This window comes from Kitasatospora sp. NPDC094016, assembly GCF_040304045.1.
Taxonomy (GTDB): Bacteria; Actinomycetota; Actinomycetes; order Streptomycetales; family Streptomycetaceae; genus Kitasatospora.
On record NZ_JBEOUK010000030.1, the window covers coordinates 55,390 to 102,451 of the forward strand.

Here is a 47,062-nt window from a genome sequence, read left to right on the forward strand (position 1 = left end):
GGCGCCGCGGCGGCCGGGCGGTCCTTGCTGAGGGCGTCGCCGTCGAAGGTGGTGAGGTTGCTGTTCAGGCGGTAGTAGACGGCGCAGCCGCCGAGGACGAGGAGGGCGGTGCAGCCGGCCGTCGCCCAGAGCACCTTCTCCTTGGTGCTGCGCTTGGCCTTGGGCTTCGCCCGGCTCGTGCGGCTCGCCTGACCGGCCCGGCCGGCCTGACTCGTCTGTCCGGCCTGGCCGCCGTCCGCCGGGCGGCCCTGCGCGGTGCGGTCCTCGGGTGTGCGGCCGTCGGATATGCGGCCCTCCGGCGAGCCGCCGGCCGCCCGGCGCGGCGATTTTCCGGCTCCGGGGGAACCTCTGCGACCAGACACGTCGTCATCCTCCACAGTTGCCACGAAACCCCCGTCGGACCGGCGGGCGTGCGTGACCGGGGCCGGAGCCGATCCGGGCAGGCCCGTCGCTAAACTTTTACACCGCTGTAGAAACTCAGTGGAGCATACTAGGCGCAGATGAGAAAACCACCTGGTCAGACCAGCGGATCCGGTCAGCCAGGCTCCTCCGCGCTGCTCAGAACCCGTACGAGGAGCACGATGACTCACCGGATCGCACGTTCGATAGCCGGCGCCCTGGTGGCACTGCTGGCCGCCGTCGGCCTCACCGCCGCGGCGTCGAGCGCGACGGCGACGGCCGCACCCAGGCCCGTCGTGGCCGCCGCCACCACCGTTTCCGTCACCGGCTCCGGCCAGGCCGCCCCGGCGGCGGGCCAGGCCGTCTCCGCCGGCACCCGGAGCGGTCAGACCGCGCCGGCCGCCCACCTCGCGGCCAAGGACGAGAAGAAGAAGTCGGGCTTCTTCGCCAAGCTCGGCAAGTTCCTGATCGTCGTGGTCATCCTGATCATCCTGTTCTTCGTGCTGCTGATCGTCGGCATCGTCTACGCCGCGAAGCGGATCTTCGGCCGCCGCAAGTGAGCCGCGGTGGCCCGCCCCCGTGCCGCAGCGGCGCCGGGGCGGGCCACCTGGGTGCGATTGGCCCTGGGCGCGGCGTGCGACCGGCCCGACGATGGGGCACATGAGCGACTACCTCGGCCACCAGGCCCCCGACGGACAGCAGACCCCCGACGGACACCGGGCCCCCGACGTGCTGCGCCCCGAGAGCCGGATCGTCCACCCGCCCCTGGCGGACACCACCGGCAGCCGTCCGATGGGCGTGCCGCTGCACCAGAGCCACCTCTTCGCCTTCGACACCAGCGACGCGCTCACCCAGGCCTTCAGCGGCCCGGGCGGGGCCTTCTTCTACAACCGCTACGGCAACCCGACCGTCCGCTCGCTGGAGACGGCGGTGGCCGACCTCGAAGGCGGCGCCGGTGCGATCGCCACCGCCTCCGGCATGGGTGCGATCAACACCGTCCTGCTTGCCCTGCTGCGCTCCGGGGACCACGTGATCGCCCAGCGAAGCCTGTACGGCGGCACCTTCGCCGTGCTCGCCGACCTCGCCGACCGCTGGGGGGTGGAGGTCACCCACGTCGGGGGCGACGACCCGGCCGAGGTCGAGGCGGCGCTGCGGCCCACCACGCGGCTGCTGCACCTGGAGACCATCTCCAACCCCACCACCAGGGTCACCGACCTGCCGGGGCTGATCGGCGTCGCCAAGCGGGCCGGGGTGGTCAGCGTCGTGGACAACACCTTCGCGACGCCGCTGCTCTGCCGGCCGATCGAGTACGGCGCGGACGTCGTCATCCACTCGGCGACCAAGTACCTCGGCGGCCACTCGGACGTCCTGGCCGGCGTCGCCGTTCTCGCGGACGCCGAACTGCACCGCAAGGTCTGGCACTACGCCATCGAACTCGGCGCCGCCGCCGACCCGTTCGCCGCCTGGCTGACCCTGCGAGGCCTCCAGACCCTCGCCCTGCGGGTCCGCCGGCACTGCGAGACGGCCCTCGACCTGGCCGACCGCCTCGCCGCCCACCCCGCGGTCGAAGCCGTCCACTACCCGGGCCTGCCCGGACACCCCGACCACGACCTCGCCCGCCGGCTCCTGCCCGCCGGCCACGGCGGCGTCCTGGCCTTCGACCTCGTCGGCGGCCGCGAGGCGGCCCGCACCTTCACGGAATCCGTCCGCCTGGCCGCCCTCGCCCCCTCCCTCGGCGGCGTGCACACCCTCGTGCTCCACCCGGCCAGCACCTCCCACCGCCAGCTCGACGACGTCGAGTTGGCCGCCGCCGGGATCGGTCCGGGGACGGTGCGGGTGTCGGTGGGCATCGAGCACCCCGAGGACCTGTGGGCGGACGTGGAGGGCGCGCTGGCGAAGGTGTGACGGCCGCCCGACCGGCGCTACCGGGCTGTCGATCGGTTGCGTGCGCGTGCACCTAAATGTATGGTGCGTGTGCACGCACACACTTTTCCCCGGAGAAGCCGGGGAGATCCGAGGAGAGACTTCCATGGACACCGACGCCGCCCCGATCGTCCTCATCACCGGCACCTCCTCCGGGATCGGCCTCGCCGCCGCCGTGGCCGCCGCCCGCGCCGGGTACGGCGTCGTCGCCACCATGCGCGACACCGGGCGGGCCGAGGCCCTGCGGCGCGCCGCCGCCGAGGCGGGCGTCGGCGGGCGGGTCGAGGTCGAGCAACTGGACGTCACCGACCCGGCCTCCGTCACCGCCTGCCTGGAGACCGTCCTCGCCCGGCACGGCCGGCTCGACGCGGTGGTCAACAACGCGGGCGCCGGCCACGTCGGCACGATCGAGCAGGACGGGACGGCGCCGGTGCGGGCCGCCATGGAGGTGAACTTCTTCGGTGTGGTCGAGGTCACCCGGGCCGCACTGCCGCACCTGCGGGCCTCCGGCGGCCGGGTCGTCACCGTGACCAGCGTCGGCGGCGTGGTCGGACAGCCCTTCAACGAGGCGTACTGCGCCGCCAAGTTCGCCGTCGAGGGCTTCATGGAGTCGCTGGCGCCGGTCGCCGCCACCGTCGGCGTGCACGTCACCGTCGTCGAACCGGGCGCCGTCGCCAGCGAGTTCATCGGCAACCAGGCCGTCGACCTGCCCGCGCTGACCGCCGCGGCCGGCCCGTACGCCCCCGCCCTGCGAGCCTACGTCGACCGCACGCTGAAGGCCTTCTCCCAGGCCCAGACCCCGGAGCAGGCGGCCGCCCCGATCGTCGCGGCCCTCACCGCCGAGCGGCCGCCGCTGCGGGTGCAGACCTCCGAGGCGGCCCGGGCCTTCGCCGGCACCAAGCTGGCCGACCTGGACGGTTCGGCGGTGCGGCGGATGACGGGCGGCTGGGTGGTCTGACGAGTCCGGCCCGGGTCTGACACGCCTGACGGGCCCGACAGGTCCGACAGGTCCGACGGGCCTGGTGATCCTGACGGGTCCGAGGGTCCCGCTCGGGGCGGCTCGGCGCGGCGCGGGGCCGGCCGCCGGGGTGGGAACGGAATGATCACCGGTCATACTTGGGCGGCGGCACCCGACACCGGAGGCCGCGGGCCGTGCCGGCACCACCCGGCGCGGCCCGCCCGCCAGCCGTCCCGCCCAGACCGGAGGAACCGATGAGCAGCCACCTGCCGACCCACCGCCCGGCGGCCGGGGCCCCGGCAGTGCCGTGGAACCGGCAGCGGCTGCGCAGCAACAACGAATGGCTGCTGCTCGAACTGCTGCGCACCGGCGGCGGCTCCTCGCGCGCCCAACTCGCCCGGGACACCGGCCTGTCCAAGCCCACCGTGTCCGCCGCCCTGGCCGCCCTGGAGCAGGCCGGGCTGGTCCGCGAGGCCGGTCGGCTGGCCCCCGAGCGCGGCCGCACCGCGGTGCTGTACGAGGTCGACCCGGCCGCAGGGCACGTGCTCGGCGTGGACATCGGGCGGGCCAGGCTGCGGGTCGCCGTCGCGGACCTCGCCGGGACGGTCGTCGCCCGCCGCGACGTGGCCAACCGGGGCCGCTCGGCGAACGCCGTCGCCGACGCCGTGGTCGGCGCCGCCCACGAGGCCATCGCCGAGGCGGGCCTGGCCGCCGGCGACATCGTGCACGCGGTGATCGGCACCCCGGGCGTGTGGGACGAGCAGCGGCGCGGCGTGCGCTACGCCACCAGCCTGCCCGGCTGGGGCCGGCCCGGTCTGTTCGACCGGATCGGGGAGGGCCTGGGGGTGGCCGTCACCGTCGCCAACGACGCCAACCTGGCCGCGCTCGGCGAGTACACCCTCGGCGCCGGCCGGGGCAGCCGGATGTTCGCCTACCTGCTGGTCGGCACCGGCCTGGGCGTCGGCGTGGTCAAGGACGGCGAACTGCTGCTCGGCGCGCACGGCGCGCTGGGCGAGATCGGCCTGGTGCCACTGCCCGCCCGCCCAGGTGAGCCTCCGGCGACCATCGAGCAGGAGGCCGCCGCGGACGCCGTGGTGCGCACCGCCCAGGACCTCGGGCTGGGCGGCGCGCCCACGGCCAAGCAGGTCTTCGAACGGGCCCGGGCCGGCGACCCGGCGGCGGTCCGGGCCGTCGACCGCGAGGCCGGCCAACTCGCCTACGCCGTAGCGGTGTTGTCCGCCGTACTGGACCCGGACCTGGTGGTCCTCGGTGGCGGCATAGGCAACAGTGCGGACCTGCTCCTGGAACCGCTGGAGCAGACCCTGCACCGGATCGCCCCGATGCGTCCGACGCTCGCGCCGAGCCTGCTGGGGGAGGAGGCGGTCCTCCTCGGCGCGGTCGCCACTGCCCTGGAGACCGCGCGCCCCGAGGTGTTCGAGCGCCGGACGGCGGGGCTGCCGTAGGTCCTGTCCTCACGGCGGCCCGTGGCTCGGCGAGCGGCCCGGCCGGGCCCCCGGCCGCTCAGCCGCTCAGCCGCTCAGCCGGTGGCCAGGGTGAGGCCGTAGGCGCTCAGGATCGGGTTGACGGGCTGGAAGTAGGTCTCGCCGCCCGAGGTGCAGTCGCCGGAGCCGCCGGAGGTGACGCCCTGCGCCTGGGTGCCGGAGATGAACGACCCGCCCGAGTCGCCGGGTTCGGCGCACACGCTGGTGCGGGTGACGCCGTAGACGCTGCCCTCCTGGTAGGTGACGGTGGCGTTGACCTCCTCGACGGTGCCGCAGTGCCAGCCGGTCGTGGAGCCGGAACGGCAGACCGAGGACCCGACGGGCTGCTCGGTCGAGCCGGCGACCGTCACCGCGCCGCCCGCGTAGTCGTTCACCTGCGGCTGCGCCGTCCAGCCCGGGCCCGCCTGCACCCAGGAGTAGTCGTTGCCGGGGAAGGTCGAGCCCTGGAAGGTGCCGATCGAACTGCCGTCGGAGGCCGTCGCGTTGGAACCGGGCTGCCCGCAGTGGCCGGCGCTGACGAAGCCGGGCCGGCCGTTCTGGGTGACGGGGAAGCCGATCGAACAGCGGGCGGCGCTGTCGATGTAGTACGCGTCGCCGCCGTGCAGGTCGGCCAGCGGCCGGGGCGTGGCGGTGGCCCGTTCGACCCGGACCAGCGCGCGGTCCACCCCGGAGCGGCGCAGGAAGTCCTCGGTCCGGGCGCCGTCGGAGGACCGGACCACGACGGCGTTGGTGCGGACGTCCACGGACCAGAACGGCGTGGCGGTGGGTGTGGCGGCCCGGGACGCCCGGTCGAGCGCGGCCTTCGCCCCGTCGAGGGCGGCCAGGGCGTTGCGGACGACGGTGGCCCGGCCGCCGTGCGCGGTGATCGTCCGGGCGGCGGAGGCGTCGGTGGTGGCGACCACCAGGGCGGCGTCCGGCCCCTCGACCCAGGCCCCGGCCCAGCGGGAGCCCAGGGCGCCGGCGAGCGCGGTCCGAACCCGGGCGGCCCGGCTCTCCCCGGCCAGCCGGTCGGCGGCGGCTTGCGGCGAGAGGCCCAGGTCGCGCTGGAGTGCGGGGAGCAGCGCGGACGGGGCCGGGGCCGTCCGGGCCGCGGGGGAAGCGAGGGCGGCGACTATGGACGGGTCGTCAGCGGGCGCGCTGACGGCGGGGGCGGCGGTCAGGGCGACGCCCGCGAGCGCGGTGGCGACCGCGAGCACACGGATGCGGAGCATGGGGGATCTCCTCGTTCGGCGTGGGGGTTGCCGGAACGGTAGCGATCCGCTGGCCATGCCAGGAACATGCCGGATTCCCCTGCGCTCCGGCGCTATACCCCTGTTGGGGCGGCCGGCGGTTCGGCGCAGCGTGACGGCGGACCGGAGGGCGGCGACGCTCGGTAGCGCGCAGATCTCGATCTGCCAACGAGTGGGAGATCCGTGCACGGATCGTGTGCGAGCTCTGCTTGAATCGCACACCTCACCCAAACGGAACGGAGCGTTCTCCACCCATGCCTTCACGCATACGCGGGCTTCGGTGCGCCGGCCTGGCCGGCTTCGCCGGACTCGTCCTCACCGTCGGTCTGGCGCTGACCGGTTGCGACCCGTCGGCCGCCGACGGCGGAGCCAAGGCCTCGCCCCCGGTGACCGCCCCGGCGGCCGCCACCACCCAGTCGACCCCGCCGGCCGCACCGCCTGCGGCGCCGCCCGCCGCGTCCCCGGCCGACACGCCGCCGCCCGCGTCGGACCCCGCGCCGAGCACGCCGGCCGCCCCCGCCCCGGCGGCCCCCGGCACCCACGCGCCGTCGCCCACCCCGAAGGCGCCGCAGCCGAAGACCACCACGGCCCAGCCGCCGGCCGCCCCGGAGCCGCAGCACACCGCGGCGGCCGGCGGCGCGGAGTGCGAGCTCCGCTCGAACGCCGGGAACTGCTACGCGGCCGGGCAGTTCTGCCGCAACGCCGATCTCGGCAAGAGCACCCATGACGCCAACGGGGGAATGATCTACTGCCGGATGGTCAGCGGCAAGCCGCACTGGCAGGCCTGAGCGAGGCCGATCGGGCGCGGGGGACGAACTCCTCGGCCCCCCGCGCCCGTTCAGCCCGTCGGCGTGACCCGGGAGACCCTGGACCCTAGTTGCGCTGGTGGAGAAGAAGAGTGCGTTCGCGCGGCAAGACGGACGCGCTCGACGCAGACACAGCGGCCCGCGCAGTTCTGTCGGGCAGGGCCACGGCCAGGGGGCCGCTTCCGAGGCATGCGCGGACGTCCGGCGCTGGCTGCAACCGCAGGTCTGGCCACACCGATTGCGGTCCGGGTTCCCCGATGACGACCAGCGGTGAGGCCGGCGCGCTGCTTGTTGTGCGCAATGAGGTCGGCGTGGTCGAGTACCGGGACGGAGGCCGGTACCCGGTCGCCGTGTCCACCCGTGCCGAGGACGCCCGTTCCCGGTGACCGAGCGCCCCACATTCACCGCCGTCGCCGCGGCGACGGCGGTGGAACCGCTGTGTACTGCCTGATTCGTCTGGGCGGAGGAACTTTCCCCGCGCTCTCCTCGGTCCGGACGAACAAGTGACGCAGGCCACCGACCTAGCATTCCGGAAACGTCGGAGCATCCTCACGAGGACAGAAGGTGCGCATGTCGAAAATCCATGAAATCCGGACTTGGCTCCAGGAGAACTTCGCCGATCTGTTGGCCGAGCATCAGGTTCCTGGCGCCGCGATCGCGGTGCTCGCCGACGGCGAGGTGATCGATCACGCGGCGGGCGTCCTGAACAAGGCCACCGGGGTGGAGTCCACTGTGGACTCGCTGTTCCAGATCGGGTCGATCACCAAGGTGTGGACGACCACCCTGATCATGCAACTGGTCGACGAGGGCCGCCTCGACCTCGACCGGCCGGTGCGCGACTACCTGCCGGAGTTCGCGCTCGGCGACGAAACGGCCGCGGCCGCGATCACCGTCCGGCAGCTGACCTGCCACACGGCCGGCTTCGAGGGCGACGTCTTCACCGACACCGGGCGCGGCGCCGACGCGGTGGAGAAGCTCATCGCGACGCTGTCCGACGTGCCGCAGCTGTTTCCGCCGGGCGAGCGGTTCTCGTACAACAACGCCGGCTACTGCGTGCTCGGCCGCATCATCGAGGTGCTGCGCGGTAAGTGCTGGGACGACTGCGTGCGCGACCACCTCTTCGTGCCGCTCGGCCTGACCCACGCCGCGACTGGTCCTCACGACGCGATCCGCTACCGCGCCGCGGTCGGCCACGTCGCCCCGCAGCCGGGCGAGGAGCCGGTGCCCGCGCCGATCTGGGCACTCACCGCATCGAACGCCCCGGCCGGTTCGATGCTCGCGATGCGCCCGCGGGACCTTCTGACCTTCGTCCGAATGCACCTGAACGACGGCAAGGCCGACGACGGCGGCCGGGTGCTGTCGCCGGAGTCGCTGGCCGTGATGCGCGAGCCGCAGGTGGAGGTGCCCACGCTCGGAATCATGGCCGGCCGCTGGGGTGTCGGTTGGATGCTCTTCGGCTGGGAGGGCGGCGAGGTGGTCGGCCACGACGGCGGCACGATCGGCCAGTCGGCTTTCCTGCGCGTGGTGCCGGAGCGAAACGTCGCGGTGGCGTTGCTGACCAACGGCGGGCAGCCGGTGCACGTCTACCACCAGGTCTTTGGAAAGCTGCTCGACGAACTCGCCGACGTGAAGCTCCCGCCACTGCCGCAGCCGAACCCCGCGGCCGCCCAGGCCGACCTGTCCCGGTACGTGGGCGAGTACTCGTCGATGGTCGCCGATAACGTCGTCACGGCGGAAGACGGCACGCTGTGGATCGAGCGCACCCCGAAGGGGATCTTCGCCGACCTTGGCGGTGCGCCGCCGGCAAAGCATGAACTGCTGCCCTACCTCGACGACACGTTCGTCGCCATCGCCCCGGAGTTCCCGGGTCTCTACAGGGCACACGCGTTCGTCGGCGATGACGGCACCGGCCGCGCCCGGTTCCTCCACACCGGGCGCGCCGACCGACGGGTGTCCCCCTGAGCGAGATCCGCGAACGGATCGAAGCCGTCTTCGCCGAAGCCGGCACGGAAGGGTTGCTGCCCGCTCGCGAGGTCGGCGTGCCGGACGGACCGGACGTGTCGGTGGGCGGCGACGACCCGGTGGTGCTGGCGTGGGTGTTCAAGATACCGGTGGCCGTCGCCTTCGCTCGCGAAGTCCTGCTGGAGTACCAGGCCAATGCCCTGGGTCTGACCGTCCGTTTCGAACCCATCGAAGCAGCGTGACGCCGACGGCCCGAGGGTCAGTCAGGCGTTATTTGGGGCTATGACGGCACACGTCGGCGAAGGAAGCCGGAACGCTCGGAGGGTTGGAGCGACCGGGCCTTGTCAAGCCTTTCAAACCGGCAGTGCTTTTCCCCCCGTGCCAGCAAATGTAGTTGCACCATCGCCGCGAACCGGTCTCCCGGGTTGTCGAGATCGATTCCGCCGACCTCCGCGACCCGGCGCAACCGGTACCGGAATGTGCTCGGATGCACGTACGCGGCGGTGGACGCGACGCCGATGTCGCCGAAAGAATCGAGCCAGCACCGCAGCGTGTGCACGAGCTGCGATTGGTGTTTCGTGTCGTAGGCCAGCAGCCGCGCGATCGGCCCGGTCGCGACATCCCCGCGTGCCGCGGAAAGGTCCGCCAATTCGAGTAGTAGCGCTTCGATATGCGCGTCTTCGGCGGTGATCATTCGCTTTGTGCCGCCGTTGGCGAGCAACACGCGCAACGCGCGGTCGGCCCCGTCGCGGGACGCGCGCAGGCCCGAGCCGTCGAGCGCGAGCGGTCCGACGCCGATCGCGGCGGCGGCCCCGCGGCCGGTGCGTTCCAGGAAGGTCGACGCGACGCGTACCGAGCGTTCGCGCCAATCGCCTTGGTTCCCGGGCATCGGGACGATGCCGTACGCGACATCGCCGACCAGCGCCACCGCCGACCGGGGCTGGACGGCGCTGAGGTGCATGGCGAACGCGTCGGCGACTCGCTGGCGCTCCGCGACGAGCCGGAGGTCGTCGTCGGGGGCCTCGAGGAGTCCCATGGCGAGCACGATGGTGGGCTGCCCCAGCAGTCCGAGGCGGGCGATGGCTTCCGGCGCGCCGGAGCCTCCTTCGAGCGCGGTGCTCACCAGATCGGCCCGTAACCGGCGCCCGACATCGGTACCTGCGCGCAGCCGAAGCATGTGCAGCGCAACAATCTTCGAGGCGTCGACCAACGCGGAGGTACGTTCTTCGCTGAGCTCATTGTCGACTGCGGCCCAAATCGAGCCGAGGACCTCGTCGCCGGCTCGGACCGCGACCGCGACCCTGGGCATCACGATGTTCTCGTCGTAGCCGTCCGGGTAGACGTAAACCGGCCGCTGGTCCCGGTAGAGGCGTTCGAAAACGCCTTCCTTCTCCAGCTGGCGGGTGAAGCGTTCGGGCACCTGGCGGCCGAGAATCGTTTCGACGCGGGAAGGATCGGCCTCGTCCTGGCGGCCGGAGAACGCGAGCACGTGCGAGTTGCGGTCCTCGATGGTGACCGGCGCATCCAGCAGTGCGGCGACCGCGTTGGCGAGCGCGAACAAATCGCCGGACGGCATCCCGCCGAGTGACTGCGGGGAAACATCGCCGACGTCGCCCTCGGCGAGCAACGTGCGGAGTATCGCGGCGAGCTGCGCCCACGACGCTCCGCCGGCCAGCCCGAGCAGCGCGACCCCGGTGGAGTCGGCCGCCCGGACCAGTTCCTTCGACGCGGAGACCGGCGACCGCACGACCAGCGCGGCGCCCCCGCGTTCGCCGACGGTGTGCAGCAGCTTCGCGATCTCGTCGGTTTCGCGCAGGCCGACCCCGAGGACGACCGCCCCGGCTGGGAACTCGGTGTCCTCGTAAGGATCGTGGATCACCACGCCGCCGAGCTGCCGCCGGGTGTCCCGTCCGACAGCGACCGGTTCGAGGAGTACGTCCCCGAGGGCTTCGAGGACGCGTCCCAGACTCGTGTGCGGCTTGTTCGGCACGGGCATCAGCACTCCCCGAGGGTAGATCCAGCCACGGCCCAGCCGGATGGTTCGATCAGGTCAATCTATCCGCGGAATTCGTGCCAGGCTACGAAACGATCCAGGCCTTCGCAGTGGTCACCTCGTCGAGCAGCTCCGGAATCGGCGTCACGCCGAGGCCCGGACCGGTCGGCACCGGCAGGTGCCCGTCGGACACCACGAACGGCTCGGTGATGTCGCTCCGGTAGAACCGGTCGGACCCGGAGGTGTCCCCGGGAAGCGTGAAGCCCGGCAGCGAGGCCAGCGCGACGTTCGCCGCCCGGCCGAGGCCGGTCTCGATCATTCCGCCGCACCACACCGGAACCGCGTGCGCCGCGCAGACGTCGTGCACCCGCCGCGCTTCGAGGTAACCGCCGACCCTGCCGGGCTTGATGTTCACGATCTGGACCGCGCCCAGTTTGATCGCGTCCGCCGCCGCGCGCGCCGACACGATCGATTCGTCCAGGCATATGGGCGTCTTGATCCGGCGCGCCAATTCGGCGTGGCCGAGGACGTCCTCCTCTTCCAGCGGCTGCTCGATCAGCAACAGGCCGAACGGGTCGAGGCGGGCCAGCTGCGGCGTATCGCCCAGGGTGTAGGCGGTGTTGGCGTCCACCTGCAGCAACACGTCGTCGCCGAAGCGTTCGCGGACCGCGCGCACCGGCTCGACGTCCCAGCCCGGTTCGATCTTCAGCTTGATCCGCACATAGCCGTCGTCCAGGTACCCGTCCACGACGTCGAGCAACTGCGGGATCGTGTCCATGATCCCGACCGAAACACCGCACGGCACGGTGTCCCGCACCGACCCCAGCTCGGCCGCGAAGGAGCGCTCGCTCGCGCGGAGTTCGGCGTCGAGCACCGCCATCTCCAGCGCGCCCTTCGCCATCCGGTGGCCCTTGAACCTGGCCAGCAGCGGCGTCACCTTCGCCGCCGTGACGTCCTCCGCGGCCAGCAGCGCCGGGATGAGGTACTGGCGCAGCACGTGCTCGGCGCCGTCGTTGTACTCCGGCGAGTACAACGGGCCGGCCATCGTCACGCACTCGCCCCAGCCCTCGCCCGTCGGCGTCACCGCCCGCAGCAGCAGGAGCTCGCGTACGGACAGTGTGCCGAACGAAGTCCGGAACGGGGCGACGAGTGGCATCTGCACCCGGCGCAGTTCCACACCGCTGAGTTTCACTGCTCCTCCTTGGAAATCACGTAATAACCGGCCCGGTCGAAGCCGGTCACCCGGCCCCCGGAAGACATCAATCCGCCGAGCGTTTCGCGCAGCGCGGCCCGCCACGCAGCTGCTTTGCCGGGGTCGGTGCCGCGCAAGCCTTCGATGTCGGCGGGGATGGCGACGACCACCACCGGGGCATCTGCCGAGCCCGCCGCCGGGCCGCCGTCGGCGTCCACCGAGAGCGCAACCGCGGCGCCGCGGTCGAGCAGGGTCTTCGTGTCGGTCCGGATGGGCTCACCGAACGCGGCGGCCCGTACTGCCGTGCCGGCCAGGTCCCAGGACGCCATCAGCCGATCGGTGTCGCCCGAACCGTTGATGCCGTCCTTCATCGGCCCGTAGAAGTCGCGCAGGTACTGCACAGGCAGCGCGCCGAGTTTGCCGAGGTTGAAATAGGCGTTGCGGCGCACCAGCGGATCGAACGTCCACTTGATGGTCGAAACATCTTGGGTCAATGCCCAGCCGCGCTGGTGCATTTTCAGCGCATACCCGATTCCGCGCCCTGCGCCGGCCTGGGCGACTCCTGCGATATGACTGTGCAGACTGCCCTTTCCGGGATTCTCGAAGAACCCGACGCACGCGCCGAGCAGGTCGCCGCCGGAAAACGCGCCGGCCACGTAGTTCCCCGCCGCCGACAGTGCGCGCAGCAGCTCCGTGGTCACCGGCCGAGTGCCCGGCGCCGACCGCCAGATCTTCTCGAAAAGCACTCCGATCGCGGCCAGTTCGGCGATCTCATGGATCTCTCGCACCTCGACCCCTGACGCGGTGGCCGCCGCCCGCGCGGCCGCGACCGCCTCACCACAGGCCTCCGATGTGATTGGTCGTTGTGAATTCATCGAAAGATCCGTCACGGGATGCTCCTTTCTCGGTGGCCCCGGAAGGTCACCGTCGGGCTCGACCGGAACAGTCCGCCGCATTCTTCGGAGTCGACGGACTCCCCTTCGCCAACACGTTTTCCACCAGTGCGAACAGCAATTCTGTCCGCCCTGGCAATTCTTCGATCAGGACATGTTCGTGATCCGCGTGTGCCCCGCCACCGACCGCTCCGAGACCGTCGAGAGTCGGAACTCCCAGCCCCGCGGTGTAGTTGCCGTCCGAAGCACCGCCGACGGGCGCCTCGGTCAATTCCGGCAGCCCTATGCCCGCGGACAGTTCCCGCGCCAGCCCGAACAAGGCGGCCGAGGAAGCGGCATCCAGCGGCGGACGGTTGACGCCGCCGCTGATCCGCACCTGTGTGCCCGCCAGCACCGGTCGCAACGCCCGCACCGCCCGGTCGACGCGGAGCTGTTCGTCCTCGTCCCATACCCGCACGTCGACCTGGACCATGGCCGTCGCCGGCACGGTGTTGACCGTCGTGCCGGCCGCCAGCAGTGTCGGCACCACGCTGGTCCCGCGCTCCGGATCGGCGAGCGCGGCGACCGCGAGGGTTTGGTGGGCGATCTCGATCCCGGCGTTGATCCCCTTCTCCGGTTCGAGACCGGCGTGCGCGGCGCGGCCGGTCACGTCGATCCGGTACTGCGAAACGCCCTTGCGCCGGGTCTTGATCGCGCCGCCGTCCGCCGAAGCCTCCAGCACCAACGCCGCCTCGCAGCCGCGGGCCTCTGCCTCGATCAGCCCTCGCGACGACGGCGAGCCCAGTTCCTCGTCGCCAGTGATCAGAATGGACAATCCGGCCCGGCACGGCAACGCGGCGGCCGCGTGAAGCGCCATCACGACGCCCGCCTTCATGTCGAAGCAGCCCGGTCCCCGCAAGACCCCGTCGGCCACGGAGAAAGGGTGCGTCTCCAGCGAACCCATCGGCCAGACCGTGTCGTGGTGGCCGAGCAGTAGCACGCGCGCCGGGCCTTTGCCGAACCGCCAGCGCAGATGCGTCCGGCCGTCGAGGACGATCCGCTCCGGCTCCACGCCGAGCAACTTCCTGCCGAGGCCCGCGAGCACCTCGGCGCTGCGCGCCACCGCGTCGAGGTCGCATGACGGGGATTCGCAGCACACCAGTGCTTCGATGTCGGTGAGCAGAGCTTCCAAGCTGAATTCCACTACCGTGGCTCCCCCCGCAGCGGCTGGCCAGGGTACGCGTCGGCGAGCAGCTGCCCGTCGCGGACCACCTGGGTACCCGCGACGAACAGGTGCCGGACGCCGATCGCGGGCCGGGTCGAATCGAAGTACGTGGCCGTGTCGGTGATGGTGGCGGGGTCGAGGACGACGATGTCCGCGTCCGCGCCGACGTTCAGCCTGCCCTTGGTCCGCGCGCCGGGCGCGACCTGATCCAGCACCCGCGCGGGCAGGTAGGAGCAGCGCCGGAACGCCTCCAGCCATGTCCAGACCCCGGCCTCGCGCACCATCAACCGCAGCGACTTGGAGAACGTGCCCGCCGTGCGCGGGTGCGTCACACCGCCAGGGGGCAGCGGCCATGCGGTGGATTCGTTGCCGGCGCCATGCCAGTACACCGGCATGGCGTCGCTCGCGACGATCGAATCCGGGAAAGCGAGCGTCCGGTGCAGCAGGTCCCGGTCCTTCGGGTTCTCCTCGTCGAGGAACTCGAGGATGCACGGTGCACCCGGGTCCTCGGCGCGGACCTGCAGCAGCCGGGCCTCGTCGGCGATCCGCTCGCCGGTCTCCAGCATCAGCACGCGCGTCGGGTCGAGACCCTTCATCTTGAGCCGCTCGGGCGAAAGGAACGCCGCGCCGATGCCGGTGCTGCCCGCACCGTAGGGATAGGCCTCGACCGTCACCCGCGAGCCGGCCGAACGGGCCGACTCCAGCGCGGCGAGCACCCGGTCGACGTGCCGTCCGGACGTGCTGTTGACGTGACAGTGATGCATCGCGGCACCGGTCTCGGCCGCGACGATCGCGATCTCCTGCGTCCCGTCGACCGGCGTGGCCGGGTCTATCTCGACCAGCTCGCGGACGTGCGTATACGTGGGTGCTTCGGCCTGCTTGGCCAGCTTCGCCAACGCCAGGAACTCGGCCGGATCACTCGCCGGGGCGTACCCGAGCAGTACGCCGACGCCGAGCGCGCCCGCCGCCAGCTCACCCTCCACAAGGGAGAGCCAGGCGGTCAGCTCGGCCCGCGACGAGGACCGCTGCCAGGCCGGATTGCCGAGTACGGCAAGCCCGCTGTTGATGTTCGCGTCCGGCTCGATACCGGCGAGCACCTTGGCCCGCGCCGAGCCCCAGGAAGCCGAGAAGCCGTAGTGGAGCGGGCGTCCCGCTGCGGCCGCCTCGGCATAGGCCCGTTCGACGGGCATCAGCCCGGCTTCCAGGTCGAGCGCCGTCGTGACACCGTCCATCGCCTGCAGCCGCTGGCCCGCGATGGAGTGCACGTGGCTGTGCAGATCGATGAACCCGGGCCCGACGATGTACCCGCCGACATCGATTTCGACCTGGTCGTCGGATGCTGGCAGCCCTGGTCCGACGGCAACGACCTTGCCATCGGAGACCAGCACGTCAGCCGTGCCGTCAAAGCCCGTAGCCGGGTCAATGACGCGACCGCCCCGCAACAGTGTTCGCATAGTTCGCCTCCTGGCCTCGCTGCTGGCGACCCTATGAGGTTTGCCGTACGGTCCGTTCGTCCGGTGCGACGAATCCGGCGCGCCAGATCCACCCGACTGCACGAACTTTGCTGTGCCGAGGACCCCGATCTGCCGGAGCCGTCATCGGCTCGCAGGAGCCGCGATGGCGTTGTTCGTGTTGATCTCCCACCGTGCCGGCCGCGAAGATCACCGGGCGCGTCGGCGACGTCACCCGCTTCCCGACCGAGCACCACTTCACCAACCGAGTTCAGGGCCCGGTGTGGTCGAGGACAGCACTGGCCGCGACCGGCACCACGCGCACCCGGCTGCCAGCCCGGGCCCCTGCACACGATCGCGATCCGCCGGATCCGTGACGGGGCCGCGGCCAGGATTACCACCACCGCAAGACGGGGTTGAGGTCGGGCGAGTAGGCGGGAAGCAGGAAGACGGTCAGCCTGGCACGTGCGGCGACCAACTCGCGCATGGCGTGGGAGTTGTGGGTGTTCAGGCGGTCCCAGACCAGCACGATCGGTGGGTGGCTGGACGACCAGGGCAATCCCGTTCCCACGGACCCCCAAGACGCCGCCGCTCCCGGAGCCCCAGACCTCCGTCAGTGACGGGCTGAGCGCCCGCCCCGCCGACCGCTCGGAAGACCGACGGAGCGGGCCTTCGGGCTCACGCGACGAGCGCGTAGCTGGCGGGCCGTTCGCGTTTCCGCTGGCCAGGACCGAGGTGGAAGTCTGTACATTTACCCCGGGCCGCGAAGTTGGCGACCAGCGCGGCGGCCGCGGCGGCGGGCTCGCCGTTCAGTGCGAGCCAGGCGAGGTAGGCGAGGTAGGCGGGGTAGGCCTGGCAGCCGGGCAGCGGCGGCCGCGCGGTGAGTTCGTCCGGGTCGAGGCCGCAGGCGGCGGCGAGGCCGGGCAGGGTGCGCAGCGCGGCGCTCTCGCCCTCGGCGAGGGTGGCGAACCAGGCGCTCACCGGAAGGTCGGCGCTGCGGGTGGCGAGCAGCAGCAGGCCGCGCCGGTTGGAGGCGATGATCCGGTGCTGCTGGGCGGCGAGTTCGGCCAGGGCCGAGCAGGGCGCCGTGCCGTCGGCGAGCGCCGTGACGAGTGCCGGGGCGGCGTCGCCGGGCGCCAACTCGGCCCGTAGGTCGCGGATCTGGTCGAGGATGGGGTGGTTCACCGGGGCCTCCGTGGTGCGGTTCGGCCCCGGTGCCATTCCTACCGCCTGGCGGGGCCCGGTCGGTGGCGACAGGCCGGGGCGGGCCCCGGGTTGCCCCCGGCCCCGCGGGTGCGGGGCCGGGAGCGGGCGGTGCGGTAGGTGGCTCAGGACCCGGCGCAGGCGCTGGTCACGTCGCCGGCGGCGTCGGTGATCGCCCCGATGTCGGGCATCTTGCCCTTGGAGACGTTGTCCTGGGCGCTGGAGACGGCCTTGTTCAACTTGTCGGTGGCCTTGTCGAGCTTGTCCCCGCTGTTGTGGTCGCGGAGCTTCTTGATGTCGTCGCCGACCTTCTTCAGGGCGTCCGAGGTGTGTTTGCGGCGGTCCTGGTCGGTGAGTTGGCCGACGTTGATGGCCGATGAGGCGAGATCCTGGATGTCGCCGGTGATGCTGACGGCCTGTTTGCCGCAGTCGAGTGCCTGGTCGACGTCCTTGCACGCGCTGAGCAGTGGAGCGGTGGCGAGCAGCGCGAGTGCGGCGGCGGCCATTCGGTACGGTTTCCTTGTCATGTCTGTATCCCTCCCGCCGGCAACAACGCCTGATCGCCCGCTCGTGGTTCCGCCCGATCGGGTGAATCATGGGTGAACCTTTACTGTCGGCCAGGAAAGGGAGTTGATGGAATGTCAGATTCCGGGCTCGACGTGACTTCGACCTCGCCGACTTCACGTCAAGGGCGCTGCTCCGTGACGTGAAGTCGGCTGGAAGTGCTACCGGTCGGCCGGGTCGGAGAGGTCGCGCACCAGTGCGGCGAGGGCCGGGGTTTCGACTCCGTGTGCGGCGGCGGCCCGCAGGACGGCGCCGCCGATGGCGTCCAGTTCGATCGGACGGCCGGCCTCCACATCACGCTGCATCGAGGACTTCATCGACCCGGGCACCCCACCTGCGGGGTTCGGTTTTCCGAACCCCGAATCGGGGGGCCAGCCCAATCGATCATGCGGCCGTTCATGTCCAGGATGGAGGGCATGAACGGGATGACGACAGCCGCCGCGGCGGCGAGCGGTGAGGTGGCGGGCGCGGCCCTGACCGGGGACGGGCTGCACCGGGAGTACGGGCGGGGCACGGCCGCCGTCCGGGCGTTGCGGGGGGTGTCCGTGTCCTTCGCGCCGGGGACGTTCACGGCGGTGATGGGGCCCTCCGGTTCCGGCAAGACGACGCTGCTGCACTGCCTCGCCGGGATGGACCGCCCCACCCGGGGCACCGTCCGCTGGGGCGGGACGGAGGTGTCCCGGCTGCCCGAGCGGCGGCTCGCACAGCTGCGCCGCACCCGGGTGGGGTTCGTGTTCCAGGCGTTCAACCTGATGCCCGCGATGACCGTCGCGCAGAACGTCGAACTTCCCGGGCGGCTCGCGGGGGCGCGGCCGGACGGGGCGCAGGTGCGGGAGGCGCTCACCAGGGTCGGCCTGTCCGGGCGGGAGCGGCACCGGCCCGGGCAACTGTCCGGCGGCCAGCAGCAGCGGGTGGCGATCGCCCGGGCGCTGGTCGCGCGGCCGGCCGTGCTGTTCGCGGACGAGCCGACCGGCGCGCTCGACCGGGCGACCGGGCACGATGTCCTCGACCTGCTGCGTTCCGGTGTGGACGTGGACGGGCGGACGTGCGTGATGGTCACCCACGACCCGGTGGCCGCCGGCTACGCGGACCGGGTTCTGCTGCTGGCCGACGGGCTGCTGGTGGAGGAGCTCGACCGGCCGACCGCCGCACAGGTCGGCGAGCGGCTGAGCCGGCTGGGCGGGGGAGCGCGATGAGCCCCGTCCTCTCCCTGGCGGTCGGCCAGATCCGGCGCCGGCCGGCCGCCTTCGCCGGGCTGGCGGTGGCGCTGTTCCTGGCGGTGGCGACGGTGACGCTGTTCGGCTCGCTGGTCGCCGCCCAGGCCACGGCCCCCGCCGAGGTGGCCCGCCGGGCGGTGGCCGGGCCGGGCCTGCTGCTGATCGCGGGGGCGTTCGGTGAGATCGCCGTCCTGGTCGCGCTGTTCGTCGTGGTCAACGCGCTCGGCTTCACCCTCCGCCAGCAGCACCGTGACCTCGCCCTGCTGCGCACGGTCGCCGCGACACCCCGTCAGGTGCGCCGGCTGGTGCGGGCCCAGGTCACGGCGACCGTCCTGCTGGCAGCCGTGCCCGGCGGCGCGGCGGGCACCCTCGCCGCCCGGGGCTTCCTCGCCGCGCTCCAACGGCGCGGGCTGGCCGCGCCCGGTCTGCGGATCCCCGGAACGCCGGTGCCGATGCTGGTCGCACTGGCGGTGGCGCTGCTGGTCGGCCTGGCCGCCACCGCCCTCGCCACCCGACGGATCACCCGGCTCACCCCGGCCGCCGCGCTGACCGCCGACACCTCGGGCCAGCGGCGCACGGGCGTGCTGCGGGTGCTGGCCGGACTGGCCGTCCTGGCGGGCGGGGTGCTGCTGCTGCGGCTCGCCGCCACCAGAGGGGCCGGTGAACTGGACAAGGCGGGGCAGGCGGCGATGCTCGGCTCGCTGGTGCTGCTGGTCGCCCTCGCCCTGCTCGGGCCGCTCGCGGCCCGAGCCGTGGCCGCCGTGCTCGGCGCGCCGCTACGGGTGCTGGCCCCCGGGGCGGGCTGGCTCGCCGACGCCAACCTGCGCGGCTACGCGGCCCGGCTCTCCTCGGCCGTGGTGCCGGTCGCGCTCCTGGTCGGGCTGTCGGGCACCATGTCGATCATGACGAGCACCGCCGAACACGTGGTCCGGACGACCGGTGCCGCGACCAGCGTCACCAAGGCGACGGACGTCTGGCTGCGTGAGGCGGAACTGGGGATGCTGGTCTGCTTCGCGGCCGTCTCCACCGTCAACACGCTGGTCGCCCTGACGGCCGACCGGTGGCGCGAGTTCGCGCTGCTGCGCCTGGTCGGCGCGACCAGGCGGCAACTGCTGCGGATGCTGTCCGTCGAGGCGGCCCTCACCACGGCGGTCGGCGTGCTGCTGGGTGCGGCGGTGGCGGCCGTCGCCTCGGGGGCGTTCGCCCGGGCGGTGACGGGGTCGGTGCTGCCGGTGGTGCCCGGTGCTGCGTGCGGCTGGGTGGTGGCGGGCGCGGCGGTGCTGACGGTACCGGGGATCCTGGGCACCGGTCTGCGGGCGATCCGGGGGCGTGCGGCGGAGGCGGTCGGGGGTGAGCGGGGGTGAGCGCGCCCTTCGCCGGCTGTGGTGGGGCCGGGTCGAAGCCGCCTGGGTGTGTCGTCGAAGCGGTGAGTGCGGTGAGTGCGGTGAGTGCGGTGAGTGGGAGTGGTGAGGTGGACGGTGGCTGAGCGTCGGCGGTATCTGTCGGTGCGCGGTGGCGAGTTGGCCTTCGCGCTGCTCGGGCTGCCGGTCGGCGTGCTCGGCGGGGCCTATGCCGTGGCCGTGCTCTATGCCGGGGCGTTGCTCTCGCTCACCGTGCTCGGGCTGCCGTTCGTGGTGGCGGCTCTGGCCGGGGCGCGCGGGTTGGGTGGGCTGCACCGGCGACTGGTCGCGCGGCTGCTCGGCGAGCGGGTGCCGGCCCCGGGCACGCTGCCCCGGCCGTCCGGGGCGATCGCCCGGGGCCGGGCGGTGCTGACCGACCCGGTGGCCTGGCGGGCGCTGCTCTACCTGCTGTTGCGGCTGCCACTGGGGGTGCTCGGCTTCCTGGTCGCGGTCGGACTGCCGCTCAGCTGCGTCTGGTTGGCGGGCTTCCCGCTGTGGGTGCGGCTGCTGGAGCCCGGGCCCAGACCGGTCGGCTGGCTGGACGTGGCCGGGGCCCCGGCCGGGCTCGCCGTCCTGGCGGCGGTGCCGGCGGCGCTGCGGGCGGTGAGCGCGGCCAATCGGGGCCTCGCCCGGCTGCTGCTCGGCCCGGTGCGGTCGCAGGAACGGGTGCGCGAGCTGGAGACCGCCCGGGCCACCCTGCTCGCCGAGAACACCGACCGGTTGCGCCGCCTCGAACGCGATCTGCACGACGGGACGCAGGCGCACCTGGTCGCGCTCGCCATCACCCTCTCGCTGGCCGACGACGCCCTCGGGGCGGTCACCGGCGACGTCACCGGTGCGGCCGTCGGCGACGCCCAGCCCGGGCCGCCCGGCCCGCCCGAGCAGGCCGCCCAGCCCGGCGCTCCGGACACCGAGCGCCTGCGCACCCTGGTCGACCGGGCCCGGCGGCAGACCGACGACACCATCGCGGAACTGCGCCGGCTCACCCGGGGCATCCACCCCGTGGCGCTGGACGGCGGCCTCGCCCAGGCGCTGCCCGGGCTCACCGCCACCGCGCCGGTGCCGGTCACAGTACGGCTGGACCTGAGGGAGCGGCCGGACGAGGCGATCGAGCAGGCCGTCTACTTCTGTGCGGCCGAGTTGCTGACCAACGTCGCCAAGCACAGCGGCGCGGCGGCGGCGGAGCTCACGGCGAGCGCAGCCGACGGGCGGGTGCGGCTGACGGTGCGGGACGACGGCCGCGGGGGCGCCGCCCCGGGCGAGGGCTCTGGCTCCGGCTGGAGCTCCGGTTCGGGCTCGGGCCTGGCAGGCCTGGCCGAACGGCTCGCGGCGGTGGACGGGGTGCTGCGGGTGGACAGCCCGCCGGGCGGGCCGACGACGGTCACCGCAGAACTGCCGAGCCGCCTGTGACGGGTGGCCGCGGTACGGCCGTCCGCGAGGCCGCTGCTCCCGGCTCAGCCGCCGTTCTCGGCGAGGTAGGTGAGGACGGCCTTGACGCGCCGGTTGTCGGCCTCGGTCGCCGGCAGGTCGAACTTGGCGAAGACGGCGGCGACGTGCTTCTCCACCGCCCGCTCCGAGACCACGAGCAGCCCGGCGATCGAGCGGTTGGAGTGGCCCTGCGCCATCAGCTCCAGCACCTCCCGTTCGCGCGGGGTGAGCGCGTCGACACGGCTTCGCCGCCCGCCGTGCATCAGGCCGTTCACGATCTCCGGGTCGAGCGCCGTGCCGCCGGCCGCCACCCGGTGCAGCGCGTCCACGAACTCCGAGGTGCGGGCGACGCGTTCCTTGAGCAGATAGCCGACGCCGGCGGCGCCACCTGCGAGCAGCCGGGCCGCCCAGGCGGTCTCGACGTGCTGGGAGAAGACCAGGATGCCGACGTCCGGCGAGGTGGAGCGGAGCTCGACGGCGGCGCGGATGCCCTCGTCGGTGTGGCTGGGCGGCATCCGGATGTCGACCACGGCCACATCGGGCCGGTGCTCGGCGACGGCGGCGATCAGTTCGGGGGCCGTCCCGGCGGTGGCGACCACGGCGCACCCACGCGCGGTGAGGAGTTCGACCATGCCGTCCCGGAGGATCACCGAGTCCTCGGCGAGGACGACGCGGAGCTGCTTCTCGATCATGTCGCCATTATCGGCGGTGGCCGGGCCGCGGCCGGTCGGCGCCCGGCCGCCCGGGGCCGACTGTCGGTCGGCCCCGTCGTCCAGCTCGCCGCCCGTGTTGTGCGGCTGCTCCTGCGCACCCCGCCCGGCGGCTCGCTGCGCCGGGCGTCAGCCCCTTCTTCAGAAAGACATTGACGGTGGGTCAGTGCTCGGCTGTCTGCTGCCCACGCCAGGTGTGGACGCCGGGGGCGACCTCGACCACCTCGAACGGGTAGGCGTCCCGGACGAGTTCGAGCAGGGCGCGCTGCTCGTCCAGCCAGCCGGGGGCGGGGGAAAGGGCGACCCGGAGAGTGACCCCGGAGTCCTCGGCGTCGGAGACGGTCACCCAGAGCCCGCCCGGTCGCCCCGGCTCGATCCGCAGCTCCGGGCCGTGCTCCTCGTCCAGCCAGCGCACCGCCTCGCGCTGCGCCAGCCGTTCCAGGGCGGCTTCCCAAAGCGCCAGCTGATGCTCCGTCACCAACGTGACGAACTGCCCGCGGACCGAGTCGGCGGTGACGGTGATCTCGCAGTCCAGCCAGTCGTGGCCGAGCAGGGAGCCCGGCGAGTGTCGCCCCAGCACCCGCACCCGTACGCTCCGGCCGCCGGTGCGCCCCTCGTGCCCGGTGGCGTCGTCGGTGCCGGGGCGGTCCGTCAGTCTGATCAACTCGTTCTGGTGCGAAGCGACTTCACGCACGGTGTACTCCCGGTCACTGCGAATCCAAGGGCTGACATCCTCGCGCAGGTGTTCGTCCGGTGCCAGTCCGTGGGAGGGGTTCGTCTCCGACGGGCCGACGGCCCGCCCGACCGGGGAGGTCGGACGGGCCGGGTGGGGCGGTGGGGCGGCCGGCGGTTCGCGCCGGTCAGGGCTGGTCCGCCCGGGCCGGGACTGGTCGGGGCCGCCGGGCGCCCGTCAGCGCCCGGCGGTGCCGGTCATCGCTGGTCGGCGTGGCCGGTCACGACGGTGGTGAAGATCGGCTCGCCGTTCTGGTGGCCGGTGACGGTGGTGGTGAGGGCGTCCGGGTCGTCACCGGGGGTGTGCCGGGCGGTGATCGTGGTGGCGGCGTCGTGCTCGGCGTACCGGTGGTAGGTGGTCGCGGCGGAGGCGGGGATGACGGTGGCCGGTGAGACGAGCGCGTTGGTGGCCTGGCGGGCGGCCTCCAGCAGGACCATGCCGGGGATGTGGTCGTTGGCGTGGTCGAAGAGGATCGGGTGCCAGAGGTCGGGGGTGAGGTGCCAGGTCCCGGGTGCGTCGGCCGGGGTCAGGACGACGTCGCAGGGGCGGATCCGACCCACTCGGCCCGGGGTCAGCGGCTCGCCGGAGACGGCGGGTGCCGGGCCGGCCTCGCGGTGAGCCCCGCGCAGCCTCCGGTAGGTGGAGTCCGGCACGGTGGTGAACCGTGCGTGTCCGGTGGCGGCGAGGTGGGCGCCGCGTCGGATGACGGTGCTGAGGGTGAAGTCGATGGTGGTGCCGGTCCGGCGCGGCTGTGGGACGAGTCTGGCCTCGATGGTGAGGTCGGTGGGCGCCGCACCGATGAGCAGTTGGCGGGGGCGGGTGGTGTAGTCGAGGTTCCACATCATGAACTTGTGGTCGAGTGGGACGCCGAACCGGGTGTGTGCGAGGTAGAGCCCGGCTTGACGGATCGTTTCAGCGGCCTGGATCGGGTCGTGCCGGGTTCCGTCGGGGGTGGTGAAGAAGGTGTGGGCGCGCGGCCACTGCGCGGTGACGGCGAAGGTCGTCTCGTTCAGCTGCTCGCTGCCGGTGAGGAAGACCTCGGCGTGACAGGCCCGGTGGACGTACTCCTTGGCAACGGTGCTGGTCAGGCGCGGTGCCGGTCCGGTCGGCACGGACGGCCCGGCGGTGCGGCCGGGGGTGGTGCCGTGGTCCGCGCCGGCGGCGCGGGAGATGGCGGGGGCGCGGTAGGCAAGCAGGGTCATGGGAGCGCTCCGGAAGGCCGTGGCGGGCGGGGTGGGCTGCTCAGGGCTCGTAAGATACGTACCTTCCGGTTTGGTTTTCAAGGAGCCCGAACGAAGGTTCGTTGGCGGCCGAGCGTGGCCGGCCGGTCGCTCCGGGTGCCGCGTGATGGCCGTCCGGGTGGCCCGAACCTGGAGCGGATACCGCCTGGCCTGCAAAGGAATCCCCAAGGGTGGGGTGACAGGTGCATTATCACGGCGGGCCGTTTTCGGTGGGATGCGGCCGGAAGTGGGGAGCCGGATTCCGGCTCTGTCGGCCGGGGGAGGGGTGGCGGTCGCTTTCCGGCCCTGTGCCGTCCACGCGGTTTTCCTTCACCCGAAGGCGCTCGAAGGCGGGTGCATACGACCTGGGGAGGAGGGATCTCCGGTTGACCGGCGGGTAAGATACAGGGTGTTTGGTTTTGTTTGCCGAGCGTTTCGGGCGGGGTGGTTACGGTGGTGCGGCAGGAGCGGGCGATCCGGACGCGTCGGCTGATCCTGGAGGCGGCGGCCTCGGTCTTCGACGAGCACGGGTACGAGGGGGCGACGATCGGCGAGGTGGTCGCCCGCGCGGGTGTGACCCGGGGTGCGGTGTACTTCCACTTCGCGTCGAAGCGGGAGCTCGCGCAGGGCGTCGTGGAGGAGCAGTTCGGTCAGGACGAGATCCCCGAACGGCATTGCAAGCTCCAGGAGTTCGTCGACCTGGGGATGGTCGTCGCGCATCTCATGCCGCGGGACCGGCTGTTGAGCGCGGGTGCGCGGCTCTCGCTCGGCCAGGACGTGTTCGGTGACCTCAGCGGCGGTGCCACGCCCGGGTGGATCGCCCGGCTGGAGGTGGTGCTGACGGCGGCCGGCGAGCGGGGCGAGCTGCTGCCGCACGTGCTGCCGGCCGAGACGGCGTGGCTGATGACGGGTGCCTGGACGGGTGTGCAGATCCAGTCCCAGAAGATGTCCGGCCGGGCGGATCTGGAGCGCCGGGTGGCCGTGCTGTACCGGCACGTGATGCCGAGCATCACGGTCCCCGGGGTGCTGGCCACGCTGGATCTGGGCTCGGACCGGGGTGGGCGGGTGGTGGCCGAGCTGGCGGCGGCCCGTGCCGGTGGCGCCTGACGGCTTGCGCCCGGGGCTGACGCGGCGGCACTTGCGGCGGCGGTCCGTCCGGCTGGTCGCCGCAGTCCGGAGTTCGATGGTCCGTTCAAAAACAAACAGTTCGTTCGGTTTTGTATTGACAAACCGTCCGTCCTGTTTTTGGATGAGCACCTGGTGCTCGGCTGTGCGGTAGTCGCAGCGCCGGCCGGCCGGTGGCCGTCGGGGTCGCCGATCCGTCTGGATTGGGGTGGACGTCATGGAGATCCGGGTGTTGGGGGCCTTAGGGGTCCAGGTGTGCGGGGTGTCGGTGGTGCCCTCGGCGCCGAAACCACGCCAAGTGCTCGCCCTGCTGGCCCTGCGCGCCGACCAGGTCGTCTCGGCGGGCGTCCTCGCCGAGGAACTGTGGTCCGGCCATCCGCCGCGCAGCGCGCGCACCACCGTTCAGACCTATGTCCTCCAACTGCGCGACCTCATCGACCGGGCGCTCGCCCACCGCGGTGACGCCGGAGGAACGTGCGGAGCCAAGGACATCCTGGTGACCTCGCCCGGCGGCTACCGGCTCGACAGCGGCGGCGGACTGGTCGACCTCCAGGAGTTCGACCGTCTCGCGGGCCTCGGCTACCGGGCCATGGACGGCGGCGACTTCCCGCTCGCCGCCCGCCAGTTGGGCGAGGCGCTCGGCCTGTGGCGCGGTCCGGCGTTCGCCGACGTCCCGCTCGGCGGCCAACTCGCCGTCGAGGCCAGGCGGTTGGAGGAGACCCGGCTCTGCGCGCTGGACCAGCGGATCGAGGCCGACCTGCGGCTGGGACGCCACCGCGTCCTGCTCGCCGAACTCACCGTCCTGGTCGACCGCTACCGCACCCACGAGAGCCTGCACGGCCAGTACATGATCGCCCTGCACCGCTCCGGCCGGCGGGGCGAGGCGCTGGAGGCCTACCAGCGCCTGCGCAACACCCTGGTGCGGGAGTTGGGCATGGAGCCCTCGGCCGGACTGCGGCGGCTCCAGCGTTCCATCCTGCTCGCCAACCCCGATCGCCCCGAGCCCGACCGTGCCGCCGGTCCCGTCGCCTCCGCCGACCAGGCCCCGCCTCGCACCACCCGGCTCACCCGCGTCGGCTGAGCCCGCCACGGAGGCGGCCCGGAAAGTTCGGCCGGACAGGGCTACGACCCCAGGTCCGGCCGAGGGTGGCCGGTCAGGCCCAGGTAGTGGCCGAGCCGGGCGGCCGCGTCGAGCATGGTCAGGCCCTGCGCGGTGAGCCTGCGCTGCCAGCCGTCGAGGGCGTCGGCCAGGGAGGCCGTGCCGCCGGCCGACCGCACCTGTAGGACCACGGTGGCGATGTGGTCCAGCGGGTAGCCGCCGCGCCGGAGCAGGTGGGCGAGTTCGGCGTCGCGGACGTCGTCGGCGCGGAAGACGCGGTGCCCGGTGGCCTGGTCGCGGGCGGGGGTGAGGATGCCCGCGCCCTCCCAGTTGCGCACGGTCGCCGGGGTGACGCCGAGCCGGTGGGCGAGTTCGCCGATGCTCAGGACGGCGCCGTGCACCGCGGGCTCCGCCGACGGGCCCGCTGCAAGATCCGCTGCGAGGTCCCGCGCCGCGCCGGGTCGCGCCGCGAGGTCCCGTGCCTCAAGGCCCCGTGCCGCGTCGGGCCGCGCCGTCAGGTGGTGCACGGCCTTCCGCACCGCGTCCAGGGTCTCCCGGTCGCGGAGCAGTTGGCCGTGGCCGCGGTCGATGGCCGTCAGGGCGTCGTCGAGCCCGCCCCGGTGGAGCGCGGTCATGATCCGGCCGCCGGTCGCGTGGCCGTACGCCGCGACCAGGGCGCGGTAGGCGTCGAGCGCGGCCGCGTGCACCTCGGTGTAGATCCGGTAGCCGCTGGCGGTGCGTTCGGCGGGCGGGAGGAAGCCGTCCCGCTCGTAGTTGCGCACGGCCTGGGCCGAGAGGCCGTGCGCGCGGGCGAGGTCGGAGGGGCGCATGGTGGTCACCGGTTTGAGACTTCAGTGGAGGATCGGGCGGTCGGGGCAGGAAAAGTCTCAACCGTTCTTTCAAGGATACGCTTGAGGGTCATGAGTCAGGACTTGCGAGACCTCGTCCCTTCGTCATGCGCACTGCTGGCGCTCGGTGAACCCACCCACCGGGAGCCGGCCTTCGCGCGGATCCGCAACGAGCTGTTCGCCCAACTGGTCGACCGGGGATTCCGGTCGATCGCCCTCGAAACCGACCGGGTGGCCGCGCTCACCGTGAACGACTTCGTCCAGGAGGGGGTGGGCACCCTCGACTCGGTGATGGGCGAGGGCTTCTCCCACGGCTTCGGAGAGCTGGACGCCAACCGGCGGCTGGTCGCCTGGATGCGCGAGTACAACCGGAGCCGGCCGCCGGCGGACCGGCTGGCCTTCCACGGCTTCGACGCGCAGACGGAGAACACCAGCGCACCCAGCCCGCGGCGCTACCTCGAACACGCCCGCGACTACCTCGGGCTCGACCTCGACCTCGCCGGCCTGGTCGGCGAGGACCAGCGCTGGAGCCGCCCCGAGGCGGTCCTGGACCCGGAGATGTCGCCCGGCGCCTCCGCCGAGGCGGAGAAGCTGCGGGCGATCGCCGACGACCTGCTCACCCTGCTGTACGCGCGGGCCCCGGAACTGGTCGCGGCGACCTCACGCGCCGAGTGGCTCAGGGCCAGGACGCACCTCACCGCCGGCCTCGGCCTGCTCCGCTACCACCGGCAGTCGGCCGAGCGCCTGGAGCCGGGGGCCCGGCTGTCCGGCCTCCTCGGCACCCGGGACGTGCTGATGGCCCAGAACCTCCTCGACATCCGCAGCGGCGAGGCCCGGCGCGGGGGAACCCTCGTCTTCGCCCACAACCTCCACCTGCAGCGGCAGCCGAGCGCCATGCGCCTGGCGGACCTGAATCTGGCCTGGAGCGGCGTCGGCGCGATCCTGGACTCCCTGGACGAGCCGTACACCTTCGTCCCCGGCAGCCTGGGCCGCAGCGCGGCCGTCGGGCTCCAGGAGCCCGAGCCGGACACCCACGAGGGCGCGCTCCAGCGCGGGGCCGCCGCCTGGGGGCTGGCCGAGCCCGGTGCGGCCGCCGGTGGCCGGACGCGCACCGACACCACGCCCGAGCAGGGCTACTTCCCGCTCGACCGGGCGGTCCTCGACGGGGCCGACGCGATCCTGCACATCGGCGACGGGGCCACCGCCGCGCTCTGACGCGACGGCACCACCGCTGTCGCGTTCCGACGGCGGCCTGCGGAGGACGGACCCCCGGCAGCGTCAGGTACGCGGCCCCGGGCCCGGATAGGTCGTCCGCAAGTGCTCCAGGAGCGCGGCCGTGGGCGGCGCGGTGGGGCGGCCGGTCGGCCAGGCCAGCGCGATCCGCACCAGCGGGACGGGGTCGGTGAGCGGCCGGATCCGCAGCCCGGCGGCGGGCGGCGGATCCGGCAGCACGGCCACGCCCAGCCCGTGCGCGGCGAGTTCGGCCAGCTGCGGCGGGGCGGCCGCCTCGACCGCGACCGTGGGGCGTGCCCCGATCGCGGCCAGGGCCTGCTCCAACGCCGTCCGCAGGCCGGTGCCGCGCGGGGTGCTCAGCAGGGCGTGCCCGGCCAGCGCGGCGACCGGCAGGGGGCCGTCCGGTCCGCCGGCCAGCGGGTGGTGCCCGGTGAAGGCGGCGACCAGTGGGGCTTCCAGCACGGTGTGCAGGGCGAGCCCGGCCAGCGTCCGCCAGCCGTCGTCCTCGTCCCGTCCGCTCGCGGCGGTGGGAAGGCCGATCACGGCGAGGTCCAACCGCCCCTCGCGCAGGGCGCCGAGCATCCGCGCGGTACCGTCCTCGGCCAGCGAGAGGTCGATGCCCGGGTGGTCGCGGCGGAACGCGGCGAGCGTGGTGGCGAGTCCGGGGAGGCCGTCCGCCCCGGCCGGCGGGACAGGACCCAGGGCTGCCCCGGAGACCAGCCCGAGTCGGACGTGTCCGCGCCGCAGTCCGCCGAAGTCCTGCGCCGTCTGCCGCGCCGCCGCGGCGGAGGTGAGCGCCGCCCGCGCGTGCGGGAGCACCGCCTCGCCGACCGGGGTGAGCCGGACGCCGCGCCCGCCGCGGTCCAGCAGCCGGTGGCCCAACTCCTTCTCCAGCTGCCGGATCTGTGCGCTGACCCCGGGCTGGGTGAGGTGCAGCAGTTCGGCGGCGCGGGTGAAGCTGCCCTGCTGGGCCACGGTGACGAAGTACTGGAGCTGCCGGAGTTCCATAACTTCCGATGATAGGTGGAAGAACTCCCCGGTCTTGGACGTACGGAGGGCCCCGGCCGCAGGCTGGAGGCATGGGAACCGTGCAGCACGACCAGGCCGTCGACTGGGTCCGCGAGCAGATCGCGGCCGAACGCCGAGAACTCGCCGAGGTGTTCACCACCTTCTCCCGGGACCAGTGGAACTCCCCTTCGCTGTGCGCGGGTTGGCGCGTTCGCGAGGTCGCCGCCCACATGAGCACCGGCTTCCGCCACTCCACCGCCCGCAACCTCGCGGACCTCGTGCGGGCCGGCGGCTCCCTCCACCGGATGACCGACCGGGTGGCGCGCCGCGACGCCGCCGCCCTCACCGACCGCCAACTCGCCGCCGCCCTCGCCGACCACGCCGAACACCCCTGGCGCCCTCCGGTCGGCGGCCGGATCGCCGCCCTCGCCCACGACGTCGTCCACGGCCTCGACATCACCACCGCGCTCGGCCTGCCCTCGCGCCTCCCGCCGCCTCGGGTCACCGCCCTGCTCGCCACCGTCTCCCGCCGCAGCCTGCGCTTCTTCGGCGCCCGACTCGACGGCGTCCACCTGCGGGCCACCGACACCGCCTGGGCGTACGGCGAGGGCCCGGCCGTGGTGGAGGGCCGGGCCGAACACCTCCTGCTGCTCACCTACGGGCGCCGGCTGCCGCCCGGCCTCCTCGCGGGCCCGGGCGCGGGGCGGTTCACCCTGGACGGGTAGCGGGCGCGCCCCGCCCCCGGCCCCGGTGGCCGAGGGGCGCCACCGCGCGGTTCGCTTCCCCCGGCGCAGTCGGGCGCGCGCGGGGGCGCGCAGGGGTGGCTAGGATCGGAATCGCCCATTCCGGATAGGTGGTGAGACGGGAAGCAAGGTCTCCGATGGCCCCGAGGTCCGAGCAGTGGCCGCCGTACGTGCGGTTCGCGCCGTGGTTGCTGATCGTCGCCGGGCTCGTCTGGAACTCCCTGGATCCCGCCGACTACTGGGGCGACCCGCTCCTCGCGGCCGCCGCCGTCCTGACCGGCGCCCTGCTGACCCTGCGGGACACCCTCGCGGTGGGTGTCGCCAACGTGACCGGCATCCTCGTGCTGGCCGTGCGGGACGGCTCGATCGGCACCCAGGACGGCTACCTGGAGCTGGTGAACACGGCCTTCGCCGCGCTGCTCGGCGTCTGGGTCAACCGCGTCGTCGCCCGGCACGGGGAGCGGCTGGCCCAGGTCCGGTCGGTGGCCGAGGCCGCCCAGCGGGCGGTGCTGCCCGAGCCGCCCGCGCGGGTGGGCCGGCTGTCGGTCGCCGCCTGCTACCGGGCGGCGCAGACCGAGGCGCTGATCGGCGGCGACGCGTACGCGCTGCAGGCGACCCCGTACGGCGTACGGGTGCTGATCGCGGACGTGCGGGGCAAGGGGCTGCAGGCGGTCGGCGCGGTGTCGGTGCTGCTCGGCGCGTTCCGGGAGGACGCCCACCGGGCGCCGGACCTCGCGGCGCTGGCCGACGGGCTGGAGCGGGCGCTGACCCGGGAGAGCACGCTGCTGGCCGAGGAGGTGAGGCTGGAGGGGTTCATCACGGCGCTGCTGGTCGAGTTCCCGCCGGGTGAGGACGTCGTGCGCACGCTCGACTGCGGGCACCCGGGGCCGTACCTGCTGGGCGGCCCGGAGGCGGTGCGCCGGCTGGACGCCCCCGACCCGGGGCTGCCGCTCGGGATGGGCTCGCTGGGCGTGGCCCGGCCGGCGCCGGAGACCCGGCCGTTCCCGCCGGGGTGCACGCTGCTGCTGGTGACCGACGGGGTGACGGAGGCCCGGGACGCGGCCGGGGAGTTCTACGATCCGCTGCTCGCCCTGGGCCCGCTCGGCCCGTTCGACGGCCCCCGGGAGGCCGTCGACGCGCTGGTGGCGGACGTGGAGCGGTGGACGGGCGGGCCGCGGGACGACGACATGGCGGTGCTGGCGGTGACCTGCCGGGAGGCGGACTGAGCGGCGGGGCCCGGTCCGGCCCGTTCGGCGGCGCGGGTGCTTCTTCCCACGGCCTCCCGCGGAGCGGCTGATATCACGATCAGGTGACGGGCAGTCAGTGTTTCGCATGATCCAGCCAAGTTGAGTGACGGCGTCCGGTGGCCGGAATGCGAATGCCCGCATAGCGGACGGCGAATTGGACGTGCGGGGCCCGCCGTGCGCCGGGTGGCCGCGCGAGTGGTCCGCCCCTGGTCGGCGGCCTGCGCGGACGTCCCGGCGGGAGCGTGCTCGGCCGTATGGGGGCCGTAAGGGCAGGTCGCGGGAGTGGCGCGATAGGGCCGACCCGTGGTTCGTCCGGAAACGGACGCGATGCTTGCCCAGTAGCGAAGTGGTGACCGAAAGTCGCACTGATGAACGAGACGCCAAGCCCCCGCCGCGACCGACTGCTCGGCCACCGCGACTTCCGACTCCTGCTCACCGGAGCCGCGACGGCCCAGACGGGCAGCCAGGTGACCCTGGTCGCGCTCCCGTTGGTGGCGGTGGTGGTGCTCGATGCCACACCCTTCGAGGTCGGCCTGCTGACCGCCGCCGAGACCGCCGCGTTCCTGCTGGTCGGCCTGCCGGCCGGCGCCTGGCTGGACCGGATGCGCAAGCTCCCGGTGCTGATCCGCGCCGACGTGGTGCGCTGCCTCGCCGTCGGGTCGATCCCGCCGGCCGCCGCGCTCGGCGTGCTGACCATGGCCCAGCTCTACCTGGTGGCGCTGGTCACCGGGGTGGCGACGGTCTTCTTCGACGTCGCCCACCAGTCCTTCCTGCCGTCCGTCCTGCCGCGCGAGCAACTGGTCGGGGGCAACGGCGCGATCGAGACGGTCCGCTCCTCGGCGCAGATCGTCGGGCCAGGGCTCGGCGGCGGCCTGGTCCAACTGCTCGGCGCGTCGCTCGCCATCGTGGCCGACGCCGTCGGCTACCTCGCCTCCGCCCTGCTGCTCGCCCGGATCAAGGTCGAGGAGCCCCGCCCGGAGCCGGCGCCCGGACGGTCGCTGCGCGCCGAGGTCGCCGAGGGCGTGCGCTTCGTGCTCAAGCACCCGCTGCTGCGCTCGATCGCCGCCGCGACCGCCGTGTCCAACCTGTTCGCCGCCGTGCTGGCGGCCGTGCAGACGGTGTTCTGGGTGCGGGTGCTCGACCTCGCGCCGGGCGCCATCGGCCTGCTGCTGTCGGCCTCCGCCGTCGGCGGCCTGGCCGGGGCGCTGTGCGCGGGGCGGCTGGCGGCGTGGCTCGGCCAGGCCCGGCTGATCTGGCTCGCCACCGTGGTGACGGCGCCGTTCGCGCTGCTGTGGCCGCTGTCCGGCCGGGGCGCGGGCGTGGTGCTGTTCGGGATCGCCTCGGCGGTGGTGCTGTTCGGCGCGGTGGCCTACAACGTCGCCCAGGTGAGCTTCCGGCAGAGCCTGTGCCCGCCGGAGCTGCTCGGCCGGATGAACGCCACCATGCGCTTCCTGGTCTGGGGCACGCTGCCGATCGGCGCGCTCGTCGGCGGCACCGTCGCCGACGCGGCCGGACCGCGCGCCGCGCTGTGGCTGTGCGCGGCGGGCTTCCTGCTCGTCCCGGTGCCGCTGCTGCTGTCGCCGCTGCGCCGGCTGCGGGACCTCCCGGCGGACACCGCCGCCACGGCCGGGGAGGAGCCCGTCGCGAGCCCCGCGGCCTGACGCACCCGGCCGCCCGACGAGCCCCGCCGCCTGACGTCCGAACCGAACCGAGACCGGAAACCGGAGACCGTTCCGTGCACGCCAGCATCACCGCCGCCTACCTCGCCCGGTACCGTTCCGCCGCCGCCGACTCCCCGATGGACCTGCTCCCGCTCACCGGCGCCCAGCGGCGCTTCCTGATCACCCGCAGGCTCGCGCCGCAGGGCCGGCCCGAGGTCGTCCCGCTGTTCCACGCCTACCCGGGCGGCACCCTCGACCTGCCCCGGCTGGCCCGCGCCGCCGCCGCCACCGCCGCCCGGCACCCGGCGCTGTGCGGCGGCTTCGGGACGGTGCGCGGCACACCCGTCCTGCGGGTCGGCGCCCCCTCGGCCGAGGCCGCCCGGATCGCCGTCCCGCCCGGCGGCACCGCCCGCTCCGCCCTGCGCGAGGCCCTGCTGGACTGGCCCGCCGACGGGCCCGCGCTGCGCCTGCTGGTGGCCCGGGAGCCGGACGGCGAGGAGGAACTGCTCGCCCTCGCGGTGGACCACGCGGCCTGCGACGAGCAGTCGCTCGGCATCCTGACCGCCGACCTCACCGACGCCTACGCCCGGGACGACCACGCCCAGGAGGCCGTCGCCGCCCCCGACCAGGACGCCCTGGCGGCCTACCGGGAGGCCGTCGAACGGCAACTGGCCGCCGAGGACGCCGCCGGCGGCCCCGCCGCACAGGCCCACTGGGGCCGCCGACTCGGCGGCGTCACCGGGACGGGCGGGGGAGCGGCCGGCTCCACCGGCATGCTCAGCCACCGGCTGCCCGCCGCCGAGGGGGCTGCCCGCACCGCCATCTTCCCCGCCCTGCTGGACGCCACCGCGGCCGCCGCCCACCGGCTGCACCGGACCGACGGGCAGCTCGCCCTCGGCTACCCGTGGGGCGGCCGCCCGCCCGGCGCGCCCGCCGCGCTCGGCTGCTTCCTCAACACCCTGGTGCACCCCGCCGCACCCGGCGCGGCCGCCGACCTGGAGGACCTCGCCGACGCCTGGTGGGACGACCTCGACCACGCCGACACCCCGTTCGACGAGGTGGTCCGGGCCGCCCGCACCGCCGGCGCCCCGTGGACGGGAGCCCTTGACGGCATGCTCACCCTGGAGGACCTGCACCGCCGCCCGCCGCTGGTGTTCGGCGGCGTGCCCGGTCGGGAGCTCCACCTGGCCGGGCGCCCGCTCGCCGCGCCGTTCGCGGTCGCCGCCTCGCACGGCGACGACCTGCTGGTGCGCCTCGCCTGGGACCGCGAACGGTTCCCCGAGGACGCCGCCACCGCCGCCTTCGACGACCTGCTCGCCACGCTGCGCCGCCACCTGCGGACGGCCTGACCCGCCCCAGCCTGACCCCGCGTCGGACGCCTGATCCGCACGCCCGCTCCGGACGCCTGATCCGGACCCGACCCGAAGCCGCCCCGGACCCGACCCGAAGCCGTACCGGGCCTGCACCGGACGTCCGCATCAGGACGCCCGCCCCGGACGCCTGACCTGACCCGGACCGAAGCCGCCACCGAGCCCCCACACCGACCGCCGGGCCGCGCCACCACCCCGGCGCGCTCGGAACCAGGGCCGGGCCATCCACGCCCGCCCCGCCACCGCAGGGCCAACACGCCCACCACACAAGGGAGTCACCGATGTTTGCGCTCTCCTCCTCGCAGGAGATCGTCTGGCTGCACGAGCAGATGCTGCCCGGCAGTCGTGCGTACAACTTCACCGCCGTGCTCGACCTCTGGGGCACCCTCGACGAGGACGCGCTGCACGCCGGACTCGCCGCCGTCCTCGCACACCACCCGGGCCTGCGCCTGGAACTGGTCGCCCGCCCGGAGGGCCTGCCCGGCCAGCGGGTCGCCGAGCACTGCGAACCGACGCTGCGCCGCAGCGACTTCGCCGCCGAGGCCGACCCGGAGGCCACCTTCCGCGAGCTGCTGGCCGCCGAGGCCGAGGAGCCGGTGGACACCGAGAAGGCGCCGGTGCTGCGCTGGCACCTGGTGCGCCTCGGCACGGACCACCACCGGCTGATCCACGTCGAGCACCACCTCGTCCACGACGGCCACTCCTTCGCGATCCTGCTGCGCGACCTGTTCACCGTCTACCGCGCCCACGTCCTCGGCGAGCCCTACCAGCTGCCGGAGGCGCCCTCGTACGAGCAGCACGCCCGCACGGCCGTCGACCCGGACGCCCGCGAGCGCGCGCTCGCCTTCTGGCTGCGGGAGCTGGCCGACGCCCCGCGCGAGGTCACCCTGCCCGGGCTGGCCAACCCCGGCGCGGTGCGCCGCCACCGCGGCGGCCAGATGCGCCAGGCGATCGGCGCCGACCTCGCCGAGCGGCTGCGCACCCGCAGCAAGGAGGACGGGCACACCCCGTTCAGCACCCTGCTCACGCTCTTCGCCGAACTGCTGCGCCGGCACTCCGGGCACCGCGAACTCGTCGTCGGCACCGCCGTCGGCAACCGCCCGGAGGGCTTCGAGGGCACCGTCGGCATGTTCGTGAACACCGTGCCGCTGCACCTGCGGCTGGACCCGACCGCCCCCGGCACCGAGGCCGTCGACGAGGTGACCGACGTCCTGCTGCGCGCCCTGCCCTACCAGGACCTGCCCGTCCAGGAGCTGACCCGCCGACTCGGCCTGCACACCGGCGGCGCCGACAACCCGCTGTTCAACGTGATGTTCAGCGCGCACGACGCCGCGCTGCCGGACGTCCAGGCGCCCGGTCTCGAAGTCTCGCTCTACGAGGGCTTCAACACCGGCACCACCCGCTTCGACCTCGACCTGGTGCTGCTGCCCGACGACCGTCGGGTGGTCGGCGAGAAGCACGGCGGCGCCGGGATGACCCTGGTCTGGGACTACGACGCCGACCTGTTCGGCGAGGCCGAGGCCACCCTGCTGGCCGACCGCCTGCTCCAGCTGCTGCGCTGCTACCTCGACCGGCCCGAGGCCACGCTGGCCGCGCTCGACCCGGCCCCGGCCGCCGAACCCGCCACCGCCGTCGCCCGGGCCGGTCTCGACCCGGCCGCCGCCCACGACCCCACGGCCATCGCGATGATCGCCGGCACCGAGCGCCTCAGCTACGGCGAGCTCGACCGCCGCGTCACCCAGTTGGCCGAACGCCTGCGCGCCGCCGGCGTCACCCCCGGCCAGCCGGTCGCCGCCGTGCTGCCGCGCGGCGTGGACAGCGTCGTCGCCCTGCTCGCCTGCCTGCGGTACGGCGCCGTGTACGCGCCGCTGTCCGCCGAGGACCCGGCGGCCCGGCTCGGCCTGCTGCTGGACCGGCTGGCCCCGGCCCTGGTGCTGGCCACCCGGCAGAGCGCGCTCGCCCTGCCCGCCGAAGGCGTCACCCCCGCGCTGCTGGACGGTCCGGCCTTCCCCAAGGCCGAGCCCGCCGCAGTGGTGGACGGCGCCGCCTACCTGATCCACACCTCCGGCTCCACCGGCGTGCCCAAGCCCGTCCTGGTCGGCCGCGACGCGCTCGCCGGGTACGTCGCCGCGATCGCCGCCCGCTACGAACTGACCCCCGCCGACCGGGTGCTGCTGTTCGCCCGCCCGTCCTTCGACGTGGCGCTGGAGGAGGTGCTGCCCGCGCTCGCCGCCGGCGCCGCCCTGGTCGTGCCGCAGCGCGAGGTGCCCACCGGGCCCGAGCTCGTCGCCGTGCTCGCCGCCCGCGGCGTCACCGTCGCCAACCTGCCGACCAGCTACCTGCTCGCCGTCCGCGAGGACCTGCGCGAGGCGCTGCGCGACGGCCGCTGGGCGCCCCGGCTGCTCGTCCTCGGCGGCGAGCGCCTGCCCGCCCGCGCGCTGACCGGCCTGATCGAGGCCACCACCGTGCTGAACGCCTACGGCGTCACCGAGGCCACCGTCACCTCCACCGTGTACGAGGTCACCGCCGCCGACGTGGCCGAGGACGGCGAGATCCCGCTCGGCGCCGAACTGGACGGCGTGCGCGTGCACGTCCTGGACGAGGCGCTGCGCCCGCTCCCGGCCGGCTGCGTCGGCGAACTCGCCGTCAGCGGAGCCCTGTTGGCCGATGGCTACCTCGGCCTGCCGGAGCCGACCGCGGCCCGCTTCGTCACCGTGCCCGCCCTCGGCGGCGAGCGCGTCTACCGCACCGGCGACCGCGGCTACCGCGACCTGCGCGGCCGGCTGAGCTTCCTCGGCCGCGCCGACAACCAGGTCAAGCTGCGCGGACACCGGATCGAACTGGAGGAGATCGAGGCCGCGGCCTCCGCCGAACTCGGCGGCCGCTCCTGCGCGGTGGTGCTGCACACCGACCCGCAGGCCGGTCCGCGCCTGATCGGCTTCCTGGAGGGCGCCGACCGCCCCGACCAGGCCGCCCTGCACGCGGCGCTCGCCCAGCGGCTGCCCGGCGGGCTCGTCCCGGCCACCTGGACGGCCGTCGAGACGATGCCCACCCTGCCCGGCGGCAAGCCCGACCGCGCCGCCCTCGCCCGGCTCGCCGACGAGGCCCCCGCCCAGGAGGCCGCCCCGGCCGCCGAGAGCGCCTTCGCCGACCCCGGCCAGGAACTGATCGCCGCCGCCTGGCGCGAGGTGCTCGGCCACGACCGCTTCACCGCCGACTCCCACTTCTTCGAGGTCGGCGGCCACTCGCTGCTCGCCGCCCAGCTCGCCGCCTGGCTGGAGCCGCACCTCGGCAGCCGCCCGCCGCTGCGCACCCTGTTCCGCCACGCCGTCCTGGCCGACCAGGCCAGCGCCCTCACCGGCCAGCACCCCGGAAAGGCAGACCGCGCATGAGCGCCCCCTCCGCCGTCCTCGAAGACGCCCACCGCGAACTCGTCGACGCCTTCGAGAGCTTCGTCCGCCGCGAGCTCGTCCCGCTGGCCGCCGAACTGCCCGAGACCGCCGACGAGGTGCCCGCCGAACTGCGCGCCTACGTCCGCAAGCGCTCCGCCGCCCTCGGCTTCTACGCCGGCGACTACCCCGAGGAACTCGGCGGCGCCGACATGCCGTTCACCGCCGTCGTCCTGCTGCACCACGCCGCCGGGCGCAGCGGCTGCCCGCTCGCGCCGTACGCCCTGGCCGGCTCCGACGGCCCCAGCCCGCTGCTGCGGCACGGCACCCCCGAGCAGATCGAGCAGCACCTCGTGCCGCTGGTGCGCGGCGAGCAGACCCGCTGCCTCGCCCTCACCGAGCCGCACGCCGGCTCCGACGCGTTCCGGCTCACCACCACCGCCGTGCGCACCGCCGACGGCTGGGTGCTGAACGGCCGCAAGACCTTCGTCAGCAACGCCGACCGGGCCGGCCTGGTGCTCGTCGTCACCGCCACCGACCTCGGCGAGGGAGCCGGGCCCACCGCCGGCGCCACCGCCTTCGTCCTCCCGATCGACCAGCCCGGCCTGCGGATCGGCCAGCGCTACGAGGGCATGTCCGGCGAACCGCTGTTCGAGCTGCTGCTCGACCAGGTCACCGTCTCCACCGACGCCGTGATCGGCGGCGAGGAGGGCGTCGGCGCGGCCACCGCCCTCGCCATGGACAGCCTCTCCCGGGGCCGCCTGGTCGTCGCCGCGATGTGCAACGGCATCGCCGAGTACGCGCTGCGCATGGGCGTCGAGTACGCCCGCGAGCGGCGCGCCTTCGGCAAGGTGATCGGCGAGTACCAGCACGTCCAGGAACACCTGGTGGCCACCCGGGCCGAGGTGGAGTGCTCCAAGCTGCTCACCCTCGCCTGCGCCCGGCTGGTCGACGACGGCACCGAGGCGCCGGAGAACGCGGCGCTCGCCAAGCTCACCGCCTCCGAGACCGCCGTGCGCGCGGTGGACCGCTCGCTCCAGGTGCACGGCGCCACCGGCTGGGTGCGAGGCCACCCGCTGGAGTTCCTGTACCGCTACGTGCGGATGACCACGATCATCGAGGGGACCTCCGAGGTCCAGAAGGTGATCATCGCCCGCTCCATGGGCCTGAACTGACAGTCCGTCAACGGTCTGTCAACAGCCTGTCGACGGCCTGAACCACCTGGAGACGATGATGGAAACCCTGAGCATCGAATACGGCCACCCGCACCAGGACGGCGCGGTCCTCGACCTGTTCGCCACCTGGGTGCACCGGACCCCGGACGCGCCCGCCCTGATCGACGGCGCCCGCACCTACAGCTACGCCGAACTCGACCGCCTCGCCGACACGGTGGCCGCGGCGCTGCGCGACCGGATCCGCCCCGGCGACCTGGTCGGCGTCTGCCTCGGCCACTCCGCCGCCCTGGCCGCCGTCACCCTCGCCACCGCCAAGCTCGGCGCCGTCCACCTGCCGCTCGGCCCGCGCCCCGGCGAGCGCCGGCTCCAGGCCGTCGCCGAGCAGCTGCGGCCCGCCTGCCTGGTCGGCGACCCGGCCCGACTTCCCCAGAGCGGCGAGCAGTTGGCGCTCGACCTGGACCCGACCGGCGACGTGGTCGCCGCGTTCGTCCCCGGCGAGCAGGTCCACGTGCCCGCCGGCACCCACTACGCGGTACTCACCTCCGGCTCGACCGGCACCCCCAAGGCCGTCGCCGTCGGCGAACCCGCCCTCGGCGCGCTGCTCCACTGGTACCGCGAGCTGACCGGCCTCGGCCCCGGCGAGCGGCACAGCCTGCTGATCGGCGTGTCCTTCGACCCGCACGTCCTGGAGCTGTGGGCCACCCTCACCTCCGGCGCCGCGCTCACCCTCGCCCCCGAGGCCGTCCGCTGGGACCCGGGCGCGCTCACCGACTGGTGGCGCGAGGCCGGCGTCACCGTCAGCATCCTGCCCACCCCGCTCGCCGAACCGATCCTGGCGCGCGCGTGGCCCGACGGGCTGGCACTGCGCCACCTCACCATCGGCGGCGACCGGCTGCGCCGCGCCCCCGGCCCGGACGTCACCGCGACCGTCCACAACGCCTACGGTCCCGCCGAGGCCACCGTCACCACCACCGTGCACACCATGGCGCCCGGCCTCGACCACGGCGCCGGCGCGCCGCCGATCGGGCTGCCCGTCCCGGGGGCCGTCGTCCTGGTCACCGACGAGGAGGGCCGGCCGGTGCCGCGCGGCCAGGCCGGCGAACTGCGCATCGGCGGCCGGGGCCTGGCCGCCGGCTACCTCGACCCCGAGCTGACCGCCCGGCGCTTCGTCGGCGTGCCGCCCGGCGTGGACGGCATCGACCGGGTCTACCGCAGCGGCGACCGGGTGGTGATGCGCGCCGACGGCGTGCTGGAGTTCCACGGCCGGCTCGACGACCAGGTCAAGGTCAGCGGCGTCCGGGTCGAACCCGCCGAGGTCGAGGCCGCGTTCGAGCGCGACCCGCGGGTGCACCGGGCCGTGGTGGCCCCCGCCCCTGCGCCGACCGGCGGCGTCCGGCTGCTCGCCTTCGTCCAGACCGCCGAGGGATCCTCGGCCGCCGGCGCCGACGAGCTGCTGGCGGCGGTCCGCCCGTGGCTGCCCGAGCAGGCCGTCCCGTCGGCCGTCCGCCTGGTCGACACCTTCCCGCTGGACGCCAACGGCAAGGTCGACCGCGCCGCCCTGCTCCTCGCCCCGGCCGCGGACGAGCCGGTCGCGGCGGAGGAGGGCGCCACGACCACCGAGCGCACCGTGCTGCGCCTGTGCCGCGACCTGCTCGGCCGCGCCGACCTCGGGCCCGGCGACAACTTCCTCGCCTCGGGCGGCAACTCGCTCGCCGCCGCACGGCTGCTGGAGGCCCTGGAGGAGGAGTGCGGGGTGCGGCTGCGCGCGCCCCTGGTGCTGCGCCAGCCCGACCTGCGGGCCGTCGCCCGGCTGGTGGCGGAGCGGCAGCCGACCGCCGCCGCCGTCTGACCGCCCGCCCGCCCGTACGACCTGCGCAGGGCGCCCCGGCCGTTCGCGGCCGGGGCGCCCGGAAGGGAACCACCATGCCCACCGCGACCCTCCCGGACCTGATCGCCCGGCACGCCCAGGAGCGCCCCGACGCCCTCGCCGTGACCGACGGCTCCACCGTCCTGACGTACCGCCAGCTGCTCGACTCCTCGGCCCGGCTGGCCGCGACCCTGACCGCCCGGGGGATCGGCCCCGGCAGCGCGGTCGGCCTGCTCTGCGCCCGCTCCACCCGCCTGGTCGTCGCCCAGCTCGCGATCTGGCGGACCGGCGCCCACGTCGTCCCGCTCGACCCGGCCTACCCGCGCCAGCGCATCGCCGAGATGACCGGGGACGCCGGAGTCCGGCTCGTCCTCGGCGACAAGACGCTCCTCGCCGAGGCCGGACTCGCCGAGGAGCAGACCCTCGCGCTGACCTCGACCCTCGTCCTGGCCGAGCCCACCGCCCCGGCCGGGCACGGCCCCGACGCCGTCGCCGCGGCCGCACCCGACGCCGCCGACCCGGCCGCGACCGCCCTGCTCTTCTACACCTCGGGCTCCACCGGCCGGCCCAAGGGCGTCATCGTCCCGCACAGCGCCGTCGCCGACCTGGTCACCGCCGAGGACGCGTTCACGCTCGGCCCCCGCGACCGGGTCCTGTTCCACTCCACGATCAGCTTCGACGCCTCCACCTTCGAACTGTGGGCCCCGCTGGCGCGCGGCGCCGCCGTCGCCGTCTCGCCGGCCGACCGGCCCACCGCCGAGGAACTCGTCCGCGACATCGAGCGGTTCGGCGTCACCACCGTGTTCATCACCACCGCCCTGTTCCACCACCTGGCGGCCCGGCAGTCCCGGATCTTCGGCGTGCTGCGCACCCTGGCCGTCGGCGGCGAGGCCCTGTCGCCCGAGTACGCGGGGGCGGTGCTGCGCGCCTTCCCCTGGCTCGAACTCTTCAACGTCTACGGGCCGACCGAGGCCACCACCTTCACCACCCTGCACCGGATCACCCCGGCCGACTGCACCACCGGCCCGGTCCCGATCGGCCGGCCCTTCGGCGGCGCCCGCACCCTCGTCCTCGACCAGGAGCTCGCACCGGTGCCGCCCGGCACCGTCGGCGAACTGTGGATCGCCGGCGGCCGGCTCGCCCAGGGCTACCTGGACCGGCCGGAGCTGACCGCCGAGCGCTTCCGCGACCTGCCCGGCACCGGCCGCGCCTACCGCAGCGGCGACCTCGTCCGCGAACGCCACGACGGCGCACTGGAGTTCCACGGCCGCACCGACGACCAGGTGAAGGTCCGCGGCTTCCGGATCGAACCCGGCGAGGTCGAGCACGCGCTGCTGCAGTTCCCCGAGGTCGCCGAAGCGGCCGTCGTGGTCCGCCGGCCCGGCCGGACCGACACCGCTCTCGCCGCCTGCCTGGTCCTCGCCGACGGCAGCCGACCGGCCGTCGAGACCCTCCGCGCCCGGCTCTCCGACCGGCTGCCCGCCCACCTGGTGCCCACCGCCTGGACCGTACTCCCCGCCCTGCCGCTGACCAGCACCGGCAAGATCGACCGCCGCGCCCTCGCCGCCGCCGACGAGACGGCCGCCGACGGTCCGGGCACCGCCGCCGCCCTCACCCCGATCCAGCAGGCCGTCGCCGCCGCCTGGACCCGCGCCCTGGAACGCCCGATCACCGACCCGGCCGCCGACTTCCTCGCCGAGGGCGGCCACTCGCTGCTCGCCATGTGGGTCGTCGACGACCTCCGCGAGGACCTCGGCGTCGAACTCTCGCTCGCCGACTTCCTCGGCCACCCCACCGTCGCCGGCCAGGCCGACCTGCTCGAACGAGCCCTGCGCGCCGCGCACGACGACACCCCGCAAGGAGCCACCCGATGACCGCCGAGCACCCGGCCGTCGACCAGACCGCCGACCAGGCCGACCTGCTGCGCCGCGCCCGCCGCAACCGCCCCGCCGCGGGCGGGCGCCCGGCGGCCCCGCAGAGCGCGCCGGCCGGACAGGGCGACGGCCCGACCGGCCCCGCCCCGCTCTCGCACGCCCAGCAGCGGATGTGGCTGATGGACCACCTCGGCCAGGGCGGCGCCCTCTACAACGTCCCGCTCGCCACCCGCCTGCGCGGACCGCTCGACCCCGACGCCCTCGCGACCGCCCTCACCGGCCTCACCGAGCGCCACGCCGTCCTGCGCACCCGCTACGGCCGCCAGGGCGACCAGCCCCACCAGCAGACCGACCCGGTCACCCCGGTGCCGCTGCGCACGGTGGACGCCACCTGGGAGAACGGCGCCGGGAACAACGCCCCCGCCCTGCTCGCCGCCGAGGCCGCCCGCCCCTTCGACCTCGCCACCGGTCCGGTTCTGCGCGCCCTGCTGCTGAAGCACGGCCCGCAGGACCACACCCTGCTCCTGAACATCCACCACATCGCCGTCGACGGCGGCTCGCTGCCCGTCCTCGCCGCCGACCTGGCCGCCCTCTACGTTGCCGCCCGCGACGGCGTGGCGCCCCAACTCCCGCCGCCCGGACCGTCGTACGCCGAGTACGCCCGCGAGGAGCGCACCCGCGACGCCGAACTCACCAGCGCCGCCGACGCCCGCGCCCGGCACCTGGCCGGCGCCCGCCCGCTGCCGCTGCTGCGACCCACCCCGCCCGGGGCGCGCGAGCGCCGGGCCACCCTGCACACCGCCCCGCTCGCCCCCGCCACCGTGGAGGGCCTGCGCCGGCTCGGGGCCCGGCACGGCGCCACCCTGTTCGCCGTCGTCCTGGCCGCCGCCTTCGCCACCCTGCGCACCGCCGCCGACCAGGCCGACCTCACCCTCGGCTGCGCCAGCGGCCAGCGCCTGCGGCCCGAACTGCGCCGCACCGTCGGCCTCGGCGTCAACACCCTCGCGGTCCGCACCGACCTGGCCGGCGACCCCACCTTCACCGAGGTGCTCGGACGGACCCGGACCGCGCTGCTCGACGCGCAGCAGCACCACGAGATCCCGTTCGACCTGATCGTCGAGCGGCTCGGCGCGGCGGCCCGCGGCGCCGACGGCACCCCGCTGCTCTCCGTCAGCTGCGACCTCGTCCACCCCGCCGAGCCGCTCACGCTGCCCGGCCTCACCGCCGAGGACGTCGAACTCGACCTGGGCCTGGCCAAGTTCGGCCTCGCCCTGCTGGTCGAGGACGGCCCGCAGCCGCGCTGCCTGGTCCAGCACGACCGGGACGCCCTCGACGAGACCACCGCCGAGCACCTGCTCACCGCCTTCGCGGACCTGCTCGCCGCCGTCGCCGCCGACCCCGACCAGCCCCTCTCCGCGCTCCCCGGCACCCGCCTGGCCACCGCCCAGCACCCGGCCCTCGCCGCACTGTCGGCCGACCCCCGGGTGGTCGAGGCGGCCGTCGTCGAGACCGCCGACGGCCCGCCGATCGCCTACGCCGTGGTGCGCGGCCCGGTCGCCCCGACCGGCGTCGAACTGCGCGCCGCCCTGCGCCGCCACCTCGCCCCCGCCCAGTTGCCGGCCGCCGTCACCCTGCTGGACCGGCTGCCCCGGCACGCCGACGGGACCCCGGACCGCGGCCGGCTGCCCGGCGCGGCCCCGACCGCCCCCGAGCGGTCCGGCCCGCTCGACACCGTCCGGACGGCCTTCGGCGAACTGCTCGGCACCACCCCGCCCGCCGACGGCGACTTCTTCGCCCTCGGCGGCCACTCCCTGGTCGCCGTCCAACTCGCCGAACGCCTGCGCACCCGCACCGGCCTGCCGCTCACCGGCCTGGACGTGCTGGAACAGCGCACCCCGCGCGCCCTCGCCGCCCTGCTCGCCACCCGCGAGGACGAGCGCCGCGCCGCCCCCGCCCGCACCGGCTCCCGCCCGGGCGCCCGCACCCGCGCGGGCACCGTGCTGCTCACCGGCGCCACCGGCGGTGTCGGCGCGGCCGTCCTCCAGGAACTGATGGCCCAGGGCCGCCCGGTCCGGGCCCTGGTCCGGCCCGAGTCCGCCCACCTGCCCGCCCTGCACGGCGCCGAACTGGCCGAGGGCGACCTCGCCGACCTCGACAGCCTGCGCCGCGCGGTCGAGGGCGTCGACGCCGTCATCCACTCCGCCTGCACCTTCACCGAGCACGCCGTCGACCTCGCCGCGATGCGCGCCCTGGCCGAGGGCTGGCGCGGCGGCCCGTTCGTCTTCGTCAGCAGCATCGACGCCTACGGCCGCCCGTCCGGCACCGACATCCGCGAAGGCGGCCCGACCGGCGAACCAGTCAGCCCCTACGGACAGGCCAAGCTGGACTGCGAGCGCATCCTGTTCGAGGCGGCCGCCGGCGGCCGGGGCCCGGCCACCGTGGTCCGCGCCCCGATCGTCTGGGGCCCGCACCAGCGCCTGCGCGACCAGCTCCGCTGGGGCTCCACCGGCGACCTCTACCAGGCCGCCCTGGCCGGCCGACCGATCGCCCTGCCCGCCCCCGCCCCCGCCCCCGGCGACCGCTCCACCTGGTACGGCGCCGCCTGGGTGCACTCCGCCGCCCTGGCCCGCGCGCTCGCCGCCTGCGTCGCGGACGGCAACCCGGCGGCCGGCCGGATCGTCAACGCCGTCAACGGGCACGTCTCCTGGGCGGACTTCACCGGCGAGCTCGTGCGCCTGCTCGACTCCGGCAGCCCGCTGGACCTGCGCCCCGACGCCGATCCCGAACTCCGGCGCCCCTGGCACTACCGCGCCGAGACCCTCGCCGCCCCGCTGAGCCCCGAGCCCGGCGAGGACTGGCGCACCGTCCTGGCGGCGATGGTCGGCTGACCTGCACCGCTCCGCGTCGTGGCGGCCGGCCTCAGGCCGGCCGCCACGGCCGTTGGAGGGAACCGCCGCGGCTATATGATCACGCGGCCGAGATCACGTCACGGGGAGCACGAGAACAGCGATGGCCGGGCAGGCAGTACTCGCACCGCCGAGGGAACTCCGCACCTGGTTCGGCCGGCGCTCGGTGCGGATGACCGGATCCGCGCTGGTGTGGCAGGAGGAACCGGAGGCCTTCCACATCCCCTACGGCCGGATCCGCCGGGTGCACGCCGTCCCCGGCCGGGGCGTGCTCTGGGACCTGTGCGTCGAGGTCGACCCGCCGGGGCGCGGCGAGCGCTCCGAATTCCGCCTGGGCACGACCGACGCCAAGGCCCAGGCGTTCGCCGACGCCATCAACGCGCAACGGCTGAAACGGCTCGCCGAGGCCCCGGCCGACCGGACGCGGATCCGCGTCGAACCGTTCCGGCGGCCCAGGCCGCTGCGGCCCGCCGGCTGGCAGCTCGGCCTCCTCGCCCTGTTCACCGGCTGCCTCACCGAGTCCGTCGCCCTGGCCCTGCTCGGCCACCCCGTGCGGGCCGGGTTCGTCTGGGCCGGCTTCACCGCCTGGTGGGTGAGCGCCGCCTGGGCGGCGAACCTGCCCTGGCAGCTCCGCTACTGGCGCCAGCAGCAGGCACTCGGCGAGCTCCGCCCGGCGGAGTTCACCGGCTCCTACCTCGGGGAGTACCGGGTGCACGACGTCCGCGGCCACTCCCGCAGCACCCGGCGCACACTCCGGTACACCTACCGGGTGACCGACCAGCTCGGCACGGCGCAGCGGCACGAGTGCAGCGCCGCCGACGTGCAGGACGTGGCGCGGCCCCGTACGGTCCTGGTGGTGCCCGGCCGGCTGTCGGCGGACACGCCGGGCGGGCTCGCCGGCCACCTCGTGTGGATGGGCGTCACCGGCCTGCCGACCCTGGTCGCGGGCCTGGTCGGCCTGGTCCTCGTCCCTGGCCTGCTGCTGCCCTGAGCCGCCGCCGGCTCACCCGGTGCCGGCCACCCCCGCCCACCCGGGCGCGCGTTAGGCCTGGACTCCGGGCCGGTCTCCCGTCCCACCCGGCGCGCACCCCTCCGCTCGCGGTGGCCCGGGCCGGGGTGTGGCGGCGGTGTGCCGGCGCTGGAGATCCACTGGAGACCGCCTCAAGGCGGGTGGTTCGTGGCGGGTTGGGTGTGTTCTGGTGGATGGCGAAGCAGACCCGCCCCGGGTCCTGTCCGGCCGGACAGGACCCGGGGCGGGGCACACCGGGGGACGGTAGACGCTCGCGCATGGATGTGAGTGTGGAGGCTATGGTTCGCCGGCCCGGAGTGGACTTGACTGGTGGACATGAGGACGGACGCGAGGGGTTCGCAGAACCGCCCGGGTCCGCTGGTTTCGTCGACTTCTTCTCCGAATGGGGTGGCTGCTGTGGTTGCCAAGGGTGTTGTGGATCTTCCGGTCGGTGCTGGTGTGGTGCTGGTGGTGGGTGGGACGGGTAAGACCGGTCGGCGGGTGGCGGAGCGGTTGTCGGG

The 47,062-nt window shown here is 74.4% G+C and carries 39 protein-coding genes and 1 pseudogene (1 of these 40 cut by a window edge); 24 read left to right on the forward strand and 16 right to left on the reverse strand.

Annotated features, from left to right (window positions below; translation table 11 throughout):
- Positions 1-362: the 5' portion of an LCP family protein gene (locus ABT015_RS25190; RefSeq protein WP_502897395.1), read on the reverse strand. 1,381 nt of this gene lie to the left of the window's left edge; the window shows 362 of its 1,743 coding nt (coding positions 1-362); its start codon is at positions 360-362; its stop codon lies beyond the left edge, outside the window.
- Positions 363-581: 219 nt separating this feature from the next.
- Here ABT015_RS25190 and ABT015_RS25195 point away from each other — a divergent pair, with 219 nt between their 5' ends.
- The 4 genes from ABT015_RS25195 (at position 582) to ABT015_RS25210 (ending at position 4,743) form a co-directional block, all read left to right on the forward strand.
- Complete coding sequence (locus ABT015_RS25195; RefSeq protein WP_350882764.1) at positions 582-959, forward strand: hypothetical protein; 378 nt, start codon at positions 582-584, stop codon at positions 957-959.
- Between the two features lie 100 nt (positions 960-1,059).
- On the forward strand, positions 1,060-2,304 hold the full coding sequence (locus ABT015_RS25200; protein ID WP_350882766.1) for a trans-sulfuration enzyme family protein: 1,245 nt from the start codon (positions 1,060-1,062) through the stop codon (positions 2,302-2,304).
- Between the two features lie 124 nt (positions 2,305-2,428).
- On the forward strand, positions 2,429-3,280 hold the full coding sequence (locus ABT015_RS25205) for an SDR family NAD(P)-dependent oxidoreductase (protein WP_350882768.1): 852 nt from the start codon (positions 2,429-2,431) through the stop codon (positions 3,278-3,280).
- Positions 3,281-3,534: 254 nt separating this feature from the next.
- Positions 3,535-4,743 carry an ROK family transcriptional regulator gene (locus ABT015_RS25210; RefSeq protein ID WP_350882770.1) on the forward strand — a complete coding sequence of 403 codons (1,209 nt, stop codon included), beginning with the start codon at positions 3,535-3,537 and terminating at the stop codon, positions 4,741-4,743.
- Positions 4,744-4,817: 74 nt separating this feature from the next.
- Here ABT015_RS25210 and ABT015_RS25215 read toward each other — a convergent pair whose 3' ends face one another.
- Complete coding sequence (locus ABT015_RS25215; protein WP_350882772.1) at positions 4,818-5,993, reverse strand: alpha-lytic protease prodomain-containing protein; 1,176 nt, start codon at positions 5,991-5,993, stop codon at positions 4,818-4,820.
- A gap of 272 nt (positions 5,994-6,265) precedes the next feature.
- Here ABT015_RS25215 and ABT015_RS25220 point away from each other — a divergent pair, with 272 nt between their 5' ends.
- From ABT015_RS25220 to ABT015_RS25235, 4 genes are all read left to right on the forward strand, one after another.
- Complete coding sequence (locus ABT015_RS25220) at positions 6,266-6,799, forward strand: hypothetical protein (RefSeq protein ID WP_350882774.1); 534 nt, start codon at positions 6,266-6,268, stop codon at positions 6,797-6,799.
- Positions 6,800-7,074: 275 nt separating this feature from the next.
- Positions 7,075-7,203, forward strand: coding sequence for a hypothetical protein (locus ABT015_RS25225; RefSeq protein WP_502897397.1), 129 nt, complete (start codon positions 7,075-7,077; stop codon positions 7,201-7,203).
- 184 nt (positions 7,204-7,387) lie between these two features.
- Positions 7,388-8,779: a serine hydrolase domain-containing protein gene (locus ABT015_RS25230; protein ID WP_350882776.1), complete on the forward strand. Its 1,392-nt coding sequence runs from the start codon at positions 7,388-7,390 to the stop codon at positions 8,777-8,779.
- 53 nt (positions 8,780-8,832) lie between these two features.
- Positions 8,833-9,021 carry a hypothetical protein gene (locus ABT015_RS25235; protein ID WP_350882778.1) on the forward strand — a complete coding sequence of 63 codons (189 nt, stop codon included), beginning with the start codon at positions 8,833-8,835 and terminating at the stop codon, positions 9,019-9,021.
- Between the two features lie 38 nt (positions 9,022-9,059).
- Here the strand turns inward: ABT015_RS25235 and ABT015_RS25240 are convergent, their stop codons facing one another.
- The 9 genes and pseudogenes from ABT015_RS25240 to ABT015_RS25280 all read right to left on the reverse strand — a co-directional run bounded on the left by ABT015_RS25240 (position 9,060) and on the right by ABT015_RS25280 (position 17,584).
- Positions 9,060-10,775 carry a PucR family transcriptional regulator gene (locus ABT015_RS25240; protein ID WP_350882841.1) on the reverse strand — a complete coding sequence of 572 codons (1,716 nt, stop codon included), beginning with the start codon at positions 10,773-10,775 and terminating at the stop codon, positions 9,060-9,062.
- Between the two features lie 82 nt (positions 10,776-10,857).
- Positions 10,858-11,964, reverse strand: coding sequence for an o-succinylbenzoate synthase (menC, locus tag ABT015_RS25245; RefSeq protein WP_350882780.1), 1,107 nt, complete (start codon positions 11,962-11,964; stop codon positions 10,858-10,860).
- Positions 11,961-12,854 (reverse strand): GNAT family N-acetyltransferase, encoded by an 894-nt coding sequence (locus tag ABT015_RS25250; protein ID WP_350882782.1) that lies wholly within the window; start codon positions 12,852-12,854, stop codon positions 11,961-11,963. Before ABT015_RS25250 ends, menC begins: the two co-directional genes overlap by 4 nt.
- 31 nt (positions 12,855-12,885) lie before the next feature.
- On the reverse strand, positions 12,886-14,040 hold the full coding sequence (locus tag ABT015_RS25255) for a M20 family metallopeptidase (RefSeq protein ID WP_350882784.1): 1,155 nt from the start codon (positions 14,038-14,040) through the stop codon (positions 12,886-12,888).
- Positions 14,040-15,617, reverse strand: coding sequence for an amidohydrolase family protein (locus ABT015_RS25260; RefSeq protein WP_350882786.1), 1,578 nt, complete (start codon positions 15,615-15,617; stop codon positions 14,040-14,042). The genes ABT015_RS25255 and ABT015_RS25260 overlap by 1 nt, the downstream gene beginning before the upstream one ends.
- 292 nt (positions 15,618-15,909) lie before the next feature.
- A pseudogene (locus tag ABT015_RS25265) lies at positions 15,910-16,047 on the reverse strand (transposase); the annotation flags it as partial.
- A 143-nt stretch (positions 16,048-16,190) separates the two neighbouring features.
- Complete coding sequence (locus ABT015_RS25270) at positions 16,191-16,697, reverse strand: thiaminase II/PqqC family protein (RefSeq protein ID WP_350882788.1); 507 nt, start codon at positions 16,695-16,697, stop codon at positions 16,191-16,193.
- 143 nt (positions 16,698-16,840) lie between these two features.
- Complete coding sequence (locus tag ABT015_RS25275; protein WP_350882790.1) at positions 16,841-17,221, reverse strand: hypothetical protein; 381 nt, start codon at positions 17,219-17,221, stop codon at positions 16,841-16,843.
- A 219-nt stretch (positions 17,222-17,440) separates the two neighbouring features.
- Positions 17,441-17,584, reverse strand: a complete 144-nt coding sequence (locus ABT015_RS25280) for a ketopantoate reductase family protein (RefSeq protein ID WP_502897399.1) — start codon at positions 17,582-17,584, stop codon at positions 17,441-17,443.
- Positions 17,585-17,704: 120 nt separating this feature from the next.
- On the opposite strand from ABT015_RS25280, the gene ABT015_RS25285 reads away from it, so the two are divergent.
- The 3 genes from ABT015_RS25285 (at position 17,705) to ABT015_RS25295 (ending at position 21,306) form a co-directional block, all read left to right on the forward strand.
- Positions 17,705-18,475, forward strand: a complete 771-nt coding sequence (locus ABT015_RS25285) for an ABC transporter ATP-binding protein (RefSeq protein ID WP_350882843.1) — start codon at positions 17,705-17,707, stop codon at positions 18,473-18,475.
- Positions 18,472-19,860: an FtsX-like permease family protein gene (locus ABT015_RS25290; protein ID WP_350882794.1), complete on the forward strand. Its 1,389-nt coding sequence runs from the start codon at positions 18,472-18,474 to the stop codon at positions 19,858-19,860. Before ABT015_RS25285 ends, ABT015_RS25290 begins: the two co-directional genes overlap by 4 nt.
- A gap of 114 nt (positions 19,861-19,974) precedes the next feature.
- Positions 19,975-21,306, forward strand: a complete 1,332-nt coding sequence (locus tag ABT015_RS25295) for a sensor histidine kinase (protein ID WP_350882796.1) — start codon at positions 19,975-19,977, stop codon at positions 21,304-21,306.
- A 44-nt stretch (positions 21,307-21,350) separates the two neighbouring features.
- Here the strand turns inward: ABT015_RS25295 and ABT015_RS25300 are convergent, their stop codons facing one another.
- From ABT015_RS25300 to ABT015_RS25310, 3 genes are all read right to left on the reverse strand, one after another.
- Positions 21,351-22,016, reverse strand: a complete 666-nt coding sequence (locus ABT015_RS25300) for a response regulator transcription factor (protein ID WP_350882798.1) — start codon at positions 22,014-22,016, stop codon at positions 21,351-21,353.
- Between the two features lie 181 nt (positions 22,017-22,197).
- Positions 22,198-22,728, reverse strand: coding sequence for a DUF5959 family protein (locus ABT015_RS25305; RefSeq protein ID WP_350882800.1), 531 nt, complete (start codon positions 22,726-22,728; stop codon positions 22,198-22,200).
- A 236-nt stretch (positions 22,729-22,964) separates the two neighbouring features.
- Positions 22,965-23,969, reverse strand: coding sequence for a ScbA/BarX family gamma-butyrolactone biosynthesis protein (locus ABT015_RS25310; protein ID WP_350882802.1), 1,005 nt, complete (start codon positions 23,967-23,969; stop codon positions 22,965-22,967).
- Positions 23,970-24,440: 471 nt separating this feature from the next.
- Here ABT015_RS25310 and ABT015_RS25315 point away from each other — a divergent pair, with 471 nt between their 5' ends.
- Positions 24,441-25,094, forward strand: a complete 654-nt coding sequence (locus tag ABT015_RS25315; protein ID WP_350882804.1) for a ScbR family autoregulator-binding transcription factor — start codon at positions 24,441-24,443, stop codon at positions 25,092-25,094.
- A gap of 235 nt (positions 25,095-25,329) precedes the next feature.
- Complete coding sequence (locus tag ABT015_RS25320) at positions 25,330-26,193, forward strand: AfsR/SARP family transcriptional regulator (protein ID WP_350882806.1); 864 nt, start codon at positions 25,330-25,332, stop codon at positions 26,191-26,193.
- A 41-nt stretch (positions 26,194-26,234) separates the two neighbouring features.
- On the opposite strand, the gene ABT015_RS25325 is transcribed toward ABT015_RS25320, so the two are convergent.
- Positions 26,235-27,041, reverse strand: a complete 807-nt coding sequence (locus ABT015_RS25325) for a TioE family transcriptional regulator (protein WP_350882845.1) — start codon at positions 27,039-27,041, stop codon at positions 26,235-26,237.
- A gap of 90 nt (positions 27,042-27,131) precedes the next feature.
- On the opposite strand from ABT015_RS25325, the gene ABT015_RS25330 reads away from it, so the two are divergent.
- Positions 27,132-28,274, forward strand: a complete 1,143-nt coding sequence (locus ABT015_RS25330; RefSeq protein WP_350882808.1) for an erythromycin esterase family protein — start codon at positions 27,132-27,134, stop codon at positions 28,272-28,274.
- A gap of 63 nt (positions 28,275-28,337) precedes the next feature.
- Here ABT015_RS25330 and ABT015_RS25335 read toward each other — a convergent pair whose 3' ends face one another.
- Positions 28,338-29,300, reverse strand: a complete 963-nt coding sequence (locus tag ABT015_RS25335; protein ID WP_350882810.1) for a LysR family transcriptional regulator — start codon at positions 29,298-29,300, stop codon at positions 28,338-28,340.
- A 71-nt stretch (positions 29,301-29,371) separates the two neighbouring features.
- On the opposite strand from ABT015_RS25335, the gene ABT015_RS25340 reads away from it, so the two are divergent.
- From ABT015_RS25340 to ABT015_RS25385, 10 genes are all read left to right on the forward strand, one after another.
- The gene (locus tag ABT015_RS25340) at positions 29,372-30,025 is read left to right on the forward strand and encodes a maleylpyruvate isomerase family mycothiol-dependent enzyme (RefSeq protein WP_350882812.1); all 654 of its coding nucleotides are present in this window, start codon (positions 29,372-29,374) and stop codon (positions 30,023-30,025) included.
- A gap of 155 nt (positions 30,026-30,180) precedes the next feature.
- Entirely contained in the window at positions 30,181-31,269 is a 1,089-nt protein-coding gene (locus tag ABT015_RS25345; RefSeq protein ID WP_350882814.1) for a PP2C family protein-serine/threonine phosphatase, read from the forward strand.
- A gap of 389 nt (positions 31,270-31,658) precedes the next feature.
- Complete coding sequence (locus tag ABT015_RS25350) at positions 31,659-32,951, forward strand: MFS transporter (RefSeq protein WP_350882816.1); 1,293 nt, start codon at positions 31,659-31,661, stop codon at positions 32,949-32,951.
- A gap of 74 nt (positions 32,952-33,025) precedes the next feature.
- A complete protein-coding gene (locus tag ABT015_RS25355) occupies positions 33,026-34,300 on the forward strand; it encodes an amino acid adenylation domain-containing protein (protein WP_350882818.1) in 1,275 nt (424 codons plus the stop codon).
- Positions 34,301-34,602: 302 nt separating this feature from the next.
- Positions 34,603-37,713: a non-ribosomal peptide synthetase gene (locus ABT015_RS25360; protein WP_350882820.1), complete on the forward strand. Its 3,111-nt coding sequence runs from the start codon at positions 34,603-34,605 to the stop codon at positions 37,711-37,713.
- Positions 37,710-38,885: an acyl-CoA dehydrogenase family protein gene (locus ABT015_RS25365; RefSeq protein WP_350882822.1), complete on the forward strand. Its 1,176-nt coding sequence runs from the start codon at positions 37,710-37,712 to the stop codon at positions 38,883-38,885. Before ABT015_RS25360 ends, ABT015_RS25365 begins: the two co-directional genes overlap by 4 nt.
- Before the next feature lie 58 nt (positions 38,886-38,943).
- Positions 38,944-40,734, forward strand: coding sequence for an amino acid adenylation domain-containing protein (locus ABT015_RS25370; RefSeq protein WP_350882824.1), 1,791 nt, complete (start codon positions 38,944-38,946; stop codon positions 40,732-40,734).
- A 74-nt stretch (positions 40,735-40,808) separates the two neighbouring features.
- Complete coding sequence (locus ABT015_RS25375) at positions 40,809-42,626, forward strand: non-ribosomal peptide synthetase (protein WP_350882826.1); 1,818 nt, start codon at positions 40,809-40,811, stop codon at positions 42,624-42,626.
- The gene (locus ABT015_RS25380) at positions 42,623-45,514 is read left to right on the forward strand and encodes a condensation domain-containing protein (RefSeq protein ID WP_350882828.1); all 2,892 of its coding nucleotides are present in this window, start codon (positions 42,623-42,625) and stop codon (positions 45,512-45,514) included. The genes ABT015_RS25375 and ABT015_RS25380 overlap by 4 nt, the downstream gene beginning before the upstream one ends.
- 121 nt (positions 45,515-45,635) lie before the next feature.
- Positions 45,636-46,523, forward strand: a complete 888-nt coding sequence (locus tag ABT015_RS25385; RefSeq protein WP_350882830.1) for a hypothetical protein — start codon at positions 45,636-45,638, stop codon at positions 46,521-46,523.
- Positions 46,524-47,062: the final 539 nt, after the last annotated feature.

Coding starts and splice junctions, on each gene's coding strand:
- ABT015_RS25195 (WP_350882764.1), top strand. CDS start 582: ATGACTCACCGGATCGCACGTTCGATAGCCGGCGCCCTGGTGGCACTG.
- ABT015_RS25200 (WP_350882766.1), top strand. CDS start 1,060: ATGAGCGACTACCTCGGCCACCAGGCCCCCGACGGACAGCAGACCCCC.
- ABT015_RS25205 (WP_350882768.1), top strand. CDS start 2,429: ATGGACACCGACGCCGCCCCGATCGTCCTCATCACCGGCACCTCCTCC.
- ABT015_RS25210 (WP_350882770.1), top strand. CDS start 3,535: ATGAGCAGCCACCTGCCGACCCACCGCCCGGCGGCCGGGGCCCCGGCA.
- ABT015_RS25215 (WP_350882772.1), bottom strand. CDS start 5,993: ATGCTCCGCATCCGTGTGCTCGCGGTCGCCACCGCGCTCGCGGGCGTC.
- ABT015_RS25220 (WP_350882774.1), top strand. CDS start 6,266: ATGCCTTCACGCATACGCGGGCTTCGGTGCGCCGGCCTGGCCGGCTTC.
- ABT015_RS25225 (WP_502897397.1), top strand. CDS start 7,075: ATGACGACCAGCGGTGAGGCCGGCGCGCTGCTTGTTGTGCGCAATGAG.
- ABT015_RS25230 (WP_350882776.1), top strand. CDS start 7,388: ATGTCGAAAATCCATGAAATCCGGACTTGGCTCCAGGAGAACTTCGCC.
- ABT015_RS25240 (WP_350882841.1), bottom strand. CDS start 10,775: ATGCCCGTGCCGAACAAGCCGCACACGAGTCTGGGACGCGTCCTCGAA.
- ABT015_RS25275 (WP_350882790.1), bottom strand. CDS start 17,221: ATGGCCGCCGCCGCACTCGCGCTGCTCGCCACCGCTCCACTGCTCAGC.
- ABT015_RS25280 (WP_502897399.1), bottom strand. CDS start 17,584: ATGCAGCGTGATGTGGAGGCCGGCCGTCCGATCGAACTGGACGCCATC.
- ABT015_RS25285 (WP_350882843.1), top strand. CDS start 17,705: ATGACGACAGCCGCCGCGGCGGCGAGCGGTGAGGTGGCGGGCGCGGCC.
- ABT015_RS25290 (WP_350882794.1), top strand. CDS start 18,472: ATGAGCCCCGTCCTCTCCCTGGCGGTCGGCCAGATCCGGCGCCGGCCG.
- ABT015_RS25300 (WP_350882798.1), bottom strand. CDS start 22,016: ATGATCGAGAAGCAGCTCCGCGTCGTCCTCGCCGAGGACTCGGTGATC.
- ABT015_RS25310 (WP_350882802.1), bottom strand. CDS start 23,969: ATGACCCTGCTTGCCTACCGCGCCCCCGCCATCTCCCGCGCCGCCGGC.
- ABT015_RS25320 (WP_350882806.1), top strand. CDS start 25,330: ATGGAGATCCGGGTGTTGGGGGCCTTAGGGGTCCAGGTGTGCGGGGTG.
- ABT015_RS25325 (WP_350882845.1), bottom strand. CDS start 27,041: ATGCGCCCCTCCGACCTCGCCCGCGCGCACGGCCTCTCGGCCCAGGCC.
- ABT015_RS25330 (WP_350882808.1), top strand. CDS start 27,132: ATGAGTCAGGACTTGCGAGACCTCGTCCCTTCGTCATGCGCACTGCTG.
- ABT015_RS25335 (WP_350882810.1), bottom strand. CDS start 29,300: ATGGAACTCCGGCAGCTCCAGTACTTCGTCACCGTGGCCCAGCAGGGC.
- ABT015_RS25340 (WP_350882812.1), top strand. CDS start 29,372: ATGGGAACCGTGCAGCACGACCAGGCCGTCGACTGGGTCCGCGAGCAG.
- ABT015_RS25345 (WP_350882814.1), top strand. CDS start 30,181: ATGGCCCCGAGGTCCGAGCAGTGGCCGCCGTACGTGCGGTTCGCGCCG.
- ABT015_RS25350 (WP_350882816.1), top strand. CDS start 31,659: ATGAACGAGACGCCAAGCCCCCGCCGCGACCGACTGCTCGGCCACCGC.
- ABT015_RS25360 (WP_350882820.1), top strand. CDS start 34,603: ATGTTTGCGCTCTCCTCCTCGCAGGAGATCGTCTGGCTGCACGAGCAG.
- ABT015_RS25365 (WP_350882822.1), top strand. CDS start 37,710: ATGAGCGCCCCCTCCGCCGTCCTCGAAGACGCCCACCGCGAACTCGTC.
- ABT015_RS25370 (WP_350882824.1), top strand. CDS start 38,944: ATGGAAACCCTGAGCATCGAATACGGCCACCCGCACCAGGACGGCGCG.
- ABT015_RS25375 (WP_350882826.1), top strand. CDS start 40,809: ATGCCCACCGCGACCCTCCCGGACCTGATCGCCCGGCACGCCCAGGAG.
- ABT015_RS25380 (WP_350882828.1), top strand. CDS start 42,623: ATGACCGCCGAGCACCCGGCCGTCGACCAGACCGCCGACCAGGCCGAC.
- ABT015_RS25385 (WP_350882830.1), top strand. CDS start 45,636: ATGGCCGGGCAGGCAGTACTCGCACCGCCGAGGGAACTCCGCACCTGG.